This is a genomic window from Candidatus Amarolinea aalborgensis, assembly GCF_900491745.1.
Lineage (GTDB): Bacteria > Chloroflexota > Anaerolineae > SSC4 > Amarolineaceae > Amarolinea > Amarolinea aalborgensis.
This window is the reverse complement of record NZ_UETR01000026.1, coordinates 1-40606: the sequence shown is the minus strand read 5'-3', so window position 1 is coordinate 40606 and position 40606 is coordinate 1. Positions and strand designations below refer to the sequence as shown.

Here is a 40606-nt window from a genome sequence, read left to right as displayed (position 1 = left end):
TGCGATTGGCCAGGCAGATGCGAAAATTGTAGATGCGCGCCGACTCCAGGCCCTGCTGTTGCGCAGCGGCCGTCATGAAAGCAAACGCTTCCGCAAAGGCTTCCTCCTCATAGAGCGCCAGGGCGGTTTCCAGGACATCCTCTTGTGTTAAGGTGGTCATCGAGCTATCTCCATCGAACGGGCGACGAACGCATCGGCAATCTCTTGCAAGCGCTGTCGAACCACATTCTCAACCAAACGCTTGACAACCGCGTCTGGGATCAAGGTCAATTCGAACCGCTTGGGCACCTGGGCCTGAATATCAACGTCATACGCGACCCTCGTCTGCGCACCGGCCGCATGAAAGACCGAACGGCTGGAATAGTATCCTTGACCGCTGACTGAATTGAACGTCGCTTTGGGTGGAACGGGCGGAATGCCAGCCAGCGAGGTCACGTGGAGGGTTTGGGTTGTCTCGTCAAACCGCACCTGGATGTCGCAGTAGAATGCAACATAATAGACGCCAGCCTCGGCCACGCTGTACAAAATGCGGTATTGGTTCCTGGCATAAGTCCGCACCAGGCTCAAGTAGGGCAGGTGTTCGAGGGTCTGCTCGAAATCGCATAGATACGCCGTTGTCGTCGCCAAATCGGCCGGAAAGGTGAAGACGCGCTGGGCAGAGACGGCGATGCTGATCATGAGCTGTCAGATGGTCCTTTCCTGACCCTAGACCGCAGGTGCATTCATAGCGTGACGATTTCAGTATAGCCCATGACCCATGTGTCGTCAAACGCTCTGCCTCACGTCCATGCGGGGCCGCAGAACACGTCGTCGGTTGCTGCTTTTTTGGGGTAAACAGAACTTGCACATTGGCGTTTGACAAGATGGCGGTATTGATGCACAATAATGACATCAAAATAGAAGCAAATTATGGAGGCATATATGACGCTAAGAACTACCATCTACCTCGATGAAGCTGTCATCAGCCAGCTACGCCGTTTCATCCCTCAGCGAGGGCTTAGTCAACTGGTGAATGATCTGCTGCAACAAAAAGTCATGGAGCTTGAAAGGGCCGAAATCGAAGCGCAGATGGTCGAAGGCTACCTGGCCGTCCGTGAGGAACGCGTGGCGCTCAACGAGGACTGGCAACGCCTTGACGGCGAGGGATGGCCGGCATGAGTTATCCACAGCGCGGCGAGATTTACTGGGTGAATTTGGACCCCACGGTCGGCTCTGAGATTGCCAAGACGCGACCTGCGGTCATCATTTCCAACAACATTGGCAATCAACATGCCGACCGTGTCATTGTGGCGCCCATGACCACTGCGCATGGCGCCAAAGTCTATCCCTTTGAAGTGAAATTGGATGCTGGCGAAGGCGGAGTCGCGCAAACAAGCAAGATCCTGCTCGATCAAATTCGCACGGTCGCCAAAGAGCGCTTGGGGTCAAGGCTTGGCATGCTTCCGGCAGCCCGCATCGAGGAAGTCAACCGGGCGATTCGGCTGAGTTTGACTGTGTAGTCACGCGGTCATGGAAACAGAAACAAACCAGGCTGGTAAGAGCCTGGTTTGTTTCTTTTGTGTTCTTCAGATCAGCAGCCCTCGCAGCCGTTGGCGGACTTCTGGCTGGCGCACCTGGCGCAAGGCGACCTGCGCCTCGTGCAGGTCATCCAGCCGGTGCGAATCGGCCCAGCGCCCCACGCGCAAGCCAACCTCATGCAGCGTGTCCAGATCATGCGCCGCGGCATGGCCGAGGAGGCCGGCGCCCACAGCCGCGGCCGCGCACAGGGCAGCGTTGGCCGTCCACGCGCTGTCGGCCGGGCGGCCCAACTGCTGCCGCACCTGCGCCTGGCTGATGGTTTGCAGCGTCTGCGCAAAAAGCATTACCACAGCCGGCAGCTCGGCCTGCGCGGCAAAGGCGGCCGCCTGCGCAAAGAGATGATCGCCCATCAGCACCAGTCCGCCCAAGAACTTGCTGTCGCGCACGGCGTTGCGGGGCAGCGCCTCATGGGCCTGGCTGGCGGTGAAAAGCGTTTCGAGCGCCGCGGCCAGCGCCAGGCGCCGGCCAGGAGCCACGTGCAAGGCCGCGCCGACCGCCAGCGCCACACGGCCGCGCAACCGATCGCCATTGGCTGCCAGCGCCGCGGCCAGGGGACCGGCCAGGGGCGCAAAGGGCACCGCGGCGACCTCGGCCAGCATCGTTTCGAGCCGCGCCAGCTCGTTTGGATCGCTGGGCAGCGCGGTTTCCGTCACTTCGCTCAATGGGGGCCGCGCCCACAGCGTGGGCAAGGCCAGACGTGCCGTTGCCGTTGTCATCGTTGATTCCTTGTCAGCGCCGCACATCCCAGATGATAGGCAGCGCAAAATAGCTTTTTCCCTTTCTAGTATCGCACAACCTCACCTAGATGTCGTGAGGCGAACGGCCCCACCAACGCTGCAAACGTCCCTAATGCAATGATGAATGAGAAATGACGAATTACAGAGCAACGGCGGGATCCCCGGCGGGGGCGCAGGCGTCTCGTCTGCTTCTTCATCTCATGCGATCAACCCCCGGCGGTAGCCCTCGGCCACGGCCTGGCTGCTGTTGCGCACATCGAGCTTCCGGTAGATCGTGCTGAGGTGATTCTTGACCGTCTTTTCGGCCATGAACAACTGCTCGCCAATTTCGCGCGCGGTGCGGCCGCTGGCCACCAGCTGCAGCACCTGCTGTTCGGTCGGCGTCAGCCCCAGGCGGCCGCCGGCCTCGCGGCTCGCGCGGCGATAGTCTCCTAAGACGTGCTGCGTGACATCGGGGTCAAGCCAACCCTTGCCGCCATGCACGTTGCGAATGGCGTCCGCGATGCGTTCGGCTTTGGAATTCTTCAACACATAGCCCTTGGCGCCGGCCAGCGTGACGGCGCGCACGTCGTTCTCATCATCGGACTCCGTCAGCGCAATGACTTTGACGGCGGGATGGTTGAGCGCCAACTGCTGCGTGGCGCGGATGCCGCCCTTCGGATCGTGACGCGGCATGCGCAGGTCCATCAAAACCACATCCGGCTCGCGCTGCGCCACACGCTGCAGCACCTCTTCGGGTGAGCTGGCTTCGCCAATCACCTCGATGTCGCCCTGGCGCTCCAGCAGGCGCCGCAGCAGCTCGCGGTGCAGCCCCATATCGTCGGCAATCAAAACCCGAATAGGCGCCATACTTCCTCCCACATGGCCTGGTTGCGCCTGGCATCGTCCGGCTGATCGCGCAGCGGAATTTGGATGACCACGCGCGTGCCCTCGCCGGGCGCGGACTCGATGTGGCATTGCCCTCCCACCTGCTGCGCCCGTTCGCGGATGTTCTCCAGCCCCCAGCCTTTGCTGCCCACAGGCCACTCGGCCACTTCGGCCGGATCAAAACCAACGCCATCGTCGCCAATCACCACGTGCAGCTGCTCATTCTGCGTCTCGATGGCAACCCAGGCGGTGCGGCAGTCCGCGTGTTTCCACACATTGACCAGCGCCTCTTCCACGATATAGCCCAGGTGGCGCAGCGTATCGAACGCCAGCGTCGGTTCGACGGCGGGCAGGCGCACGTTCACGGGCAAATTGGAGTTACGCTCGAATCGTTCTACAATACCATGCACCACGGGGAAGAGACGAATCTGCGTCGGGTCATCACGCAGCGCGCGCACAGTCCAGCGAATGTCAGCGTGGATGTCAGAAGCCATGGCCGCCACATGGTTCAGCTCATCACGCATGGCTTCCGGCGCTTCGGCCGCCAGCAGTTCCGCGAACTCAACGCGGCGGCTGAGCGCAGTCAGCCGACTGAGCACGCTGTCATGGATGTCCATCGCGATGCGGCGACGTTCGGCCTCGATCGCGGCATCCGCCTGCAGCGCGTTCATGCGCTCCACGCTGCGCTGCCAGAGCACCATCAACAGCGCGATGAAGCCCAGGACGAGCGCCAACACGGGGTAGGTGCTGGTGCGCAGAATGACTTCGTCTACGGCGCGCTGCTCGATGACCGAGGCGAATGTATAGCCGTTGAGCCACAGCGACAGGGCAAAACCGAAGGTGCTGACGCCGCCCACCACGATCAGCAAGAGGCCGCGGCGCCAGAGCGTGGGCGAAGCAGGAATCGAAAAGGCGGTGGTCAGCACGGGGATGGCCGAGTGCAGGGCAAAGACGTTGCGGTAGCCGCCGTCAGTGGGGATGAGGATCGCGCTGCACAGCAGCGTGTCGAACAGAAGAAAAAAGGGCGCACGCAGAACCGCGTCGCGCACAAAGAAGAGAATGATCAGGCCGGCGGTGTAGGCTGCCATCCCCCACCACACCGCCATGATGATGCCCTGGCGCGCTTCGATGACCGGATGCGGATGAAAGCGGGTCAACACCAGGGCGTAGGTCAAGGCCAGAATCCGACACAGCATGGCAAATGCGCTCAACCAGCGGTTGATGCGGCGGCTGTCAAGGTCAAACACCATCATAGGATCATCTTACAATGTCTGTTTTTGGCAGCCCTGCTGCGCTACACACCTACTCGGTTCGTGGCCGCGCCAGCCCAAGTTGCTGATACAGATGGGGGGTTTTGACGCCGACCTACTCGATCTCAACTAATTGTTCATCGTCCAGCACGAGCCAAACCAAGCGGTAATCTCGCCCAAGCCACAAACGAAAATGACCAGGATGCTCTGCCAGTTCCTGACTGTGGCGCGGTCGCGGATCATCGCTGAGCGCGGCGATCTCATGCTTGGCGATTGCCTTGACATGACCTGGCAGACCGCCTATTTGGAGTCGAATTTGTCTGGAAAATGCAATACGGTAGGCCATTACAGATCGGCCACCGCCTTGAGAAAGTCGGCCCCGGTTTCGTGAACTTCCAGTTGTTCATCGGGATGCTGCTGCTTGTATCGCTGATTGGCTTCAACCGCAGCCCACAGCCCGGCCTCTTCTTCGGCATCGACGCGATCTGCGTTGATTTTGTAGTCAAGGAACTCAATGTAGTGCAGCACTTCGGGCAGGTAATCGGGCGGCAGCCTGCGTAGGGCCGCGATCACCGCTCTTTCATTGGCGCTGCTGGCTGCCCTATACTTTGCGTTCGCGCTGACTGTAATTGTCATCATCTCACCTCATTCGGTGACAAGTAAACACTTCTAAAGCCCTCATTGACCGCCGCGAAGACCCGTACGCCCCATGGGCGCCTTCGTATCCACAACCCATGCGTCATTATACGACCAACGCCAAACGCTTGTCAAACACCTTTGACAGTGCATCGCTTGTCGCTTACAATGCGATGGCCGCCTCGCAGGCTGCCATCCTTCAGCAAACCATCATGATAACGCCCTGGCGCGCTTCGGTCGTCAGATGCGGGTGAAAAATGTCTATTTTCGATCTGCAAATCACCCTCTTCAGCACCGCGCTGTACGCCACCTGGATCTTCATTGACCAGTGGAAACTGCTCTTCGATGCCGGTGATGGTGTGACGGCGGGCCTGTTACACAAGTCACGCAAGGTGCAGACCGTGGCCCTGACCCACGCGGACCGCGATCACCTGGCGGGCCTGCTGCAATTTCTGCAGCTCAACGGCCGCGACGGCGCGCCGCGGCTGCTCTATCCCCGAGATTCGACCTCGTTTCCCGCGTTAGCCGCTTTCGCTGCGCAGTTCGACCCGACGACGAGCGCGGCGGTAGCCTGGCAGGCGGTGGCGCCCGGTGATGTGGCGCCGCTGCAAAAAGAGCTGCAGCTCCTGGTGCGTCCCAGTCTGCACTGGCGTGATGTGCCGCCGGAGCAGGTGCAGGTGGTCGCGTACACCGTGCAGCGCGTCGTCGCCAGTCTGCGGCCTGAGCTGCAGGGCCGGCCGCAGGCCGAGCTGGATGCCATCCGCCTGCGTGACGGCCGCGCCAGCCTGATGACCACGCGCACCGACGATCTGCTGACCTTCAGCGGGGACACACCCCTGATGCCCGCGGAGGCCTGGGGACGGCCGCAGCTGCTGATCCACGAGTCCACCTTCCTGGACGACGCCACCGCGGCGGACGCCGCGGCCACGCGCTACAACCGGCACAGCGGCTTGCCCGGTGTGCTGGACATGGCGCACGCGCTGGCGCCGCAGGGCCTGATTTTGACCCATTTCTCCTTGCGCTACTCGGCCGGGGAGATCATCGCGACCATTCAGCGCGAGGCGCGGCAGCGGCAGCTCCCCTTCCCGGTGTGGGCCGTGCTGCCCGGGGAAATTGCCCGCGACATTCTCCACACCCCGCCGCTGTGGGGCGGATGAGCGCCCATCACGATTGACAAATCGCTTAATTTAGTATAAATTAGGAGAGTCGTTTCGCCTGGTTAAGAAGGATTTCATGACTCGCTATGCTCGCGCCATCCAACCCGCCGTCGAAGCCGCCTTGTTCAAAGGCAAAGTGGTCGTGATCTATGGCGCGCGCCAGGTGGGCAAGACCACCCTGGTGAAAGAAATCCTGGGCCGCTACCCTGACCGCAGCCTTTACCTCAACTGCGACGAGCCAGACATCCGCAGCGCCCTGACGAACCGTACTTCCACGGAATTGCGCGCGCTAATAGGTCGTCGCGACCTGGTTGTCATTGATGAAGCGCAGCGCGTGCGTGACATCGGCCTGGCGCTCAAGTTGTTAGCCGATAACTTCACCGACTTGCAGGTCATCGCCACAGGCTCGTCTTCTTTCGAGCTCTCGAACACCATCAGCGAACCGCTCACGGGCCGCAAGACTGAGTTCCACCTGTATCCGCTATCGGTTGCTGAGTTGTTGACCCAAGAAACGCCGCTGGAAGCGGCGCGGTTGTTGGAACGCCGCCTGCGCTACGGCATGTACCCGAGCGTAGTCATCGCCAACGACCCCGTGGAGACGGTGCTAGAGATTGCGACCAGCTACTTGTATCGTGATGTGCTCGAGTATCAGACCGTCAAGAGTTCCGATCTGCTGCGCAGGCTGCTGCAAGCCCTGGCTCTACAGGTGGGCAGCGAAGTCTCCTATAACGAATTGGGGCAGTTGTTGGGCGTGGATCGGGCGACCGTGGAACGCTACATCGCGCTGCTGGAAAAGGCCTTCATCCTCTTTCACCTGCCGCCGTTCAGCCGCAACCTGCGCAAAGAGCTGGCGAAGCTGCGCAAGGTCTACTTCTACGACCTGGGCATCCGCAACGCGCTGATCAATAATTTCAACCCGCTTGACCTACGCAGCGACAGCGGCGCCCTGTGGGAGAACTTCTTCATCAGCGAGCGCATCAAATTCAACCACAACCGGCGGCAGCACGTCAATGCCTACTTCTGGCGCACCTACGACCGCGCCGAGTTGGACTACCTGGAGGAAGCCGGCGGCCGTCTGCTTGGATTTGAGTGCAAATGGAGCGTCGCCCGCTGGCGACCGCCCGCAGCCTTTGTGGCGACCTATCCAGACAGCGAGACACATCTGGTCAGCCGCGCCAACTATCTGGACTTCCTGACCGCCTCAGCGCCCATGCAGGCGTGAAGCAGACTGCGCCCGGACTGGGCCGTCCCGCACCAGGCTGCGGCGTTGACAGGCCCTATCAGGGCTAATGCTTGAACGGTAACGGTTCCAGTCTCACCTCTGAATTGAGCGGCGCAAATTCTGGATCTTTATGCACGACAATGGCGTCCTGTTGCATCGCATAGGCCGCCACAACTGCATCCGCAAAGGAGATACAAAAAACGCTCATTGCTCACGGCTGCGATCCTCACGGCGTGATGCCAGCAACTGCTCAACCAAGCGCTCGCCGCGCCCTGCGCCGCGCAGCGCACGAATCGGGTCGTCGGCCGGCACTGGAATCACCTTGATGGTTTGACCATCATCCAGCCAGACCAACAGATCTCCCTTGCGGATGGCGTAGCGTTTACGAATTGGCGCCGGAATAACGGTTTGCCAACGTTTGCTAACGGACGTTTGCAGCATACCTACCTCCTAAAGGACCATGCGATGAATCATGGCAAAGGTAAATGAAGAGTCCTCGACAAGTCAAAGATGAAAATGGTGCGCAAGCCGCTGGCTTGCCTCCGTGGCGCAGGGCGCCGCAATCCGGCGGATTGCGCTACAGGGCTATATTCAAGTCAATTGCCCGGCGAGCGCTTGATCTGATCGCGGCCAACGAAGTCGCCGCCGCCGGTGTTGACCGGGCCGAAGATGACCGAGCCTTCGACAGTGTGGATCGGGAGGTCAGACATGGGGCGCTCCTGATGAATCTGTCAGCCAACGAGATCCTGAAACAGCGTAGGCTGAAAAGGAAAAGTTCGTTGCTGGAGATAGGTAGAAAGCAGTTCCTTTGTGTATCCATCATACCCGCCCCCTGCGCCTGAGTCAAACATCACAGCGATTTTGTGCCATTCTTCTGAAGGGAATGATCCACGCTTGACACGCGCGGGCGCCTGTTGTAAGCTTCCACGAGTTCCAATCCAGGCGAGCCATGAAGGAGGAGCCGGTGTCAACACCATTTCCGGGGATGGATCCCTATCTGGAATCCCCAACGATGTGGGAGGACTTCCATAATAACCTGGCCACCGAGATCCAGGCGCAGTTGGCGCCCTTGCTGCAGCCGCGCTACCTGGCGGTGTTGGAACCCCGCGTGGTCTATGATGAGGTTTTCATCCAGCAGACGCAAATCGTCAAGCCCGACGTTGCGATTACCCGGCCGGGCTTCGACGCCCGCGGCGGCAGCGCCGTCGCCGTCGCGCCAGCCCCGCTCGTCGGGCAGTTAGCCCTGGAGGTGCCCGTCCGCTTGCAGCGTGTGGTGATTCGGGAGACGGCAACCGGCGTCCTGGTCACGGTGATCGAAATCTTGTCGCCGATCAACAAACGCCCAGGGCAACAGGGTTTCACGCTGTATGTCCGCAAACGCCGCGATCTCTTGCGCACCGAGGTGCACCTGCTTGAAATAGACCTCCTGCGTGCTGGTCAACGTCCACCCCTGGCCACCCCCCTGCCCGAAGCTCCCTATTTCATTTTTCTCAGTCGCGGCAACCAGCGTCCCAACGTTGAGATCTGGCCCTTACGCTTACACGAGCCTATCCCCCTGGTGGCTGCGCCGTTGCTGGCGCCTGATCCCGATGTGCCGCTGGATGTGGGACGCGCCATTCACACCATCTATGATCGCCTCTATTATCAACAGCGCATCAACTACCAGGAACCGCCGCCCAAACCCGACCTGATGCCAGAGGATGCTGCCTGGGTTGATGAACGTCTACGCGTTACCGGATATAGAAGGTAGCCGAGCCTTCGAGTTTGCCGATAACCATCAGGTGGAAGACCGCTTCCGCATCAGATGCGAGTACGTGAAACGCGCCCAGAAGGAGGACCGCCAGTGAAGCCGTCATTACCACACGCCCGCCGCGCAGGCCTCATCGGACTGCTGACCTTGATGGCGCTGTCATCGGTTGTGAGCGCGTACGCGCCGCCAACGACCGCCGGGGCCTTGCCGCGCTCACCTCAAGCTCCGCACGTGACGCGCACGGTCTGTCCGTCCGGCTGCGCGTACAGCGTGATCCAAACGGCCATCACGGCCTCCAGCGCCGGCGACAAGGTGCGCGTTCTGGCCGGAACCTACCTTGAGAATATCACGCTTAAAGCCGGCGTGTCGGTCATCGGCAGCGGCGCGGGCGTCAGCATCATTGACGGCCGCGGCCTCAACGCCACGGTGCTGGCGACCACGAGCACGATCGGAAACAGCACCATCGTCAGCGGTTTTACGCTGCGCAACGGCTCGGCCACCGCAGGCGGCGGTGTGCGCCTGGACGGCGGCGCCTCACCGACCCTTCGCGACAACACCATCGAGAACAATACAGCCACGACGTTCTTCGGCGGCGGTCTGTCGCTGTCCGGCGGATCCACGGCGCGCATCGAAAACAACCTGATTCGCAACAACCAGGTGACCGCGGCCAGCGGCGCAGGCGGCGGCGTCTTCATCCGCGAAAGCTCGAACGCGACCCTGGTTGGCAATCGCATCGAGGACAACACCGCGTTCAACGGCGCCGGGCTGTACGTGCAGGGCGCAGCGCCGCTGCTGCAGGGCAATCGCTTTGCCAACAATCGGGCGACCAATACAGGCGGCGGCCTGGTCTTGACCCAAAGCAGCCACGCCACGCTGCAACGCAACGTGATCGAGTCCAACAACAGCGTGTCTGATGGCGGCGGCGCCGTGGTGCAGAACGGCAGCAATGCCCTGGTGCAGTGGAATGTGCTGCGCAACAACACCGCCGCCAACAACGGCACCTCTGGCGGCGTCAAGTTCTATGGCAGCGGCTCGCCCACCTTCGACAGCAACTGGCTGGAGGGCAATGAGGCCAAAGACGGCGGCGGCGCTTATCTGGAGTTGGGCAACAACGTCCTCTTCGCCAACAATGTGCTGCGATCCAATCGGGCGCGCAGCTATGGCGGTGGGCTGGTCGCAAACGGCGTTTCGGCCACGATTCGCAACAACCTCATCATCAATAACCAGGCCGCGCTGAACGGCGGCGGCGCTTATCTTCAAGCCGGCGCTCCCATCTTCAGCAACAACACCGTAGACAACAACGATGCGCAAGGGCCAGGCGAAGGTCTGGTGGTGCAGGGAGGTTCCACGGCCTCAGTGCGCGAGAACATCATCACCAACAACACGGCGGGCATCAGCGTGCAGGGCGCCACCGTGATCCCCGTGGCGAACGATGTCTGGAACAACACAACAAACTATGTCAACTTGACTCCTGATGGGGCCAGCATCACACAGAATCCGCTTTACACCTCGGCGTCGTTGGGTGATTTTTTCCTGGCGCAGAGCGCCGCCGGTCAAACCAGCACCAGTCCGGCCGTGGACCGCGGCGCCCGCACGGCCGTGGCCGCGGGGGTAGACGCGTTTACGACGCGCACTGATAACGTGCTGGACAGCGGCCAAGTGGATCTGGGTTTTCACTACCCGGCCTCTGCGCCCGTTCTGATGATGGAGCCATCTGCCCTGGTGTTCCACGCTGACCGCGCGGGCGTGGCGCTGCCCACGCGCTGGTTCATGCTGTTCAGCAGCAGCGCCTTCCCCATCGCCTGGAGCGCCAGCGAAGCGGCCGCCTGGCTCAGTCTATCCGCGAGTGCGGGCAGCGCGCCATCCGTCATTGACGCCAGCGTCACCTCGGCGAGCCTGCCAGAGGGCGTGTATGACATCTGCGTCCTGCTCGCCGCCGGCGCAGGGACCACTTGCCTGCCCGTGCGCCTCGAGATCAACCGCACCTGCGATCTGCCCGCCGATCTGGACTGTGACGGCGCGCTGGCCGCCAGCGACTTGGTGTTGCTTGCCGGTCACTGGGGAGAAACGGCCGGCTCTGCGCGCTATGTCCCGCGCCTGGATCTGAACCTTGACGGCCAGATTTCGATTGCAGACTTCATGCTGGCAACGGCCAATTGGGCGCCTGCGCCATAGGAATTGACAGGCATTTCTGGCGAGGCTATAATCGTTCGTAGATTCTGGCACAAATCAGGACGCGGCAGAAAGGAATGACGCCTGTGAAGGGAACGCTCTACATCACCGGACAGAAGAAGCCGGTAGCCGATCTGACATGCAACGTCTTCGAGTTTACGGACAACCATCAAGCAGAAGACCGCTTCCGCATCAACTATGAGTACGTGAAGCGCCACCAAAAGGTGCGCATCGAGCTGATCCGGGAAACGCCGCTGCGCCTTGAGCTAGAGGATGGGCGCAAGGCCGATGTTGCGGTGCAGTGGGAAAGCACCGCGCCCAACGGCGGTCAGTTGGGCGTCTTTCGCGTCAAGGGCGATTTTACGCGCTAGGTCGTAGGTCACGCCTCCGGCGTGACGACGTCGTTGGCGATAAATCACGCGTGGCTGCGCGAGGCGCGCAAGCCGGCGGCTTGCGCTACAAGTGTGGGAACGTATCTCAACGCAAAGACGCCACGACACAGAGGCGAAAAGTCGTACATCACGCCTCCTGACGACGCTCTCCGCCTTGAAGATCGCTTCCCTGCACCAGCGTTGTCCGGCCAGGAGGCCGAACCTACAAAAATCGGCGCGCTCTGCGGTAAACATCGTCGTCCGGCCAGGAGGTCACGCCTCCTGACGACGCTCTCCGCCTTGGAGTTCGCTTCCCTGCACCAGCGTCGTCCGGCCAGGAGGCCGAACCTACAAAGATCGGCGCGCTCTGCGGTAAACATCGTCGTCCGGCCAGGAGGTCACGCCGCCGGCGTGACGACACCCTCTGCCTCGAAGCTGCTTCCCTGCGCCAGCATCGTCCGGCCAGGAAGCCGAACCTACAAGTCGGTGAGCAGACCCCGCGCCTCTAGCCACGCCTTGAGCCAGGGCACAAGGCCCCACGCCTGGCGGCTGAGCGCATCCACGGCCCACGCCTGCGTCAGTGCATCCACCCGCAGGCGTTCGACCGCCTGTTCAGGCAGCGCCTCGCGGCCCTGCATGGCGTCGTCCAGCATCCCCATCGCCGCGTAGATGTTGCCCAGGGCCGTTGCCATCTCCACCGGGCCGCGCATTTCCAACGGATACTCCCCGCGCACATCCTGCACGTGCTGCAGGGCGCTGCGCATCGCGGCGCCCAGGGGCAACAGGCTCGCGGCCTGCGCCTGCCCCAGGTAGCCGGCCACGCCCACCATCTGCCCGACGGTATCCCACACAAACTCCGCATCCATCTGCAACGCGAACGCCAGCGCGCGCGCGAATTGAGTGCATGCGTCATCCAGGCGGCCGAGGCGCAGGAGGATCAAGGCGCGGCTGCGGTAGGCCACCAGCAGCCCCGGGGCATCGCCGGCCTCCTGGAAGCCCGCAGCGGTCGCCTCATTCAACGCCAAAGCGGCCGCTAGATCGCCGCGGTCTTCGGCCGCGCGGCTCTGCTGACCCAGGATGCGCGCCTGCGCAGCCTGGATGCGCGCCTGCGCAGCCTGGATGCGCGCCTGCGCAGCCAGCTCGGTTGAGGCGTCCGGCATCGAAGTCACGCCTGCATACCTTGCGCGGAGGGCGCGGTGCGGCCGGCCAGGTAGGCGCGGCTGTATTTGACGTAGGCCTGGGCGATGCGGCGGATCATGGCGGCCTGCTCGGCGCTGACCTGCCGCACGACTTTGGCCGGCACCCCGAGCACCAGCGAATCGGGCGGCGCCACCATGCCTTCGGGCACCACCGCGCCCGCGCCGATCAGTGAGCCGCGGCCGATCACCGCGCCGCTGAGCACCGTCGCCCGAATGCCAATCAACACGTCGTCCTCCACGGTGCAGCCGTGTACGATGGCGCCGTGCCCCAGGCTGACACGGTCGCCCAGGCGCAAAGGCTTGTTGCCATCCACGTGCAGGATGCTGCCGTCCTGGATGTTACACTGCGCGCCAATCGTAATCGTGTTGACGTCTCCGCGCAGCACGCAGCCGAACCAGACCGATGATTCCGGGCCCATCGTCACCTGGCCGGTGATGACCGCGCCGGGTGCAACGAAAACGGAGCGATGAATCAACTCAGGGTGAAAAAGCAGATCGAGCATCAGGTTTCGTCACCTATTCGGGCAGGTCAAGCTCTTCCACCAGCTCGCGCAAGAACAATTCGGCATCGGTTACGATGCCCACGGCCTGGAAAGAGCCGCGGTCCGCGAGCTTGGTCACGGTCGCCGGATTGATATCCACCGCCACCACCTTGACATGGCTGGCAAGCAGGTTGCCGGTGGCAATCGAGTGCAGCATGGTGGCGAGCATGATGCACATGTCCACGCCTTGCAGCGCCGCGCGCATCTGGCGCTGCGCCTCACTCATGTCGCCAATCACATCGGGCATAGGGCCGTCATCCCGCACGGAGCCAGCCAGCACCATGTCAATGCCGCTGCGGTAGGCCTCGGCCATCAAGCCGCTGCGCAGAAAGCCGATCTCCACCGCGCGCTTGATCGAGCCGATGCGGCGCATGGCGTTGATCGCGCGCATGTGGTGGCTATGGCCGCCAGGCACCGGCAGCCCGTTGGTCAGGTTGATGCCCAACGAAGTCCCGAAAAGCTGCGACTCGACATCGTGCACGGCAATGGCGTTGCCGCCGAAGAGCACCTGCACATAGCCGCTGCGAATCAGCCGCTCCATGTACGGCCCGGCGCCGCTGTGAATGATGGCCGGGCCGATCACAAAGCAGATGCGCTGGCCGGCCTCGCGCACCTGGCGCATGGTGCGCGCAATCTGCGCAATCGCCAGCTTGTTCGGCCGCTCCGACGAGACTTCGTTGCGCATGAAGCTGAAGACTTCCTGCTCACGTTGGCGCTGCGGCGGCAGCACCCGGATGCCGCTGTGCCCAATCACGACCAAATCGCCCTGCTTGATCTCCGAAATCGGCACGTTGCGCGCCCGGCCCTGGTCTGGCTCCACCACCACCACCAGGTCCATCTCCGTGCCCTCCACCGGCTGCCAGCGGCCGTTCAGGCGCACCTCGGTGGGCAGGTTGGTCGTAGAGTAGAAGGCGTCTGGCAGCGCGCCGGCCGCGGGCGCGGGCGCCACGGCGACATCGTCGCTGTTGACCAATTGCGCACCCAGTTCTTGCAGGGCCGTGATGATGTGATCCATCTGCTCTTGCGTCTCGGCAAACACCTTCATGCGCGCCAGGCTGATCGCGTGCTTGTGCGTGCCCACGTCCACTTCGAGCACGTCGAAGTTGCCGCCCGCGTCCATGATGACATCCATCACGCGCGGCAGAATCAGGGAGTCAATGATATGCCCTTCGAGCTTGATCTCTTCGCTCAAACGGGATTGGGAATTCGCCACAGCCACCTCGTCATCCTCATGATAGTTTCGTCAAGCACTCAACAGCCGCCGCAGCTCGTCCATGCCGATCGTGGGGACGCCCAGGCTGGCCGCTTTGGCCGCCTTGCTGCCAGGATTGGCGCCGAGCAGGAGATAGCTCGTCTTCTTGCTGATCGCGTCGGTCACCTTGCCGCCAGCCCCTTCGATCAGGATTTTCGCCTCTTCGCGGCTCACGCCTTCCAGCGTGCCGGTGATGACAAAAGTCAGCCCAGCCAGCGGCTGCGGCCCGACCGCCGCCGGAGCCTCTGCGGCCAGGCGCACGCCCGCGGCGCGCAGGCGCTCGATCGTCCGCCGGTTCGGCGCGTGGCTGAACCAATCCACGACGCTACCCGCCAACACCGGCCCCACACCGCCGATCTGGCTCAAATCGTCCACGGTGGCCGTCAACAGGGCCTCGATACGGCCGAAATGGCTGGCGATGGTTTCCGCGCCCACCGCGCCGACGCCGCGAATGCCCAATGCGTTGAGCAGCCGACCGAGCGGCCGCTCCTTTGATGCCTCGATTGCGCTCAGCAGGTTCGCGACCTTCTTCTCGCCAAAGCCTTCCAGGGCCAGCAGCTCGGCCTTACGTTCGTGCAGGTAGTAGATGCCGGCCAGGTCGGTGATGAAGCCCAACTGGACGAATAGCTCAGCCTGGCGAATGCCAAAGCCTTCGATGTCCATTGCGCCCCGCGACACAAAGTGCTCGATGCCGCGCACCAACTGCGCGGGGCATGCGCTGTTGACGCAGTAATACGCCACTTCGCCCGCCGTGCGCTGAATCGGCTCGCCGCAGACTGGGCATTTTTCCGGCATGGTCCACACGCGCTCGGCGCCGTCACGCAGCTCCGGCAGGCTGCGCAGCACCTGCGGAATGACCTCGCCCGCGCGCTTGATCGCCACACGGTCGCCGATGCGCAGATCCAGCTCGGCGATGTAGTCGGCATTGTGCAGCGTGGCGTTGCGCACAATCACGCCGCCGACAGCCACCGGTTCCAGCACAGCAAAGGGATTGATCGAGCCGGTGCGACCTACGTTGACCTGGATGTCAAGCACGCGCGTAATGACTTCGCGCGCCGGGTATTTGTAGGCCGTGGCCCAGCGCGGCTCCTTGCCCACAAAGCCCAGCTCTTCATACAACGCCAGCTGGTTGATCTTGATCACCAGGCCATCCGTTTCGTAAGGCAGCGCCTGGCGCTGCTCTTCCCAGGCCGCCACGTAATCCACCACCTGGTCGAAGTCGTCGAAAAGGCGAACATGCTCGCCCAGGGGGATCACCGGGAAGCCCAGATCACGCAGGTAGGTCAACGCGTCCCACTGCGTCGCGAGGGCGGGTGCGCCTTCAAGCGCCACCACCTGGTAAGCCCAGACGCGCAGGGGGCGCTGCGCGCTGATCGCGGAGTCAAGCTGGCGCAGCGAGCCGGCGGCGAAGTTGCGCGGGTTGGCGTAGGTGCGCGCTTCCTGCGCCGCGCTCAGTTGATTGAAGCGCTGAAAATCGGCCACATTGACATAGGCCTCGCCGCGCACCACCAGGCGCGCCGGCGCGGGCCGATCACCGGTCAGCGGCACGGTCAGCGGCAGCCCGCGCACGGTGCGCAGGTTGGCGGTGATGTCCTCACCTTCCAGGCCATCGCCGCGCGTAGCGCCCAGCACAAAGCGCCCGTTGTCGTAGTGCAGCACGACCGTCAAGCCGTCAATCTTCGGTTCGACCACGTAGGTTAGGGTTTGCCCCACCTCGGGCGGCAGCAAGCGCAACGTGCGGTCGCGCCAGGCGCGCAGATCGCCGGCATTGAACGCGTTGCTCAGGCTGAGCATCGGCTGCGGGTGGCGCACCTTGACGAAACGTTCGGCCACCCAGCCTCCCACGCGCTGCGTGGGCGAGTCCGGCGTTTGCAGTTCTGGATGATCGGCCTCCAGGCGCCTCAATTCGTTGAGCAGCGCGTCGTACTCCGCGTCGCTAATCTGCGGCGCGTCGAGGACGTGGTAGAGGTAGCCGTGATAGTTGAGCGCCTGGCGTAGGGCGGCGGCGCGTTGCGTGAGATCTATCATGTTGCTCCGCTTAGTTGATCGGCTGCAGCCAGTTGGCAGCCGCCCAGCCGATCGTGCCATCGTCTTGGCGGAGGCGCCACCAGGTGAAGCCATCGGCCGCGGTGGGATAGGGATCTGCGTAGCCGGGCGGCGGCTCCATGACCGTCAACTCAACGCCATCGTTCAGGGTCGTGATGCGCTGGTTGGTTTGTCCAGGGCCAAAGCGGAAACTGATCCCCTCGGGATCCGCGTTGATGATGCGTACACGCCCGCCGACCCGAATCTGGGCGCCCACGATCGGCGCGGGCGTCGGCGTCGCCGCCGTGCCGGTGATGGGCAGGCCGGCCGTGGGAGTGATGATGGCGCCGGCCAGGACGGTGGGCGTGGGGGTGGCCTGGAAGACTTTGATCTGGGTGGCGGTGGGCGTGGCCGTTGGCTCAACGCGGCCGATGCCGCCGACGCCCCAGATCAAGGCCAACACGATCAAGGCCAGAACGGCGCCGCCGGCAATCCAGGCCAAGAACCCAGGGCGCCGGGAGCCGCTTTCTTCCGCGAAAACCGGCTCATTGGCCCATTCTTCAGCGCCATCCGCGCCATCGGCGGCGGCTGGTTCATTCCAGTCGTCACCCGCCGCGGGCGTCTCATCGGGATCAAACGTTGGCATAGCCAAATGCCTCCATGTCAGTCAAAATTGCCAGGCTCAGCACGAGCGCCTGGTTGCCCTGGACAACCCAGCGTGCTGGCTGCCAGTGTGCCGTCATTATACCAACGGACAGGATGCTTGACAAAGACATCCGCACGCATTTGTCAAAGGGGCGGCAAACTGCTAAAATTGTGAAGATTTGCATAAGAAATTGAAATCGTCAAACAAAAACTAAAGGTGAGACCACATAGAGGAGGATAGACGGGGTGATTCGTCGCAATACACAGACAGCCGCCTACTGGCGGGAGCCGTTCAAAATCAATCTCGATGATCTGGAGTACCTCGGCAGCTATCTTCAAGAGAAAGAAACACCGCAGACCACCGAAAGCCTGACCCTGGCCTTGATGGAGTACCGCTGCCAACGCGAAGAGAGTAAGATACGTAATGAGTTGAGCAAGGGCACGATCTATCAACCCAGCAAGAGTTACGATGTCGGTCAACAGGTGGTGTTTCCGGCGCTCGATTATACCGTGGGGACGATCACCGCGCGGCGCCATGGGGAGAACCCGGAGCACGGAGAATTTGATGTCCTCGAGGTGATGTTCGAGGGCGAGGCGCAGCGGCGTGAGTTTGCCAGCAGCCTGAAAACAACACACCGGCTCAACCGCACCGATGGCGACACCATCGAAACCGGCGAACGCCTGCAAACCCCGCGTGAACTCTACAGCCAATATGGCAGCCCTGTGCGCGCTGCGTTGGTGGAGCAGATGCGCTCCTCCACGCAGCCGGCCTTTGTGCGCGATGGAGATTCATGGCTCACGCGCGATGTCCTGGTCGAGGTGCACATCGGGCATCTGAACATCGCTGAAGCACTGATCGAAGTGCAAGGCCGGCCAATCTCTACGACGGCCCTGATTGGCGAAATGAATCTGCCGACTGAAGTGCCAGAGCACTTGCGTCGCTTTTCAACGAATGCCGTGCTGCGCCAGGATGAGCGCTTCGATGACGTGGGCAGCGGGGCTGAACCGGCCTGGTATCTGCGCCGCCTGGAGCCGCCTGAAGTTTGGGAGACGCCCGCCATCTTGCGCTATGAGCCAGTCGCCTATGATCGCATGGTCTTGGGCGTCGAGATGCTGCAGCAAGAATGGGAGCTAGACGACGAGTGGTCAATCGGCAGTATCACCGTCGAGCCATCCATGGTCGTGCCAACCGTCACGCTCAACCTGATTTATCCCCACCTGCGCTCCGGCACCCTGCCCTTGAGCAGTCGCGCGCAAGGCTTCTTTCCACGCGGTCTTGGCCGCAGCACTATGATCACGCTGATTGATGGGCGGTGGGGGGCGCGCTTCCCTGCGTTTGTCTGCCATGAAGGACGCTATATCGCCGGCTTGAGTGGTTGGTTCGAACAGCACAAGCTGCCGGTGGGCGCGATTATTACGCTGGAACGCACGCGCGAACCGCTCGAATACGTGGTGGACTTCCGGCCGCGACGGATGCGTCGCGAATGGTCACGCACGGCCGAAATCAAGGACAACGAACTGGTGTTCGTGCTGCAAAAACAGGCCATCACCTGCGACTACGATGAGCACCTGACGGTAGCCGAAGTAAGCCTGGGCGCGCTGGATGGTTATCGCCAGCAGATTGCGGCCGAACAGGTGCCGCTCAGCCGTCTCGTCAGGCAGCTAACCCAAGAGTTGGCCGGCAAAAGCTCACAGGGGACGGTCCACGCCAAAACAATTTACAGCGCAGTCAACCTGGTGCGGCGAACACCGCCCGGGCCGATCTTCGCCATTCTTGCCACCGATAGCACCTTGCGCAGCATGGGCAGCGGCTATTGGGCGATGGCAGTTCGTGTCTAGTCAAGAGTTCATCAAACCAAGAGAAAGCGGAGATTTATGGCAACGACCTGGATGAAACCAACCATTGACACCAAGTTTCATATTGACTTCAACTGGTGGGAAAAAAGCGGCCTTGATTTCCGCCTGTATCTGCGCAATCAGTTGTGCGATGATTGTAAGGCGCGTTTCCCTAGTCACCGCCACACCGAGATGGTTGACTGGATTGACCCTGACACGGCGGAGGTCAAGCGCACTGATGCGCTGTGGCAGTGCTTACGCACGGTCTGCGCGCGCAAGCCAGACTACATCAACAACAATTTGCCGTTGGCCTCGGCTGTTTTTCGCCTCTTCCTGGCAAACAACAACGAACCCCTCAGCCCGGCGGAGATGCACAACCTGATCCCATGGAAACTACCGGACGTGATTCTGCGCACCCTTACGGGCGGCGACACGTACATGGGAATTCGTCCCCTACACCTGGTTTCACGGCAGTAGCGTTGCCAAACCTGGGCTTGGAGAAGAACTAGATGCCGGCTCCCATCTTTCCCTTTACGGCCATTGTCGGCCAAGACCGCATGCGCCGGGCGTTGATTCTCAATGCCATTAGTCCGCGCATCGGCGGCGTACTGATTCGCGGCGAACGCGGCACCGCGAAATCAACCGCGGCGCGCGCGCTGGCCGCGCTCCTCCCCGAAATCGAAGTGGTAGCCGACTGCCCTTTCCAGTGCGACCCCAATCGCCCGGATCAGTTGTGCGACAACTGCCGCAGTCGCCTGGAACGCGGCGAGGTGCTGTCCACCGCGATTCGGCGCACACGTTTCGTTGATCTACCGGTCAGCGCGACTGAAGACCGCGTCGTGGGCACGCTGGACATCGAAAAGGCGATTCAGCGGGGCGAACGTCATTTTGAGCCAGGCGTGCTGGCCGCAGCCAACCGCGGCCTGCTGTACGTGGATGAGGTCAATCTACTCGATGACCACGTGGTGGATATTTTGCTCGATTCGGCCGCGATGGGCATCAACGTAGTCGAGCGCGAAGGCATTTCATTTCAGCACCCCGCGCGTTTCATCCTGATCGGCACCATGAATCCAGAAGAAGGCGATCTGCGGCCGCAGCTCCTGGATCGTTTCGCGCTGTGTGTGGATATGCAGGGCATCAATGACGCGAATCAGCGCGTCGAAATCCTCAAGCGCCGCATCGAATTCGAACAAGACCCAGACGGCTTCCGCGCGCGCTGGCACACGCCCGAACGACACCTGACCGAAGAAATTGACCACGCGCGCAGCCGTTTACCCCTGGTTGAGTATTCGCCGCGCGACCTGTACATGATTGCCGCTCTGACCGCAGATTTCAAGGTGGACGGCCATCGGGCCGACATTGCCATCCTGAAAACGGCGCGCGCCCATGCCGCGTACGAAGGTCGCTTGCATCTCAGCGAGCGCGACATTTTGCTGGCAGCCGAGCTGGCTTTGCCCCACCGCATGAAGAAAGCGCCCTTCCAGGATATTGCCCTGGAGCCGCGCCAGCTCGAAGAGCGCCTGCGTCAGATTCGCGCGGATATGGGGCCGCCCGAAGAGAGCAGCGGGGCCGAAAATCAGACGCCATCGTCGAGCGTAAAAAAAAAGATGACGTAAGCGACGAAACGCAAGAGGGTGAACCGCAAGGCGCCAGCGGCTCGCCCGATACAAGCACGAACCCCAGCAAAGGCGGAGAAGAAAACAAAGCCCCGGCTGGCCGGCCGATCAAGATCGGCGACACCTTCAAAACCAAGCGCCTCGATACGCCGCTGGATCGGATGGCCCGCAGCCAGGCAGGCAAACGCTCTGTCACCCGCACAGAGCGCAAGCGGGGCCGTTACATCAAATCCCGCCCCATCCACGACCGCCCCAATGACATCGCTTTCGATGCCACCATTCGCACAGCCGCGCCCTACCAATTGCAGCGCGCGCATCTGCGCGCCGAACGCGCGGTCGCCTTCGCTGTGCAGCGTCGCGATTTGCAGCAGAAGATCCGCGTACGGCGTACGGCCAATCTCGTGCTGTTCGTCGTGGACGCCAGCTGGTCCATGGCCGCGGCCGAACGTATGGAGGCAACGAAGGGGGCCATTCTGTCGCTGCTGATGGATGCCTATCAACGACGGGATCAGGTGGGTTTGGTGGTGTTTCAAAAAGACCGCGCGCGCTTGATCTTGCCGCCGACGTCAAGCGTCGAATTGGCGGAACGCGCCCTGCGCACGATTCCCGTGGGCGGCAAAACGCCCTTGAGCAGCGGCCTGCTGCTGGCGTATGAAATCTGCCTGGCCGCCCGTCAGCGCGACCAGGAAGTGCTGCCGATCATCGTCTTGCTGACGGATGGCGCCGGCAATGTCTCGATGACGGGCATGCCGCCGCAGGAAGAGGCCACGCGCATGGCCAACCTGATCAAAGCCAATCACCTGCGGGGCGTGGTCATCAACATGGAGCATGCGGCGTTCGATCGCGGCCTGGCGCGCAACCTGGCCGAGGCCATGGGCGCGCCGTGCTTCACCTTGCCTGAATTGCGCGCCGACATGCTGGTGCGCACGGTGCGCGAACATCTCAAGCCGTAACGCCGTAGATGCGATTCAGACGCGCGGTCTCGCGCGTCTCCACGGCGCGCACAAACGGCTCCACATTGCGTGCATGGTGGAAAACCTGGTAGCCGCGAATCAGGAAGCCAAGCGTTGGCTCCCAGCCCAGGCGCCGCGCGGGCAGGCGCAGGGCCTTCAGATGCCAGTCAATTAGCGGCAGGCGGCTGAGGTTGGCGACTGACCGCAGTGTGGCGCCGATGCGCTCGATCTGCTCGACCCGCGCCAAGTAGTTGTCGCACTCACGATAGGCCCACTCATAGTCCTCGGTCGTCCATGCGTCGGCTTTGCCGTGCAGCACCAGCACATCAATCAGATAATCGTCGAGCGCGTCGGTCAGTTCCACCAAGTCCAGGGATTCCTTCATCGCGGCCAGCGGCTTGGGGCCGACAATGTGCACTAGCTTGTCGTACAACTGTCGAAAGCGCGTGTTGCGGTCGTCGAAGTCGTGCGGACCGTAGATATCCTCGAAGAAGAACTGCGCCAGCCGGCCATACTGCGGGGAACGCGCCAGGTCGTCATGATCCTGACGCAGGCGCACACTCTGGAATGCCTGCAGCCGCACGCGCAGCTGCGTACGATAGGGATCGGTCAGATGAGCTGCGCGGTGAACCGGATCGTAGCGGACGTGCATCCAGTCAGGCATAGCAAGGGCCGAAAATCATGGCGCTAATCCATGGGAATGACGAGGTTCTTGGGAAAAGGTGATAGGCTGTGCCACGCGCCCTGCGCGTCCGCGAAGAAGGTGTCTTCGATGCGCACGCCGTAGCCTGCTTCGGCATCGTACAACCCTGGCTCGATCGTGATGACAGCGCCTGGCAGCAGAGGCACGCTCGATCCCGGCATGTCGCTGAGGATGGGCGCTTCATGCACGCGCAGCCCCAGGCCATGCCCCAATGAGTGGTTGTAACCGCGCGTGGTCATACGATCCTGGCGAATCGTGGTGTAGCCACGCGCCTCGAAGTAGTCGCAGACCAGCGTTTGGTAGAAGCCAGAGGCCTCGCCGACGCGCAGCGCGGCCACCGCCGCGTCGAAGGCGCCAAGCACCGTGTCATAAACAGCCTGGACATGCGGCAGGGCATAGCCAATGCAAAATGTCCGCGTCATGTCGTGATAATAGCCAGAACGCTGGTCCCTGGGGAAGATGTCGAATACAATCGGGCTGCCCAAACGCAAGGCTTGGGCGTCGTTGCCCGTGTGATGTGGATTCGCGCCGTCTGCGCCCTGGGCAAAAATCGTGGCGCCGTCATCCACCAGTTCCAGGTCGAAAAAGCGGGCGCGCATGAAAGCCTTGACATCGCCAATCGTCAACGGCTGACCGTCGGCCTTGACCAGGATGCCCTCTCGCGCAGCCTGCCGCTGAATCAAGTCCACCACGGCTTGCACCACCTGGGTGGTCTTCTCGCCGACCTGACGCAGCGCCGCAATTTCCGCGGCGTCTTTCGTCTGGCGCACACGCTCGAAGACGGACTCGAACTCGGCCACCGGTTGAATAGCCGGCATGGCCTGCAGCAGGCTGCCAATGAAACGGTAGGCGTAGCCGGCATCCATCTTGCCCAGAAACGCCACGCGGCCTTGCACGCCCAGGTCGCTGAGGATTTGGCGCTGATACTCGACCATGGCGTCGAAGCGATCGGGGAAACGGCCTGAGATGGCGCGATAGTCCCAGCGCTGGCGGTTGATGAGCGCCAGTCCGGACTGCTCGGCCGCAAAGCGTTCGATCGGGCTGTGAATGAGCAGCGGCGCCTCGCCCCGTTTCTTCACGATCATGGCGCCCTCGAGCAAGGCCCCGTTGGTCATGTAGAACACATCAGGATCAAGCGTCGCGTCGCCCGTGAGGACAAAAGCGTCCAGTCCCATGTCGGCCATGGCCAGGTCAAGATCTTGTTTCATGGGACTACGCCGGTTGAACGATGAGGCTCGTGTCTTGGAATTTGCGCCCTTCGTCAATCAGCATGATCGGAATGCCATCGCGAATGGGATAGCGATAGCCGTTGCGTGGGTTGATGAGCCACTTACCGTCGGCGCTGAGCGTCAACGGCCCTCTATCCAACGGGCAAACCAGGATTTTCAACAGGTCAGGGCTAATTTCGCCGCCCAGTGCGGCCTCGCTCAAGGCTTCCGCCTCAGACGGGCCTTTGTTCTCTGTTCCGCTCAGATCAATCGCCTTCTGTTCGCCCAGAGTCTTGCGCAGAATCATGATGGCCACTGCAATCAACGCCAGCGGCAGCAGCCATTTCAGCAGGTTTTTCATCCGGTGATGCTCCCTTTTCTCTGTCAAGTCGTTTACAGATAGCGCTGTGCAGGGTGGTTTTTCACCCCAGGCAGCGGTGCACCTGTTGCTGTTTATCTTACGACGAACAGAACGACTTGGCAAATTCTACTTTCAGGCCAATTTGCCTTGCACGCCCGCTGCCGCTTATAATCGGCGCATGGCAGTCAGGCAGGAGAGTGATCTATACGCGCCGCTCAAGCGCTTCTTTGAGCAGCAGGGCTACGAGATACGTGGCGAGGTCAAGGATTGCGATCTGGTGGCCCGACAGGAAGCGCGGCTGGTGGTGGTGGAGATGAAGCTGACGTTCAACCTGACCCTGGTGCTGCAGGGGCTGCGCCGCCAGCAGGTGACAAATCATGTCTACGTCGCGATCGAAACGCCCGGCCGCAAGCTGCGCACGCCGTGGTGGCGTGAAGTCCAGCAGTTGTGCCGACGGCTGGGGCTTGGATTGCTGACCGTCAATTTTGCCATCGAGCCGCCGCTCGTGGAAGTTGTGCTGGAAGCAGAAGCCGCGCAAGCGCCGCGTACGCGGCGCAGCAAGCAGGCCCAGGTCGCCACGGAGTTTGACGGCCGCATGGGCGATTTCAACACGGGCGGCAGCACGCGGCGTCCACTCGTCACCGCGTATCGCCTGCAAGCCCTGCGGGTCGTAGGGCATTTGCATGCGCATGGCGCGTGCGCGGTGGAAGATATCAAGGCCGCGGTGGGGTTGAGCAATACCGCGGCTATTTTGCAGCGCAACTATTACGGCTGGTTCGACCGCACGGCGCGCGGCGTCTACGCATTGACGCCCGCCGGTGAACACGCGGCGCAGCAGTACGCGGACATCATCGCCTCCCGCGCGACCCCAACGTGAGCAAACAAGTCCGAACCACAGGAATTCCCAAATACAACACACATTCAGCCGCAAAGAACGCATGCGGGGGCGAGTAATCACAAAGAAACGGTGGGTCCGGTGCAAATTGGCGGCTGTTTTGCGTTCTTTGTGATCTCTGTGGTTAAGAACCCGGTCCGCAGTGGGGCTGCCGGCCAAACAAGCGCAGGAGTCCGGAACTTGTAAGGTCGCAGGGTGGTTTGACAATTCACTAAAAGCGGTTAGAATAACTTTGACCCTCTTGACCAAGGAGAAACCCACTACATGGGTGAATGGGAATGTATGGAATGTGGGTATATTGCACCAGGGCAGAAACGGCCAGACCGTTGCCCTGAATGTGAGGCGCCCACAGAGGCATTTGAATACTTCGAATACGAAGAGGACGACTTCGTAGACTTCGACGATCTCGACGAGAGCGACGATGACTACGAAGATGTAGAAGCTGTGATTGCAGCGTGACCTCGTCAAAAGGAGATACACCTATATGACCAAGATTCTCTGCCCCCTCTCAGACTGTGGCAACTGGGATGACGGCTTCTGCGGCGCCGAGACAATTCGCCTGAGCGAAGAGGGCTATTGTTTGACCTACGAAGAGGTAGGACAGGTCGAGGCGGATGCAACGGATGACCAGTGGGAAGACGACGATCTGGATCTCGACCTGGATGAGGACGAGGACTGGATGGATGAAGACGACATCGAGGATGACGAAGAAGAGGACGATGACTGGAGCGACGACGCCGATGACGATGACGTCTCTTCCTGGTAGGTGAACGACCGGTAAGTGCTCACTCGGTAAGGCCTTCTCCGCGGCGGAGACAGAAGGCCTCGTTTCTTCGATAGATTATGGCAACAAAAAACCAGGCTTCCGTGTGAAGCCTGGTTTTCTATTGCCAACCGCGCACTGCTCAGGCCTGGCGTCGGCGCAGCAAGAAATAAGCCACAATCGCCAGGACCAGAATAGCCCCGCCCAAAAGCAGGGACTGTGAGCTGCCGCCGTTGCCAGCCGCTGTAGAGCCGCTGGCAGGGCCTGTGGGCGATCCACTGCCGCTGCTGGCTGCAGCATTGCCAATGGCGACGTTGACCTTACCCTCATTGATTTCGCCGGGCAGCGCCGTACCGCCGGCCCCGGCCAACTGCAGCTTCTGCAGCTGCAAATCCAGGCTGCCCGCGGCTTTGGTCTTCCAGTGCAGCGTGACCATCAGACCGTCGCCGCCGGCGCCTGCCTGTTGACCCAGGGTGTACGCGCCGACGGTGGCGCGTCCCCCTTCCTTGGCAAAGGCCGGGCCGAGCTTAGCGGGGCTGCGACCAGAATTGCCCAACCACGGGCCGAGGTCAAAGGAGGTCAACTCCACCAGGTTGGCGTCATAAATGACATCGAACTGGAAGCCCAAAACGGCCTCCGCCCCTTTGATGGTGACGTCGGTCGTGAATTCACCACCGGCCGGGACCGCGGCGGCCGGGGGGGTGAGTGTGACCACCGCGCCGGCCGCCAGGGCCGTGGTGGTCGCCAGCAGGGTCAACGCGAGAAGCAGGTAACAGGTTGCGCGTGTGAGTCGCATAGTTTTCCTCCGATTCAACTGTTGTCAGGACCTGCGCAGGCGCAGGAAAGCGGCCGCTGCGGCCGCCGCCAGAATGACGCCGCCCACCACCAAAGCCAGGATCGGGGCTGAGGTCGCCAGCGGGGAGGCTTGCGGCAGGGGATTATCAATCGTTGTTTGGATGCCCTGGGTCGTGTCGCCACACGCGCCGCCGTCGAAGAGGTCGGCGTCTGGTACATATTGCTCACTTTGCAGGCTTACGTCTACAACATCAGTGAGAGGATTCTTGCGTTCAGCATGACGCGATCGCAAATCTACGACAAAGCCAGAACGACAGTCCTGCCACGTCAGAGTTGCCAGAACGATTTCTTCACCCCGGACGCCGTTTTCGATGCGATTTGTACAAAAGCCGCTTAGAAAGACATCGTTAGCGTCGAATGGGTCAGTCCCGTCCACGACATGGATTACAAAGCCACAATCGAGTGCTTGCCATGCCGGGCCAGGGGATACACTGGCGAGGTGACCCTTGGCGTGATCAAAACTGGCATAGACATCCCACGCCACAATGGGTAAACTGCCGGTGTCCACAGCCAGGTTTTTCGCCACCAACTCAGACGTCGTCGCATTTAAGGGGCGAATATGAAAAGAAGTTGGGTCTGATGCTGACGCAAAGTTCACTACAGTCAACATCATAAATAAGAACACGAGGCATAAACGAAGAAGCAGCAAGAAAGCTGATTTATGATACAGCATCAATCATCCTGAGATGCGAAAAAACATGCTCGATCAACTAGCACAAAAACAACAGGGGCGGCTCTGCTGAGCTGCCCCTGTCATAGTAGATGTGTGACCTACTTAGGGTTTGCGAAGAAGGACACCGCGAAACGCAACACCCGCTGCAGCGAGTAGAACCACAGCACCAGCCAGGGCCGGATATAATGCATTACCAAGTGGCGTCACCGGGCTGGCGGTTACGCCGGCCAGGGTTACAGCCAGAGGGCTACCGCAGGCACCGCCGTCAACTAACTGATTGTCGGGGACAAAATACTCATTGAAGAGCGGATCGAACACTTCGGTCAAGGCAGGGCTGCCAACCGGGTTAGTCTTCAAGTCCACCGTGAACGGTGATGTGCATGTCCAATTCAATGTGGCGAGCACGACGTTGCCGGTTGGTGCTGCAACACCAGCAGGTGGAATGCTTGTGGTACACGTTCCGTCGACCTGTACACCAGACGGATTCAACGGATGAGGATCTGCTTTGAACGTGCCAAAACCGCAGTTAAGGGCCGCAAAGTCAGGCCCAGTTGTCACGGAAGACAGCGATCCCTTTGTATGGTCGTACTCAAGATACACAGTAAAGCCGATAGCCCCGTTTCCAGTACCAGACGGGCCTAGATTACGTGCTACGATTTCGCTAGCATTACTACCAATAGGATGGATGTAAAGAAGACTGAGCGACACATTGGCGGGTGAAGCACTCGCCATGCCGGCTGCCACTATCAGAAGTACTAGCAAAGCTGCAATGGGCGCCAAACGTCTTAAAGTCATTTATGACCTCCCTCAGAAAATCCATGTGTGCAGACGAGCCAGTCTCATTAGTGCTGGTAAGGTGTGGCTCGTCGGTACTTCCTCGAACGTAGGAAAGTGTGTCAGGCTAAGACAAATTCGTGTTCAGTTGACGCAAGCGACAAGGGGGTTCTGCCCGAGCTTGGCTGTAACACGGCTTACGTCAATACCAGTGATTGACCCGCTGTCATTCAAGTCGTACTGATAGTTATTTCCACATGCTGTGGCAGCTTGCCCAAGCCTGGCGGTGACCTGAGTTACGTCAATGCCGGTAATGGTTCCACTACCGTTGACGTCAAACTTGCTCCAAACATTCGCGGTGCCACCCGTCTGTGCAGTCAGAGCAATGACGGCGCCGTTGATGTCAACCAACTGCGTCTCGGCCAGGGTCATCGCCACGCTGCCGCAGGTGGCGGTAGGCTTGAGGCTGACCGTGGAGAGAAGGCCATTGGCCATGTTGCCCGGCGGGTTGCCGGCGCCCCAGGAGTAGCCGCCCCATTTGACGGCGTCGGTGCTGACGGCCTTGAGGGCCGGCGTGCTGCTGTCGCCAGTCTGTTGGCGGGTGCCGCCGTTGGTGAGGTAGGTGCCAATGTTGATAGAAATGTCTGCATCGGCCGAACTGAAACGGCCGGCGGCCCAACTGAGCTTGCTCTCGTAGCCGCCCAGACCAGCGCCCAGGCCGCTCACGTTGATGGGGACAGGCGCTGAGCAACTGTGGCCGTTCCACACCTGCGCGCCAGCGCCAACGGCCAGGGTCCCAGCATCTGGCGATGCCTGGATTGCGGGAGCCGCATTCGCTACGGCCAAAAGCGCCAGCAGGCCCACCACAGCTGCCAGCCGTCCGACGAAGGTTACACGATTCATATTTCGCCTCCTAAAACTGAACCCGTGAATGTGAGAGATTGGTGTGGGGAAGCGAGCGCGGCCATTAGCCTACATGCTCAGCCACACGATTTTAACACAAGGCCGTGAATTTGTCCAGTACCACAATGGTACTAAATCCAGGGGTTTTTGTCAATGATTGGCGTGCAGGTTTGTGTCTCTGTGTAGTGCCAGGAACACGCTCAGCACGGCGAATCATGATGACGCCATTCATTATGACACCGTCAATATGACACCGTCAATCCGATTGTTGTTACGCGGGCGACGGCCTCTCAGTACGTTCAAAGAGACGCGCGCCACGACTTTCTTGCAGACCAATACTTTGACGAATCGTGCAAAGCATTGTATCATCCCCGCTGCGGTCATGGGGGTGGATGGGTCCCGGTGGGCTCCCCGGTCTTCAAAACCGGTGACGGGTGCTCGAAGCGGCCGTGGTGAGTTCGACTCTCACCCACTCTCGCCTCCAGCGCTTGCGTTCGCTCAGCGAAGGTATGTTAGCATCTCAAGGGTGGTCATTCTGCAAGCTAAAATCCGAATTGCGCAGCGATTGTAATCTATGCAGATTCAGATCAACTGGGAAGACCAGGCGCCACAGATTGCGGCGGCGGTTGTATATCCTTATCCGGATCTGCGCCGACTGTGGTTGCGTGTGGCGCTGACCGCATTTGCCGAGTATCCCAATCTTGATGTTGTCATTACCGATCCTGAAGGTCATACGGTTGCGAGCTTGAGCGCGGTCGAAGTGCGCGAACAAGAGCTTGCCTACACACTGCATTTACGCCAGGCGCCGCAGCCGGCAGCCGTGTACCATGCGCAGGTCCTGCTCACGCGCGGCGACGCGCTGCTGCATCAAATGACCGTGGACTTTCCCCTGACTTTCGTCGAGCCGGCGAGCTGATGGCGCGCCAGATCAAGCGACGCGGCTTGATCGCAAGTCTTCACGTCGGTCACATTCCTCACAAGTGGAGCATCGAACGAATCCATGAATCGTGAATACCATAAATGGTACAGCCCAACGTTGAACCGAGAGATGGAACTGCTCGTTTTCGGGCATGGCGGCGCGCGTATGATCGTTTTCCCGACGTCGCGCGCCCGCTTCTTTGAATATGAAGACAGGGGCATGGTGTGGGCGCTGCGCGATCATGTCGAGAGCGGCAATCTACAGCTGTTCTGTGTAGACAGCGTAGATGCCGAAAGTTTCTACGCCCGCTCCGTACACCCCAGCGGACGCATCATGCGCCATCTGCAATACGATCAATACCTGGTGCGTGAATTGCTGCCCTTCGTCTGGTGGAGAAATCCGACGCCGTTCACCATTGTCCATGGCTGCAGCTTTGGCGCCTATCATGCCGTCAACTTTGCCCTGCGCCACCCTGAACTCGTCAACCGCGCGATTGCGCTGAGCGGCAAGTATCAGATGCGCGGCTTCTTCGATGGCTACTATGACGATAACATCTACTATAATAACCCCAGTGAATTCATTGTCCACGAGCAGGACCCCGGACGGCTTGACCAGATCCGCAAAGTGGACATGATTATCGCCATCGGCGAGCACGACCCGGCGTACCAGAACAATCGTGAGTTCTCCAGCGCGCTATGGAGCAAGAACATCTGGCACGCGTTTCGAGTGTGGAATGGGTGGTCGCACGACTGGCCCTACTGGCAGCAGATGATCCGCTGGTATGTCAGCGGCGCCTGATAACAAAATCAATCGAACAACCTTGACAGATGAACGCTTGGTCGTTGTCATCCACAGCGCCCACGTTCGACACCACGTAGGAGGAACCTGGGAATCAGATGGCAGACATCAAGAAAGTCGGCGTCATGGTCGGCCGCGAATGGTCTTTTCCGCCCGCCTTTATCGAAGAAGTCAATCGCCGGAATGTGGGCGTCTTCGCGGAGTATGTCAAACTGGGCGGAACGGTCCAGAATGAACCTAACGAGTATGCGGTGATCGTGGATCGCATCTCGCACGAGATCAAATACTATCGCACGTATCTCAAGAATGCGATCTTGCAGGGGACGTACGTCATCAACAATCCCTTCTGGTGGTCGGCCGACGACAAGTTCTTCGAAGCTTCGTTGGCAACCAAACTTGGCGTCGCCAGTCCGCGCACGGTGGTGCTGCCCAATAAGAGCTACCCGGAGGGCGTCGTCAGTGAGAGCCTGCGTAATCTAAAATATCCCATTGACTGGAAGGCCATTGCCGATTACGTGGGCATGCCGGCCATTCTCAAGGACGCCTGGGGCGGCGGCTGGCGTGATGTGTACAAAGTCAACACGATTGATGAACTGATCTACTACTACGATCAAAGCGAGCAGTTGTGCATGATTGTGCAGGAGTTCATCGAGTGGGATCATTACGTGCGCTGCATGTGCATCGGCCAGGAGACGATCCTCCCCATGAAGTACGACCCGCGCGAGCGCAAATACCACGTGGAGCATGCACACATGGACGCGGAGTTGGGGCGGCGCGTGGTGCACGATGCGCGACTCCTCAACCAGGCTCTGGGCTATGATATGAACACCGTGGAATTCGCCGTGCGCGACGGGGTGCCCTACGCGATTGACTTCATGAACCCGGCGCCTGACATGGACATCTATTCCCTGACGCAGCACTATTTTGAATGGGCGCTCAACGCCATGAGCGATCTGGTCATCAACCGCGCGACGCAGGGCGTCTGGCAGGGGTATCAGTATCCCTGGGGCAGGTTGGTGCGACCGTAACCTTCGAAGCAGGCGGCCCCGACGAGATCATTCAACGTGAAAGAGGAAAGGTCATGAGCGCCGAACCCAACATCACCGATATCATCGCTTACTACCACGACCTGTGTACGCCGGCGATGGCGGCCGATACCTGGAGCGAGCTGGAGCAGGGAATGCGCGCCCGTCGCTTGTACTTTGGGGAGCGGCCGCTGACCACCGTCCTGCGCCCTCATCTGCTGACGAAAGCGCAGTGGAAGTATGTCGTGGGCGAATGTGAGCTGCTGATCAGCGCGTTCAACAAGGTGTACAACGCCATGATGGGCGATGCGTCTCTGCGGCGCCAGGTCGCGCTGACCCCAGAGGAAGAATACCTGATCACGCTGGAGACCGGCTATGAGACGCCCGTGCCGACGGCGCGCTTGGATTCGTTCTTCAGTCACGATGGCACGCTGCAGTTTGTGGAGTACAACGCCGAAAGCCCGGCAGCCATGGCCTATGAAGATGTGCTGTCCGAGGTCTTCTTGCAGACGCCGCTGATCAAGAACTTCCAGGCGCGCTATCCGCTGACGCCGCTCTGGGCGCGCCAGCACGCCGTGGACGCGATTCTGGAGATCTACTACGCCTGGCGCGGCAATCGGGGGGCGCTGCCCACGATTGCCATCGTGGATTGGCACGGCGTCCCCACGGCAAACGAATTCATCCTGTTCCAGGAATACTTCGCCCAGCAGGGCATCCGCGCGGTCATCGTCAGCCCCGATGAGCTGGAGTATCGTAACGGCGTGATGCTGGCGCACGGCGCCGGCGGCGGCCTGGCGGTTGATTTCATTTACAAGCGGGTTCTCTCGACCGAGCTGCTGGAGCGCTACGGCCTCGATCATCCGATCATCCACGCGCTGGCCGACGGCAAAATCTGCATGATGAACCCCTTCCGCTGCAAGCTGCTGCACAAAAAAGCCAGCTTCGCGGTGGTCGGCGATGAGCGCAATCAACATTTCTTCACGCCCGCCGAACGAGCCGCGCTCGATGCGCACATCCCCTGGACGCGCATGATCGAAGAACGAAAAACGCTGTTCCACGGACAAGAGGTGGATCTACTGCCCTTTGCACTGGAAAACAAGGATCGCCTGGTCATCAAACCGAACGATGAGTACGGCGGCAAGGGCGTTGTCATCGGTTGGGAAACTGACAGCGCCGCGTGGGAGAAAGCCTTGCAGAGTGGCCTGCCGGAAAATGCTGTCCTACAAGAACGCGTGCAGATCGCGTACGAGGACTTTCCAGCCTTGACCACCGACGGCCAGGTGCACATCAGTCAGCGCCTGGTGGACTGCGACCCCTTCGTGTTTCACGGGCGCATGATTGGCGGCTGCCTGACCCGCCTTTCCACGGTGACGCTGCTCAACGTAACCGCCGGTGGCGGTTCTACCGTGCCGACGTTCGTGGTGTAAACCAAGCAGACGACAAGAGATTCGATGGAGGCGTGCGATGTTCCAAGAGCCTAGTCTGAACATTGGTATCAGCGAAGAATACCAGATTATTGATCCAGAGACGCGCGAACTGCGTTCCATCATCTCGCGCGTCATGGACAACGAACGGTTGATCCTGCGTGAACAGGACGCAGAGGGCGAGGTGCAGGTGGAACTGCCAGCCACGCTGGAGATGGGCACGCCAGTCTGCGCCAACATCAAAGAGGCTCGCCAGGCCTTGATCCAGCAGCGCAAGGGCGTCATGAAACTGGCGCACGATCGCGGCTTCGAAGTAGCCCTGGCCGGCACGCATCCGATCACATCCTGGCGCAAGCCAGGCATTCCGCGACCCGGTCACATCGAAGGATTAGTCGCGGGACGCGACATGCTGGCGCAGCGTCTCCTAATCTTCGGCACGCATGTGCACATCGGCATCGAAGATCCGGAGCTGCGCATTGACGTGATGAATGTCATCCGTTACATGGTGCCGCACATGTTAACCCTGTCCACCAGCTCGCCTTTTTGGAGCGGTCGCAACACCGGCCTGAAGTCGTATCGTAACGTGCTGTTGGAAAACCTGCCCCGCAGCGGCATCCCACACCATTTTGCTTCGTGGGGTGAATACCGCCAGTACGTTGACATGCTGATGGCAACGCACTGTATTGACCACGAGCGTCAGATTTACTGGGATGTGCGGCCGCACTGGCGCTTGCCCACCCTGCAATTCCGCGTCTTCGACGCATGCACCACCGTGGATGAGGCGCTGGCGGTGGCGGCCCTGGTGCAAGCGACAGTCGCCTGGCTCGTGGAGCTGCGACGCCATAACATGATGTTTCGCGACTACACCCGCAGCCTGGTCGCCGAGAACAAATGGCGCGCGGTGCGCTACGGCCTGGATGGCAAACTGGTGGATTTCGGCAAAGAGCAGCAGTTCTCCGCCAAGCAGCTCGTGCGCGAGCTCCTACGCCTGGTTGACCCCATGGTAGATGAACTGGACAGCCGCGACGAACTAGAATTCGCCTATTCCATCATCGAGCAGGGCAACAGCGCCGACCGCCAGCTGCGCGTCTACGAAGAAAATGACCATAACCTGCGCGCCGTGGTGGACCATTTGATCCTCGAAACACGCAAGGGCGTGGACTGACGGCGATCGTCCTGGTAATTCCCTGGTTGGCAGCCAGCTGACCACCGCGGTATCCCACGCGGCTTGCACCCAAGACACAAAACCATGGCAAGAGGTAGATGAGGTAGATATATGGTGAAGCGACCATCACTCACGATCGGCGTCGAAGAAGAGTACCAGATCATTGATCCCTCCACGCGCGGCTTGAAGGCGGCCATCACGGAACTGATGGAGCAGACCAGCACCCAGAACGTTGAGAAGGGGGTGCTGAAAGAGCACGCCATCAAGCCTGAAATGCACCAGTCCATGGTGGAGCTGGGCACGCCGATCTGCCAAAACATCGCCCAATTGGCCGAAGAGCTGCGCAAACAGCGTGAATCCATCATCAGCCTGGCCGAAGAACATAACCTGGCGATTGTGGCGGCGGCCACGCATCCGTTCTCGCATTGGCGGCAGCAGGAGATCACGCCGTTCGACCGCTACAAGGGCGTGGTGCAGGACATGCAGATCCTGGCGCAGCGCCTCCTGATCTTCGGCATGCATGTCCACATTGGCATCGAAGATCGTGACTTTGGCATTGACTGCATGAATGTCGTGCGCTACATGCTGCCGCACATCCTGGCCTTATCCACCAGCTCGCCGTTCTGGATGGGGCAAAACACGGGCTTCAAGTCCTACCGCAGCATCGTTTTCGAAGATTTTCCTCGCTCCGGCGTGCCTGAACGGTTCGAATCGTGGGGCGAATTTCAGCGTTTCGTAGATACACTCATCAACACCGGCTGCATCCCCAACGGATCGAAGATCTGGTGGGACGTGCGGCCGCACTACGCTTTTCCCACCATCGAGTTCCGCGTGTGCGATATGGTGACGCGCGTGGACGAGGCCATTGCAATTGCCGCGCTCATCCAGGCTGTAGTCGCCTGGCTGTGGGAACTACGGCGGCGCAACATCACCTTCCGCATCTACCGCCGCGACTATATCGAAGAGAACAAACGTCGCGCGGTGCAGCATGGCATTGACGGCAAGCTGATTGACTTTGGCAAATACACGGAAGTGCCCACGCGACAGCTCGTGCGCGAAATTCTGCGCCTGGTGGACGAGCAAGTGGAGGAGCTGGGCAGCCGCGAAGCCATCGAACCGATCTACCGTATCCTCGAACACGGCACCAGCGCCGACCGCCAGCTCAGAGTCTTCGAAAAGACGCGCGATATGAATGCGGTCGTGGATCATCTGATCGCCGAAACCAGGATGCCCTAGCCCTAACCTGCGGGGCAACACAACAAGACCCTAGCCGGCGCGGCGATACAAAAAGACCCTAGCCTGTGTGGAAACAAAAAAGACTTCCGAAGTCCTGACAGACTTCGGAAGTCTTGCTTCCTCTCTTCCCGCGTCTCTCTATTCGTCCTTATCCTTCGCGGCCTTGCGTCGCAAATCTGAATTCAGAATCCGCTTGCGCATCCGGATGTTGAGAGGCGTCACCTCAACCACCTCATCGTCGGAAACGAATTCGATGCAGTCGTCCAGGCTCAAGATGCGATGCGGAGTCAGGCGGATTTGAATTTCGCTGCTCGACGCCCGCATGTTGGTCAACTGCTTCTTCTTGCACACGTTGACATCCATATCGGTGTCGCGGCTGTTCTGGCCGACGATCATGCCTTCGTAGACATCCCGGTTGGGGCCGATGAAGAGCGTGCCGCGCTCCTCGGCGTTCTTCAAGCCGTAGGTCGTGGCAACGCCGGCCTCCCAGGCCACCAGGCTGCCATGCGTGCGCGTCCCAATCGGCCCGTAGAACGGCTCATACCCCGCAAAGAGCGTATGAATGATGCCGTTGCCTTTGGTCATCGTCAGGAAATCGTTGCGGAAGCCAAGCAGGCCGCGTGTCGGCACCTTGTAGTGCAGGAAAACGATGCCATTGTCGCTGTGACGCATGTCCTGCAGCTGCGCTCGCCGGGTGCCCAACATCTCAACGACCGCGCCCAGCCAGGGCTCGGGCACTTCGATGTAAGCCTCCTCGATTGGCTCCAGGCGCTCGCCCGTCGCCGCATCGGTGTGGAAGATCACCTCCGGCTTGCTGACCTCGAATTCGTACCCTTCGCGGCGCATGGTTTCGATCAGCACCACCAGGTGCAGCTCACCGCGTCCAGAGACCAGGAACGTGTCGGCTGAGTCGGTCTCATCCACGCGCAGGCTGACGTTGTGCTCTAGTTCTTTGAACAGACGTTCACGCAGCTTGCGGCTGGTGCTCCAGGTGCCCTCGCGGCCCGTGAAGGGACTGGTGTTGACGCCAAAGGTCATGCGCACGGTCGGCTCTTCGATGCGGATGGGCGGCAAGGGGTGCGGATCACTGGCGTCGGCCACCGTCTCGGACACGGTGACCTCTGGAAGGCCCGTCACCGCCACGATGTCGCCCGCCTCCACCTCTTCCTGCTCGACGCGCTCCAGACCCTGGTGCGAAAAAACCTGCGCCAGACGCCCGAACCTGGCCTGCCCACTGGTCGCAATAACGGCCACTTGCTGCAAACGGTGCAAACGACCGGCAAAGAGACGGCCGATGGCAATCCGTCCCTTGTAGTCGTCGTAGGCCAGCAGGGTGATGAGCATCTGCGCCGGGCCGCCCATATTGACGGTGGGGCCGGGCAAGTAATTCAGGATGAGATCGAGCAGCGGAGTTAGATCAGTCGCCAGCGTGTCCGGTGTGTCGCCGGCGCGGCCTTGCTGGCCGATGGCGTAGACGACGGGAAAGGACGCTTGCTCATCGGTGGCGCCCAGGTCAATAAAGAGATCGAAGATGGCGTTCGTCACCCATTCGGGCCGGCTGTCCTTACGATCCACCTTGTTGACCACCACGATGGCGCGATGCCCCAGTTCCAGCGCCTTGCGCAGGACGAAACGCGTCTGTGGCATCGGCCCATCCACCGCATCTACCAAGAGCAGCACGCCATCCACCATGTTAAGCACACGCTCGACCTCGCCGCCAAAATCGGCGTGGCCCGGCGTATCTACGATGTTGATCTTGACGCCCTTGTAGTAAACCGCCATATTTTTGGCAAGGATCGTGATCCCGCGCTCGCGCTCCAGATCATTGGAGTCGAGCACGCGATCAATCACCAATTGGTTGTCGCGAAAGACCCGCGTCTGCTTGAGAATGGCGTCTACGAGGGTCGTTTTCCCGTGATCCACATGGGCAATAATGGCAACATTCCGAATATCACTTCTCGTTGTCAGGTTTAGTTCAGGCATTTTGTTCGTTTTCCACTTCGCTTCGACTGTATCTACTCAATGGGGTGGGTGCGTGGCGATGTTCGCCGCGGGACGGTCCGCCGCCGCGCCCCATGGATTATCTCAACATAAAAAGGCCCTCACCTGGCGGCAAGGGCCTTTGGCTTCACTTGTCTGCAGGCGCGCGCCGATCAGTAACGAATGGTGACCGGCATACCGATGTAGGCCAGGCTGTACAATTGAGCGGCTGTCGTGTTATCCAACATGACGCAGCCAAAAGTGATGGGGGTTCCCACCAGGCCTGCCCACACCTGACCGCCGTTTGGATACCAGGGTTGACCATGAATCCCATTTTCGCTCGAGCCCGCCCAGTAGATGCCAAGCCAATAGGGCATCCAGAACTGCCAGCGCGAACCCCAGGCGTTGCGAATCTTGCTCTGCACCCGGAACGAACCGGTTTTCGTGCCGGAGCCCGAACGCCCGGTGGAGCAGCGCCAGGTGTTGAGCAGCGTGCTGCCAGAATAGAGCTGGCAGCGCTGCGCTGAAATGCTGACCTGGAAACTCAGACCTCGACTGCCGGCCCCTGGATACACCGGCACGCTGCCGCTCGTCGCGGCGCCGCCGCTGGGGATGCGCAGGCGCTGGCCCACAATGATCAGGTTGGCGCTGCGCAGGCCATTCGCGGCGATAATGGCGGCCACCGACGTGCCGTAGCGGGCGGCAATGCCGCCCAGGGAATCGCCGCGGGCGACGACATGCACGCGCGCGCCGGGGGTCGGGGCGCTGCCGCCAGCAGCAGGCGCTGCGCCATTGACCCGCAGGCGCTGACCAACGAAAATCATACTGGCATTCGAAAGGCCGTTGAGGGCCATCAGACTAGCCACCGTAGTTCCGTAACGGGCCGCAATGGCGCCGAGACTGTCGCCAGCTTGCACCACATACACCCCGCTGGCGCCGCCGCCGGTCCCGGCGCTGCTGCCGCCGGGAATCTGCAGGCGCTGACCCACATACACCAGGTTGGCGTTGTCAATGCCGTTGGCCGTCATGAGCGCCTGCACCGTCACGCCATAGCGCAGCGCAATACTGCTCAGGGTCTCGCCCGCCTGCACCACATGAATTCCGTCCAGCGAGGGTTGTTCGATGGGGAGGGCAAAGGCAGGCACGGCCGAAGCCAGCATCACGAGTAAGATCAACACCGCCGTGATGAGTCTGCGTTGTGACATAGTTCCTTCTGTCAACTCCTTTCAAGAAAACCCCGAGCTGTTTCAGCTTATTGCGATATAATGAATAATGATTTTAGCACTCTCTAGGAAAAGCGCCAAAATGGCCTGGCTGAACAAATGATGACCGTGAACCTACGCGCCGGGTTCGAGATGTGTTTCCGGCGGTTTCGGGACGCTTTGGCGCCGATTCGTGCGCGGCGCCATCCGCCTTCCAGCGCCCGCAAAGCGGTCATCGGCCACAAGCTCATGGCCGTGTCTGCGCTCAGCAATTGGGAAGCAAAGCGAGGGTTGTGCTATAATACCCCTCATTGCACAAACCGCCGCGTGGCTGCGCGGTCTCGACGGCGCAGCGAAGCCTGCCAGGAACCAGCGTCGCCGCGGCAACGTCAGTGCGGACGGCAGACACAGTTCAATTCATCCACACGAAGGACGACACGATGTCATTTTCCCTGAACCCAGCAGCCGCAGCGGCTGGCCCGGCCGAGCCGCACAGCCCAGGCCTCTTTTCGCTCCTCTGGTGGATTTGGCTGCGACCGCGCGCGGCGCTGACCGCGGTGCGCGATGGGCAACGGTGGTTGTTCATCATTCCGCTCGTCGTCATCGTCAGCCTGCTGGCGCTGCGCGTCGTGATCGAGGCGCCCTACGTGGCTGAGCTGCGTCGCTTGGCAAGCATCGAACAGCTACGACAGAGCCTGCCGCCGCAGGATTTTGCGAATCTGCCGCCAGAAGCGCTGCAAGGTCCAGCGCCCCAGCCGATTGCGCTGGGGCTTCTGGCTGCCATTGGGCCGCTGCTGCTGGCCTGGATCGTGCGCGCCGGTTTTTTGCACCTGCTTGGGCTGGCATTCGGCGGCCAGAACACCTATGGCGCGCTGTTCAGCACATCCGCATGGGCCAGTCTCCCCCTGGCCGTACGCACCGTCTTGCAGATCATTTTCATCGCCAGCACGCATTCGCCCATCGTGGGCGGCGGCCTCTCTGGCCTCGTGACGCCGGCCGATCAGGTCCTCAACGGGCAGTTAGGCTTTGTGGGTGCGGCGCTGAGCTCGATTGACTTGTTTGCCGTCTGGTATGTGGTTCTCCTGGGGATGGCCGTGCTGATCAGCGGGCGCTTGAGCCGCAACAAGACGATCATCATCATGGGTATCTACGTGGCGCTTTCCGTGCTGGTTGGAGCTGCACCCAGCCTTCTCTTGGGCGCTTTCTCACGAGGGTTCTAACCCCAAAAATGCCGACGGTGATCATTGACGTTGCGGATCTGCAAAAAACGTATGTGATGGGCAAAGCCCAGGTTCATGCGCTGCGCGGGGTCAGCCTGAGCGTGCAGCAGGGCGAGTTCTGCTGCCTGATGGGCGCGTCTGGTTCTGGCAAATCCACCCTCCTGCACTTGATCGGCGGCCTGGATCGGGCGTCGGCCGGCGAGATTACGGTGGCGGGGCAACAACTGAGCGCACTCGACGAAAATGACCTGGCAGCCTACCGGCGCACACGCATCGGCTTCGTCTTTCAGTCGTTCAACCTGGTTTCGACGATGACCGCGGCGCAGAACGTGGAGTTTCCGATGCTCTTTGCCCGCATAGCGCCGGCCGAGCGCCGTCGTCGCGCGCAAAACCTGCTGCAGGTCGTTGGCCTGGCCGAGCGGCTGGGCCATAAACCGACAGAACTTTCTGGCGGCGAGCAGCAGCGCGTCGCACTGGCGCGGGCGCTGGTCAATCAGCCCACCATCCTGCTGGCTGATGAACCGACGGGCAACCTGGACAGCCAGACCGGGATCGAGATCATGGACATCATGCGCCGCGCAAATCGGGACGCCGGCATCACGATTCTGATGGTGACGCACGATCCGGCCGTGGCGCGCTACGCGGAGCGCGTGGTGCGCCTCAAAGACGGGCTGATCCTGGGCGAAGAGACGGC

44 protein-coding genes and 1 tRNA gene are annotated in these 40606 nt (G+C 60.9%); 23 read left to right on the top strand and 22 right to left on the bottom strand.

Going from position 1 to position 40606, the window contains the following annotated elements; genetic code table 11:
- On the bottom strand, positions 1-160 hold a 160-nt coding region (locus ACPQ6D_RS19510; RefSeq protein ID WP_423226027.1), incomplete at its 3' end, for a hypothetical protein.
- On the bottom strand, positions 157-678 hold the full coding sequence (locus tag ACPQ6D_RS19505; protein WP_423226026.1) for a hypothetical protein: 522 nt from the start codon (positions 676-678) through the stop codon (positions 157-159). The genes ACPQ6D_RS19505 and ACPQ6D_RS19510, both read right to left, overlap by 4 nt.
- 243 nt (positions 679-921) lie before the next feature.
- Between ACPQ6D_RS19505 and ACPQ6D_RS19500 the strand changes: the two genes are divergently transcribed.
- Together ACPQ6D_RS19500 and ACPQ6D_RS19495 are read left to right on the top strand one after the other, a co-directional pair.
- On the top strand, positions 922-1158 hold the full coding sequence (locus ACPQ6D_RS19500) for a hypothetical protein (protein WP_423226025.1): 237 nt from the start codon (positions 922-924) through the stop codon (positions 1156-1158).
- Complete coding sequence (locus tag ACPQ6D_RS19495) at positions 1155-1499, top strand: type II toxin-antitoxin system PemK/MazF family toxin (RefSeq protein ID WP_423226024.1); 345 nt, start codon at positions 1155-1157, stop codon at positions 1497-1499. The genes ACPQ6D_RS19500 and ACPQ6D_RS19495 overlap by 4 nt, the downstream gene beginning before the upstream one ends.
- Before the next feature lie 66 nt (positions 1500-1565).
- On the opposite strand, the gene ACPQ6D_RS19490 is transcribed toward ACPQ6D_RS19495, so the two are convergent.
- The 5 genes from ACPQ6D_RS19490 to ACPQ6D_RS19470 form a co-directional block, all read right to left on the bottom strand.
- Positions 1566-2294, bottom strand: coding sequence for a hypothetical protein (locus tag ACPQ6D_RS19490; RefSeq protein WP_423226023.1), 729 nt, complete (start codon positions 2292-2294; stop codon positions 1566-1568).
- Between the two features lie 219 nt (positions 2295-2513).
- A complete protein-coding gene (locus tag ACPQ6D_RS19485) occupies positions 2514-3164 on the bottom strand; it encodes a response regulator (protein WP_423226022.1) in 651 nt (216 codons plus the stop codon).
- Positions 3143-4435, bottom strand: coding sequence for a sensor histidine kinase (locus ACPQ6D_RS19480; protein WP_423226021.1), 1293 nt, complete (start codon positions 4433-4435; stop codon positions 3143-3145). Before ACPQ6D_RS19480 ends, ACPQ6D_RS19485 begins: the two co-directional genes overlap by 22 nt.
- 112 nt (positions 4436-4547) lie before the next feature.
- Entirely contained in the window at positions 4548-4778 is a 231-nt protein-coding gene (locus tag ACPQ6D_RS19475; protein ID WP_423226020.1) for a type II toxin-antitoxin system RelE family toxin, read from the bottom strand.
- Positions 4778-5071: a DUF2281 domain-containing protein gene (locus tag ACPQ6D_RS19470; RefSeq protein WP_423226019.1), complete on the bottom strand. Its 294-nt coding sequence runs from the start codon at positions 5069-5071 to the stop codon at positions 4778-4780. Before ACPQ6D_RS19470 ends, ACPQ6D_RS19475 begins: the two co-directional genes overlap by 1 nt.
- Positions 5072-5325: 254 nt before the next feature.
- Between ACPQ6D_RS19470 and ACPQ6D_RS19465 the strand changes: the two genes are divergently transcribed.
- Together ACPQ6D_RS19465 and ACPQ6D_RS19460 are read left to right on the top strand one after the other, a co-directional pair.
- Positions 5326-6225 (top strand): MBL fold metallo-hydrolase, encoded by a 900-nt coding sequence (locus ACPQ6D_RS19465; protein ID WP_423226018.1) that lies wholly within the window; start codon positions 5326-5328, stop codon positions 6223-6225.
- A gap of 76 nt (positions 6226-6301) precedes the next feature.
- Positions 6302-7447 (top strand): ATP-binding protein, encoded by a 1146-nt coding sequence (locus tag ACPQ6D_RS19460; RefSeq protein WP_423226017.1) that lies wholly within the window; start codon positions 6302-6304, stop codon positions 7445-7447.
- 204 nt (positions 7448-7651) lie between these two features.
- On the opposite strand, the gene ACPQ6D_RS19455 is transcribed toward ACPQ6D_RS19460, so the two are convergent.
- On the bottom strand, positions 7652-7888 hold the full coding sequence (locus tag ACPQ6D_RS19455) for an AbrB/MazE/SpoVT family DNA-binding domain-containing protein (protein ID WP_423226016.1): 237 nt from the start codon (positions 7886-7888) through the stop codon (positions 7652-7654).
- Between the two features lie 523 nt (positions 7889-8411).
- Between ACPQ6D_RS19455 and ACPQ6D_RS19450 the strand changes: the two genes are divergently transcribed.
- The 3 genes from ACPQ6D_RS19450 (at position 8412) to ACPQ6D_RS19440 (ending at position 11740) form a co-directional block, all read left to right on the top strand.
- Positions 8412-9197, top strand: a complete 786-nt coding sequence (locus ACPQ6D_RS19450; protein WP_423226015.1) for a DUF4058 family protein — start codon at positions 8412-8414, stop codon at positions 9195-9197.
- Positions 9198-9290: 93 nt separating this feature from the next.
- Positions 9291-11372: a right-handed parallel beta-helix repeat-containing protein gene (locus ACPQ6D_RS19445; RefSeq protein WP_423226014.1), complete on the top strand. Its 2082-nt coding sequence runs from the start codon at positions 9291-9293 to the stop codon at positions 11370-11372.
- A gap of 83 nt (positions 11373-11455) precedes the next feature.
- A complete protein-coding gene (locus ACPQ6D_RS19440; protein ID WP_423226013.1) occupies positions 11456-11740 on the top strand; it encodes a hypothetical protein in 285 nt (94 codons plus the stop codon).
- Positions 11741-12216: 476 nt separating this feature from the next.
- On the opposite strand, the gene ACPQ6D_RS19435 is transcribed toward ACPQ6D_RS19440, so the two are convergent.
- Genes ACPQ6D_RS19435 through ACPQ6D_RS19415 form a run of 5 tightly spaced genes read right to left on the bottom strand, consistent with a single transcriptional unit; the run spans position 12217 to position 17404 of the window.
- On the bottom strand, positions 12217-12909 hold the full coding sequence (locus ACPQ6D_RS19435) for a hypothetical protein (RefSeq protein ID WP_423226012.1): 693 nt from the start codon (positions 12907-12909) through the stop codon (positions 12217-12219).
- A complete protein-coding gene (locus ACPQ6D_RS19430; RefSeq protein WP_423226011.1) occupies positions 12906-13442 on the bottom strand; it encodes a gamma carbonic anhydrase family protein in 537 nt (178 codons plus the stop codon). Before ACPQ6D_RS19430 ends, ACPQ6D_RS19435 begins: the two co-directional genes overlap by 4 nt.
- 13 nt (positions 13443-13455) lie before the next feature.
- A complete protein-coding gene (locus ACPQ6D_RS19425; RefSeq protein WP_423226010.1) occupies positions 13456-14694 on the bottom strand; it encodes an ornithine cyclodeaminase, nickel-pincer nucleotide-dependent in 1239 nt (412 codons plus the stop codon).
- A gap of 30 nt (positions 14695-14724) precedes the next feature.
- Complete coding sequence (ligA, locus tag ACPQ6D_RS19420; protein ID WP_423226009.1) at positions 14725-16761, bottom strand: NAD-dependent DNA ligase LigA; 2037 nt, start codon at positions 16759-16761, stop codon at positions 14725-14727.
- Between the two features lie 10 nt (positions 16762-16771).
- Positions 16772-17404 carry an SH3 domain-containing protein gene (locus ACPQ6D_RS19415; RefSeq protein ID WP_423226008.1) on the bottom strand — a complete coding sequence of 211 codons (633 nt, stop codon included), beginning with the start codon at positions 17402-17404 and terminating at the stop codon, positions 16772-16774.
- A gap of 245 nt (positions 17405-17649) precedes the next feature.
- Here ACPQ6D_RS19415 and ACPQ6D_RS19410 point away from each other — a divergent pair, with 245 nt between their 5' ends.
- The 4 genes from ACPQ6D_RS19410 to ACPQ6D_RS19395 all read left to right on the top strand — a co-directional run bounded on the left by ACPQ6D_RS19410 (position 17650) and on the right by ACPQ6D_RS19395 (position 21808).
- The gene (locus ACPQ6D_RS19410; RefSeq protein ID WP_423226007.1) at positions 17650-19242 is read left to right on the top strand and encodes a hypothetical protein; all 1593 of its coding nucleotides are present in this window, start codon (positions 17650-17652) and stop codon (positions 19240-19242) included.
- A 36-nt stretch (positions 19243-19278) separates the two neighbouring features.
- Positions 19279-19716, top strand: a complete 438-nt coding sequence (locus tag ACPQ6D_RS19405; RefSeq protein ID WP_423226006.1) for a hypothetical protein — start codon at positions 19279-19281, stop codon at positions 19714-19716.
- 32 nt (positions 19717-19748) lie between these two features.
- Positions 19749-20855: a magnesium chelatase ATPase subunit I gene (locus ACPQ6D_RS19400; protein WP_423226005.1), complete on the top strand. Its 1107-nt coding sequence runs from the start codon at positions 19749-19751 to the stop codon at positions 20853-20855.
- A gap of 161 nt (positions 20856-21016) precedes the next feature.
- Entirely contained in the window at positions 21017-21808 is a 792-nt protein-coding gene (locus ACPQ6D_RS19395; protein ID WP_423226004.1) for a vWA domain-containing protein, read from the top strand.
- Here ACPQ6D_RS19395 and ACPQ6D_RS19390 read toward each other — a convergent pair.
- Genes ACPQ6D_RS19390 through ACPQ6D_RS19380 form a run of 3 tightly spaced genes read right to left on the bottom strand, consistent with a single transcriptional unit; the run spans position 21798 to position 24080 of the window.
- A complete protein-coding gene (locus ACPQ6D_RS19390) occupies positions 21798-22472 on the bottom strand; it encodes an FFLEELY motif protein (protein ID WP_423226003.1) in 675 nt (224 codons plus the stop codon). The two genes, ACPQ6D_RS19395 and ACPQ6D_RS19390, sit on opposite strands and share 11 nt — an antisense overlap.
- Positions 22473-22495: 23 nt before the next feature.
- Positions 22496-23719: a M24 family metallopeptidase gene (locus ACPQ6D_RS19385; protein ID WP_423226002.1), complete on the bottom strand. Its 1224-nt coding sequence runs from the start codon at positions 23717-23719 to the stop codon at positions 22496-22498.
- A 4-nt stretch (positions 23720-23723) separates the two neighbouring features.
- Entirely contained in the window at positions 23724-24080 is a 357-nt protein-coding gene (locus tag ACPQ6D_RS19380) for a Trm112 family protein (RefSeq protein ID WP_423226001.1), read from the bottom strand.
- 178 nt (positions 24081-24258) lie between these two features.
- On the opposite strand from ACPQ6D_RS19380, the gene ACPQ6D_RS19375 reads away from it, so the two are divergent.
- The 3 genes from ACPQ6D_RS19375 (at position 24259) to ACPQ6D_RS19365 (ending at position 25741) form a co-directional block, all read left to right on the top strand.
- A complete protein-coding gene (locus tag ACPQ6D_RS19375) occupies positions 24259-24957 on the top strand; it encodes a DUF2161 family putative PD-(D/E)XK-type phosphodiesterase (protein ID WP_423226000.1) in 699 nt (232 codons plus the stop codon).
- Positions 24958-25239: 282 nt separating this feature from the next.
- Positions 25240-25434, top strand: coding sequence for a rubredoxin-like domain-containing protein (locus tag ACPQ6D_RS19370; RefSeq protein WP_423225999.1), 195 nt, complete (start codon positions 25240-25242; stop codon positions 25432-25434).
- Positions 25435-25459: 25 nt separating this feature from the next.
- Positions 25460-25741 carry a hypothetical protein gene (locus ACPQ6D_RS19365; protein WP_423225998.1) on the top strand — a complete coding sequence of 94 codons (282 nt, stop codon included), beginning with the start codon at positions 25460-25462 and terminating at the stop codon, positions 25739-25741.
- A gap of 139 nt (positions 25742-25880) precedes the next feature.
- Here ACPQ6D_RS19365 and ACPQ6D_RS19360 read toward each other — a convergent pair whose 3' ends face one another.
- From ACPQ6D_RS19360 to ACPQ6D_RS19345, 4 genes are all read right to left on the bottom strand, one after another.
- On the bottom strand, positions 25881-26534 hold the full coding sequence (locus ACPQ6D_RS19360; RefSeq protein ID WP_423225997.1) for a cohesin domain-containing protein: 654 nt from the start codon (positions 26532-26534) through the stop codon (positions 25881-25883).
- Between the two features lie 24 nt (positions 26535-26558).
- Complete coding sequence (locus tag ACPQ6D_RS19355) at positions 26559-27266, bottom strand: hypothetical protein (protein WP_423225996.1); 708 nt, start codon at positions 27264-27266, stop codon at positions 26559-26561.
- Positions 27267-27368: 102 nt separating this feature from the next.
- Positions 27369-28061 carry a hypothetical protein gene (locus ACPQ6D_RS19350; RefSeq protein WP_423225995.1) on the bottom strand — a complete coding sequence of 231 codons (693 nt, stop codon included), beginning with the start codon at positions 28059-28061 and terminating at the stop codon, positions 27369-27371.
- Positions 28062-28184: 123 nt separating this feature from the next.
- Positions 28185-28943, bottom strand: a complete 759-nt coding sequence (locus tag ACPQ6D_RS19345; RefSeq protein WP_423225994.1) for a dockerin type I domain-containing protein — start codon at positions 28941-28943, stop codon at positions 28185-28187.
- A gap of 384 nt (positions 28944-29327) precedes the next feature.
- Here ACPQ6D_RS19345 and ACPQ6D_RS19340 point away from each other — a divergent pair.
- From ACPQ6D_RS19340 to ACPQ6D_RS19310, 7 genes are all read left to right on the top strand, one after another.
- Positions 29328-29421 (top strand) — tRNA-Sec (locus ACPQ6D_RS19340).
- A 96-nt stretch (positions 29422-29517) separates the two neighbouring features.
- The gene (locus tag ACPQ6D_RS19335; protein ID WP_423225993.1) at positions 29518-29859 is read left to right on the top strand and encodes a hypothetical protein; all 342 of its coding nucleotides are present in this window, start codon (positions 29518-29520) and stop codon (positions 29857-29859) included.
- An 84-nt stretch (positions 29860-29943) separates the two neighbouring features.
- Entirely contained in the window at positions 29944-30660 is a 717-nt protein-coding gene (locus tag ACPQ6D_RS19330; RefSeq protein WP_423225992.1) for an esterase family protein, read from the top strand.
- Positions 30661-30758: 98 nt separating this feature from the next.
- On the top strand, positions 30759-31688 hold the full coding sequence (locus ACPQ6D_RS19325; protein WP_423225991.1) for an ATP-grasp domain-containing protein: 930 nt from the start codon (positions 30759-30761) through the stop codon (positions 31686-31688).
- A gap of 53 nt (positions 31689-31741) precedes the next feature.
- Positions 31742-33112, top strand: coding sequence for an ATP-grasp domain-containing protein (locus ACPQ6D_RS19320; RefSeq protein WP_423225990.1), 1371 nt, complete (start codon positions 31742-31744; stop codon positions 33110-33112).
- 37 nt (positions 33113-33149) lie between these two features.
- Entirely contained in the window at positions 33150-34274 is a 1125-nt protein-coding gene (locus tag ACPQ6D_RS19315; RefSeq protein WP_423225989.1) for a carboxylate-amine ligase, read from the top strand.
- A 111-nt stretch (positions 34275-34385) separates the two neighbouring features.
- Entirely contained in the window at positions 34386-35510 is a 1125-nt protein-coding gene (locus tag ACPQ6D_RS19310; protein WP_423225988.1) for a carboxylate-amine ligase, read from the top strand.
- 138 nt (positions 35511-35648) lie between these two features.
- On the opposite strand, the gene typA is transcribed toward ACPQ6D_RS19310, so the two are convergent.
- Both typA and ACPQ6D_RS19300 read right to left on the bottom strand, forming a co-directional pair.
- Positions 35649-37493: a translational GTPase TypA gene (typA, locus tag ACPQ6D_RS19305; protein ID WP_423225987.1), complete on the bottom strand. Its 1845-nt coding sequence runs from the start codon at positions 37491-37493 to the stop codon at positions 35649-35651.
- Positions 37494-37663: 170 nt separating this feature from the next.
- Positions 37664-38695, bottom strand: coding sequence for a LysM peptidoglycan-binding domain-containing protein (locus tag ACPQ6D_RS19300; RefSeq protein ID WP_423225986.1), 1032 nt, complete (start codon positions 38693-38695; stop codon positions 37664-37666).
- A 437-nt stretch (positions 38696-39132) separates the two neighbouring features.
- Between ACPQ6D_RS19300 and ACPQ6D_RS19295 the strand changes: the two genes are divergently transcribed.
- Both ACPQ6D_RS19295 and ACPQ6D_RS19290 read left to right on the top strand, forming a co-directional pair.
- Positions 39133-39912, top strand: coding sequence for a YIP1 family protein (locus ACPQ6D_RS19295; protein ID WP_423225985.1), 780 nt, complete (start codon positions 39133-39135; stop codon positions 39910-39912).
- An 8-nt stretch (positions 39913-39920) separates the two neighbouring features.
- Positions 39921-40606: ABC transporter ATP-binding protein (locus ACPQ6D_RS19290; RefSeq protein WP_423225984.1), on the top strand; the 686-nt coding region annotated here is incomplete at its 3' end.

Coding starts and splice junctions, on each gene's coding strand:
- ACPQ6D_RS19505 (WP_423226026.1), bottom strand. CDS start 678: ATGATCAGCATCGCCGTCTCTGCCCAGCGCGTCTTCACCTTTCCGGCC.
- ACPQ6D_RS19500 (WP_423226025.1), top strand. CDS start 922: ATGACGCTAAGAACTACCATCTACCTCGATGAAGCTGTCATCAGCCAG.
- ACPQ6D_RS19495 (WP_423226024.1), top strand. CDS start 1,155: ATGAGTTATCCACAGCGCGGCGAGATTTACTGGGTGAATTTGGACCCC.
- ACPQ6D_RS19490 (WP_423226023.1), bottom strand. CDS start 2,294: ATGACAACGGCAACGGCACGTCTGGCCTTGCCCACGCTGTGGGCGCGG.
- ACPQ6D_RS19485 (WP_423226022.1), bottom strand. CDS start 3,164: ATGGCGCCTATTCGGGTTTTGATTGCCGACGATATGGGGCTGCACCGC.
- ACPQ6D_RS19480 (WP_423226021.1), bottom strand. CDS start 4,435: ATGATGGTGTTTGACCTTGACAGCCGCCGCATCAACCGCTGGTTGAGC.
- ACPQ6D_RS19475 (WP_423226020.1), bottom strand. CDS start 4,778: ATGGCCTACCGTATTGCATTTTCCAGACAAATTCGACTCCAAATAGGC.
- ACPQ6D_RS19470 (WP_423226019.1), bottom strand. CDS start 5,071: ATGATGACAATTACAGTCAGCGCGAACGCAAAGTATAGGGCAGCCAGC.
- ACPQ6D_RS19465 (WP_423226018.1), top strand. CDS start 5,326: ATGTCTATTTTCGATCTGCAAATCACCCTCTTCAGCACCGCGCTGTAC.
- ACPQ6D_RS19460 (WP_423226017.1), top strand. CDS start 6,302: ATGACTCGCTATGCTCGCGCCATCCAACCCGCCGTCGAAGCCGCCTTG.
- ACPQ6D_RS19455 (WP_423226016.1), bottom strand. CDS start 7,888: ATGCTGCAAACGTCCGTTAGCAAACGTTGGCAAACCGTTATTCCGGCG.
- ACPQ6D_RS19430 (WP_423226011.1), bottom strand. CDS start 13,442: ATGCTCGATCTGCTTTTTCACCCTGAGTTGATTCATCGCTCCGTTTTC.
- ligA (WP_423226009.1), bottom strand. CDS start 16,761: ATGATAGATCTCACGCAACGCGCCGCCGCCCTACGCCAGGCGCTCAAC.
- ACPQ6D_RS19415 (WP_423226008.1), bottom strand. CDS start 17,404: ATGCCAACGTTTGATCCCGATGAGACGCCCGCGGCGGGTGACGACTGG.
- ACPQ6D_RS19405 (WP_423226006.1), top strand. CDS start 19,279: ATGGCAACGACCTGGATGAAACCAACCATTGACACCAAGTTTCATATT.
- ACPQ6D_RS19400 (WP_423226005.1), top strand. CDS start 19,749: ATGCCGGCTCCCATCTTTCCCTTTACGGCCATTGTCGGCCAAGACCGC.
- ACPQ6D_RS19395 (WP_423226004.1), top strand. CDS start 21,017: ATGGCCCGCAGCCAGGCAGGCAAACGCTCTGTCACCCGCACAGAGCGC.
- ACPQ6D_RS19390 (WP_423226003.1), bottom strand. CDS start 22,472: ATGCCTGACTGGATGCACGTCCGCTACGATCCGGTTCACCGCGCAGCT.
- ACPQ6D_RS19385 (WP_423226002.1), bottom strand. CDS start 23,719: ATGAAACAAGATCTTGACCTGGCCATGGCCGACATGGGACTGGACGCT.
- ACPQ6D_RS19380 (WP_423226001.1), bottom strand. CDS start 24,080: ATGAAAAACCTGCTGAAATGGCTGCTGCCGCTGGCGTTGATTGCAGTG.
- ACPQ6D_RS19375 (WP_423226000.1), top strand. CDS start 24,259: ATGGCAGTCAGGCAGGAGAGTGATCTATACGCGCCGCTCAAGCGCTTC.
- ACPQ6D_RS19370 (WP_423225999.1), top strand. CDS start 25,240: ATGGGTGAATGGGAATGTATGGAATGTGGGTATATTGCACCAGGGCAG.
- ACPQ6D_RS19365 (WP_423225998.1), top strand. CDS start 25,460: ATGACCAAGATTCTCTGCCCCCTCTCAGACTGTGGCAACTGGGATGAC.
- ACPQ6D_RS19360 (WP_423225997.1), bottom strand. CDS start 26,534: ATGCGACTCACACGCGCAACCTGTTACCTGCTTCTCGCGTTGACCCTG.
- ACPQ6D_RS19355 (WP_423225996.1), bottom strand. CDS start 27,266: ATGCTGTATCATAAATCAGCTTTCTTGCTGCTTCTTCGTTTATGCCTC.
- ACPQ6D_RS19350 (WP_423225995.1), bottom strand. CDS start 28,061: ATGACTTTAAGACGTTTGGCGCCCATTGCAGCTTTGCTAGTACTTCTG.
- ACPQ6D_RS19345 (WP_423225994.1), bottom strand. CDS start 28,943: ATGAATCGTGTAACCTTCGTCGGACGGCTGGCAGCTGTGGTGGGCCTG.
- ACPQ6D_RS19335 (WP_423225993.1), top strand. CDS start 29,518: ATGCAGATTCAGATCAACTGGGAAGACCAGGCGCCACAGATTGCGGCG.
- ACPQ6D_RS19330 (WP_423225992.1), top strand. CDS start 29,944: ATGAATCGTGAATACCATAAATGGTACAGCCCAACGTTGAACCGAGAG.
- ACPQ6D_RS19325 (WP_423225991.1), top strand. CDS start 30,759: ATGGCAGACATCAAGAAAGTCGGCGTCATGGTCGGCCGCGAATGGTCT.
- ACPQ6D_RS19320 (WP_423225990.1), top strand. CDS start 31,742: ATGAGCGCCGAACCCAACATCACCGATATCATCGCTTACTACCACGAC.
- ACPQ6D_RS19315 (WP_423225989.1), top strand. CDS start 33,150: ATGTTCCAAGAGCCTAGTCTGAACATTGGTATCAGCGAAGAATACCAG.
- ACPQ6D_RS19310 (WP_423225988.1), top strand. CDS start 34,386: ATGGTGAAGCGACCATCACTCACGATCGGCGTCGAAGAAGAGTACCAG.
- typA (WP_423225987.1), bottom strand. CDS start 37,493: ATGCCTGAACTAAACCTGACAACGAGAAGTGATATTCGGAATGTTGCC.
- ACPQ6D_RS19300 (WP_423225986.1), bottom strand. CDS start 38,695: ATGTCACAACGCAGACTCATCACGGCGGTGTTGATCTTACTCGTGATG.
- ACPQ6D_RS19295 (WP_423225985.1), top strand. CDS start 39,133: ATGTCATTTTCCCTGAACCCAGCAGCCGCAGCGGCTGGCCCGGCCGAG.